At 76.3% G+C, this 54,422-nt stretch carries 55 protein-coding genes and 1 rRNA gene; 25 read left to right on the top strand and 31 right to left on the bottom strand.

All coding sequences use genetic code 11. The annotated features are described in order from the left end of the window. The 13 genes from ACI79Z_RS20095 to pheS all read right to left on the bottom strand — a co-directional run. Positions 1–125 (bottom strand): 16S ribosomal RNA (locus ACI79Z_RS20095); the annotation flags it as partial. A 370-nt stretch (positions 126–495) separates the two neighbouring features. Next, positions 496–1,779, bottom strand: coding sequence for a tyrosine--tRNA ligase (tyrS, locus tag ACI79Z_RS20090; RefSeq protein WP_456903613.1), 1,284 nt, complete (start codon positions 1,777–1,779; stop codon positions 496–498). Then, the gene (locus ACI79Z_RS20085) at positions 1,776–2,402 is read right to left on the bottom strand and encodes a DNA-3-methyladenine glycosylase (RefSeq protein ID WP_387987093.1); all 627 of its coding nucleotides are present in this window, start codon (positions 2,400–2,402) and stop codon (positions 1,776–1,778) included. The genes tyrS and ACI79Z_RS20085 overlap by 4 nt, the downstream gene beginning before the upstream one ends. A gap of 17 nt (positions 2,403–2,419) precedes the next feature. Beyond that, positions 2,420–3,865, bottom strand: coding sequence for an argininosuccinate lyase (argH, locus tag ACI79Z_RS20080; protein WP_456903612.1), 1,446 nt, complete (start codon positions 3,863–3,865; stop codon positions 2,420–2,422). Next, positions 3,862–4,410, bottom strand: a complete 549-nt coding sequence (locus ACI79Z_RS20075) for an arginine repressor (protein WP_387987082.1) — start codon at positions 4,408–4,410, stop codon at positions 3,862–3,864. The genes argH and ACI79Z_RS20075 overlap by 4 nt, the downstream gene beginning before the upstream one ends. Continuing rightward, complete coding sequence (argF, locus tag ACI79Z_RS20070) at positions 4,407–5,354, bottom strand: ornithine carbamoyltransferase (protein WP_387987079.1); 948 nt, start codon at positions 5,352–5,354, stop codon at positions 4,407–4,409. Before argF ends, ACI79Z_RS20075 begins: the two co-directional genes overlap by 4 nt. Beyond that, the gene (locus ACI79Z_RS20065) at positions 5,351–6,541 is read right to left on the bottom strand and encodes an acetylornithine transaminase (RefSeq protein ID WP_456903611.1); all 1,191 of its coding nucleotides are present in this window, start codon (positions 6,539–6,541) and stop codon (positions 5,351–5,353) included. Before ACI79Z_RS20065 ends, argF begins: the two co-directional genes overlap by 4 nt. Next, positions 6,538–7,560, bottom strand: a complete 1,023-nt coding sequence (gene argB / locus ACI79Z_RS20060; RefSeq protein ID WP_456903610.1) for an acetylglutamate kinase — start codon at positions 7,558–7,560, stop codon at positions 6,538–6,540. Before argB ends, ACI79Z_RS20065 begins: the two co-directional genes overlap by 4 nt. Beyond that, positions 7,557–8,708, bottom strand: a complete 1,152-nt coding sequence (gene argJ / locus ACI79Z_RS20055) for a bifunctional glutamate N-acetyltransferase/amino-acid acetyltransferase ArgJ (protein WP_456903609.1) — start codon at positions 8,706–8,708, stop codon at positions 7,557–7,559. Before argJ ends, argB begins: the two co-directional genes overlap by 4 nt. Next, positions 8,705–9,757 carry an N-acetyl-gamma-glutamyl-phosphate reductase gene (gene argC / locus ACI79Z_RS20050; RefSeq protein ID WP_456903608.1) on the bottom strand — a complete coding sequence of 351 codons (1,053 nt, stop codon included), beginning with the start codon at positions 9,755–9,757 and terminating at the stop codon, positions 8,705–8,707. The genes argJ and argC overlap by 4 nt, the downstream gene beginning before the upstream one ends. Positions 9,758–10,011: 254 nt before the next feature. After that, on the bottom strand, positions 10,012–10,818 hold the full coding sequence (locus ACI79Z_RS20045) for an SDR family NAD(P)-dependent oxidoreductase (protein ID WP_456903607.1): 807 nt from the start codon (positions 10,816–10,818) through the stop codon (positions 10,012–10,014). Continuing rightward, complete coding sequence (pheT, locus tag ACI79Z_RS20040; RefSeq protein WP_456903606.1) at positions 10,818–13,280, bottom strand: phenylalanine--tRNA ligase subunit beta; 2,463 nt, start codon at positions 13,278–13,280, stop codon at positions 10,818–10,820. The genes ACI79Z_RS20045 and pheT overlap by 1 nt, the downstream gene beginning before the upstream one ends. Continuing rightward, positions 13,281–14,348 carry a phenylalanine--tRNA ligase subunit alpha gene (gene pheS, locus ACI79Z_RS20035; RefSeq protein WP_387987060.1) on the bottom strand — a complete coding sequence of 356 codons (1,068 nt, stop codon included), beginning with the start codon at positions 14,346–14,348 and terminating at the stop codon, positions 13,281–13,283. A gap of 223 nt (positions 14,349–14,571) precedes the next feature. Between pheS and ACI79Z_RS20030 the strand changes: the two genes are divergently transcribed. Next, positions 14,572–15,414: an EamA family transporter gene (locus tag ACI79Z_RS20030; RefSeq protein ID WP_456903605.1), complete on the top strand. Its 843-nt coding sequence runs from the start codon at positions 14,572–14,574 to the stop codon at positions 15,412–15,414. Positions 15,415–15,480: 66 nt separating this feature from the next. Further along, the gene (locus ACI79Z_RS20025; RefSeq protein ID WP_456903604.1) at positions 15,481–17,829 is read left to right on the top strand and encodes a diguanylate cyclase domain-containing protein; all 2,349 of its coding nucleotides are present in this window, start codon (positions 15,481–15,483) and stop codon (positions 17,827–17,829) included. 49 nt (positions 17,830–17,878) lie between these two features. Here ACI79Z_RS20025 and ACI79Z_RS20020 read toward each other — a convergent pair whose 3' ends face one another. The 7 genes from ACI79Z_RS20020 to ACI79Z_RS19990 all read right to left on the bottom strand — a co-directional run bounded on the left by ACI79Z_RS20020 (position 17,879) and on the right by ACI79Z_RS19990 (position 22,374). Continuing rightward, a complete protein-coding gene (locus ACI79Z_RS20020) occupies positions 17,879–18,538 on the bottom strand; it encodes a TetR/AcrR family transcriptional regulator (protein WP_387987052.1) in 660 nt (219 codons plus the stop codon). Between the two features lie 124 nt (positions 18,539–18,662). Next, entirely contained in the window at positions 18,663–19,238 is a 576-nt protein-coding gene (locus ACI79Z_RS20015; protein ID WP_456903603.1) for a DinB family protein, read from the bottom strand. A 12-nt stretch (positions 19,239–19,250) separates the two neighbouring features. After that, positions 19,251–20,042 carry a TrmH family RNA methyltransferase gene (locus ACI79Z_RS20010; RefSeq protein ID WP_456903602.1) on the bottom strand — a complete coding sequence of 264 codons (792 nt, stop codon included), beginning with the start codon at positions 20,040–20,042 and terminating at the stop codon, positions 19,251–19,253. A gap of 154 nt (positions 20,043–20,196) precedes the next feature. After that, positions 20,197–20,583, bottom strand: a complete 387-nt coding sequence (rplT, locus tag ACI79Z_RS20005; RefSeq protein ID WP_075015337.1) for a 50S ribosomal protein L20 — start codon at positions 20,581–20,583, stop codon at positions 20,197–20,199. A gap of 35 nt (positions 20,584–20,618) precedes the next feature. Further along, positions 20,619–20,813, bottom strand: a complete 195-nt coding sequence (gene rpmI, locus ACI79Z_RS20000) for a 50S ribosomal protein L35 (RefSeq protein ID WP_387987043.1) — start codon at positions 20,811–20,813, stop codon at positions 20,619–20,621. Positions 20,814–20,961: 148 nt separating this feature from the next. After that, positions 20,962–21,492, bottom strand: coding sequence for a translation initiation factor IF-3 (infC, locus tag ACI79Z_RS19995; RefSeq protein ID WP_387987040.1), 531 nt, complete (start codon positions 21,490–21,492; stop codon positions 20,962–20,964). Between the two features lie 390 nt (positions 21,493–21,882). Then, positions 21,883–22,374: a PH domain-containing protein gene (locus ACI79Z_RS19990; protein WP_387987038.1), complete on the bottom strand. Its 492-nt coding sequence runs from the start codon at positions 22,372–22,374 to the stop codon at positions 21,883–21,885. Between the two features lie 54 nt (positions 22,375–22,428). On the opposite strand from ACI79Z_RS19990, the gene ACI79Z_RS19985 reads away from it, so the two are divergent. The 4 genes from ACI79Z_RS19985 to ACI79Z_RS19970 all read left to right on the top strand — a co-directional run bounded on the left by ACI79Z_RS19985 (position 22,429) and on the right by ACI79Z_RS19970 (position 26,976). Then, entirely contained in the window at positions 22,429–23,493 is a 1,065-nt protein-coding gene (locus tag ACI79Z_RS19985) for an MBL fold metallo-hydrolase (RefSeq protein WP_387987035.1), read from the top strand. Positions 23,494–23,509: 16 nt separating this feature from the next. Then, on the top strand, positions 23,510–24,304 hold the full coding sequence (locus tag ACI79Z_RS19980) for a GAF and ANTAR domain-containing protein (protein WP_387987032.1): 795 nt from the start codon (positions 23,510–23,512) through the stop codon (positions 24,302–24,304). After that, complete coding sequence (locus ACI79Z_RS19975; protein WP_387987030.1) at positions 24,304–25,752, top strand: PP2C family protein-serine/threonine phosphatase; 1,449 nt, start codon at positions 24,304–24,306, stop codon at positions 25,750–25,752. Before ACI79Z_RS19980 ends, ACI79Z_RS19975 begins: the two co-directional genes overlap by 1 nt. 78 nt (positions 25,753–25,830) lie before the next feature. Beyond that, a complete protein-coding gene (locus ACI79Z_RS19970) occupies positions 25,831–26,976 on the top strand; it encodes a uroporphyrinogen-III synthase (RefSeq protein WP_456903601.1) in 1,146 nt (381 codons plus the stop codon). A 180-nt stretch (positions 26,977–27,156) separates the two neighbouring features. On the opposite strand, the gene ACI79Z_RS19965 is transcribed toward ACI79Z_RS19970, so the two are convergent. After that, positions 27,157–27,738 carry an MFS transporter gene (locus ACI79Z_RS19965; protein ID WP_456903600.1) on the bottom strand — a complete coding sequence of 194 codons (582 nt, stop codon included), beginning with the start codon at positions 27,736–27,738 and terminating at the stop codon, positions 27,157–27,159. 77 nt (positions 27,739–27,815) lie between these two features. Here ACI79Z_RS19965 and ACI79Z_RS19960 point away from each other — a divergent pair, with 77 nt between their 5' ends. The 5 genes from ACI79Z_RS19960 to ACI79Z_RS19940 all read left to right on the top strand — a co-directional run bounded on the left by ACI79Z_RS19960 (position 27,816) and on the right by ACI79Z_RS19940 (position 31,245). Continuing rightward, the gene (locus tag ACI79Z_RS19960) at positions 27,816–27,959 is read left to right on the top strand and encodes a hypothetical protein (RefSeq protein WP_456903599.1); all 144 of its coding nucleotides are present in this window, start codon (positions 27,816–27,818) and stop codon (positions 27,957–27,959) included. 53 nt (positions 27,960–28,012) lie between these two features. Further along, positions 28,013–28,804, top strand: a complete 792-nt coding sequence (locus ACI79Z_RS19955; RefSeq protein WP_456903598.1) for a hypothetical protein — start codon at positions 28,013–28,015, stop codon at positions 28,802–28,804. Between the two features lie 73 nt (positions 28,805–28,877). Beyond that, positions 28,878–29,414 (top strand): SigE family RNA polymerase sigma factor, encoded by a 537-nt coding sequence (locus ACI79Z_RS19950; protein WP_387987021.1) that lies wholly within the window; start codon positions 28,878–28,880, stop codon positions 29,412–29,414. Further along, on the top strand, positions 29,414–30,826 hold the full coding sequence (locus ACI79Z_RS19945) for a hypothetical protein (protein ID WP_456903597.1): 1,413 nt from the start codon (positions 29,414–29,416) through the stop codon (positions 30,824–30,826). The genes ACI79Z_RS19950 and ACI79Z_RS19945 overlap by 1 nt, the downstream gene beginning before the upstream one ends. After that, positions 30,823–31,245 carry a hypothetical protein gene (locus ACI79Z_RS19940; RefSeq protein WP_387987018.1) on the top strand — a complete coding sequence of 141 codons (423 nt, stop codon included), beginning with the start codon at positions 30,823–30,825 and terminating at the stop codon, positions 31,243–31,245. Before ACI79Z_RS19945 ends, ACI79Z_RS19940 begins: the two co-directional genes overlap by 4 nt. 217 nt (positions 31,246–31,462) lie before the next feature. Here the strand turns inward: ACI79Z_RS19940 and ACI79Z_RS19935 are convergent, their stop codons facing one another. Then, positions 31,463–31,897 (bottom strand): molybdopterin-dependent oxidoreductase, encoded by a 435-nt coding sequence (locus tag ACI79Z_RS19935; protein ID WP_456903596.1) that lies wholly within the window; start codon positions 31,895–31,897, stop codon positions 31,463–31,465. Between the two features lie 139 nt (positions 31,898–32,036). Here ACI79Z_RS19935 and ACI79Z_RS19930 point away from each other — a divergent pair, with 139 nt between their 5' ends. The 4 genes from ACI79Z_RS19930 (at position 32,037) to ACI79Z_RS19915 (ending at position 35,224) form a co-directional block, all read left to right on the top strand. Next, on the top strand, positions 32,037–32,825 hold the full coding sequence (locus ACI79Z_RS19930; RefSeq protein WP_456903595.1) for a TetR/AcrR family transcriptional regulator C-terminal domain-containing protein: 789 nt from the start codon (positions 32,037–32,039) through the stop codon (positions 32,823–32,825). A gap of 113 nt (positions 32,826–32,938) precedes the next feature. Further along, positions 32,939–33,757 carry a DUF2382 domain-containing protein gene (locus tag ACI79Z_RS19925; RefSeq protein ID WP_456903594.1) on the top strand — a complete coding sequence of 273 codons (819 nt, stop codon included), beginning with the start codon at positions 32,939–32,941 and terminating at the stop codon, positions 33,755–33,757. Between the two features lie 70 nt (positions 33,758–33,827). Further along, positions 33,828–34,487: a hypothetical protein gene (locus ACI79Z_RS19920; RefSeq protein ID WP_456903593.1), complete on the top strand. Its 660-nt coding sequence runs from the start codon at positions 33,828–33,830 to the stop codon at positions 34,485–34,487. An 89-nt stretch (positions 34,488–34,576) separates the two neighbouring features. After that, positions 34,577–35,224 (top strand): N-acetyltransferase, encoded by a 648-nt coding sequence (locus tag ACI79Z_RS19915; RefSeq protein ID WP_456903592.1) that lies wholly within the window; start codon positions 34,577–34,579, stop codon positions 35,222–35,224. Positions 35,225–35,262: 38 nt separating this feature from the next. Here the strand turns inward: ACI79Z_RS19915 and arfB are convergent, their stop codons facing one another. Together arfB and ACI79Z_RS19905 are read right to left on the bottom strand one after the other, a co-directional pair. Further along, a complete protein-coding gene (arfB, locus tag ACI79Z_RS19910; protein WP_387987001.1) occupies positions 35,263–35,742 on the bottom strand; it encodes an alternative ribosome rescue aminoacyl-tRNA hydrolase ArfB in 480 nt (159 codons plus the stop codon). Between the two features lie 67 nt (positions 35,743–35,809). Beyond that, complete coding sequence (locus ACI79Z_RS19905) at positions 35,810–36,475, bottom strand: winged helix-turn-helix transcriptional regulator (protein WP_456903591.1); 666 nt, start codon at positions 36,473–36,475, stop codon at positions 35,810–35,812. A gap of 79 nt (positions 36,476–36,554) precedes the next feature. On the opposite strand from ACI79Z_RS19905, the gene ACI79Z_RS19900 reads away from it, so the two are divergent. The 3 genes from ACI79Z_RS19900 to mmuM are packed head-to-tail and all read left to right on the top strand — an operon-like array spanning position 36,555 to position 38,548. Beyond that, positions 36,555–37,136 (top strand): dihydrofolate reductase family protein, encoded by a 582-nt coding sequence (locus ACI79Z_RS19900; RefSeq protein ID WP_456903590.1) that lies wholly within the window; start codon positions 36,555–36,557, stop codon positions 37,134–37,136. A gap of 40 nt (positions 37,137–37,176) precedes the next feature. Further along, complete coding sequence (locus ACI79Z_RS19895) at positions 37,177–37,638, top strand: group II truncated hemoglobin (RefSeq protein WP_387986994.1); 462 nt, start codon at positions 37,177–37,179, stop codon at positions 37,636–37,638. A 13-nt stretch (positions 37,639–37,651) separates the two neighbouring features. Next, a complete protein-coding gene (mmuM, locus tag ACI79Z_RS19890; protein ID WP_456903589.1) occupies positions 37,652–38,548 on the top strand; it encodes a homocysteine S-methyltransferase in 897 nt (298 codons plus the stop codon). A gap of 84 nt (positions 38,549–38,632) precedes the next feature. On the opposite strand, the gene ACI79Z_RS19885 is transcribed toward mmuM, so the two are convergent. Together ACI79Z_RS19885 and ACI79Z_RS19880 are read right to left on the bottom strand one after the other, a co-directional pair. Next, a complete protein-coding gene (locus tag ACI79Z_RS19885) occupies positions 38,633–39,490 on the bottom strand; it encodes an SDR family oxidoreductase (protein ID WP_387986989.1) in 858 nt (285 codons plus the stop codon). A gap of 101 nt (positions 39,491–39,591) precedes the next feature. After that, complete coding sequence (locus ACI79Z_RS19880) at positions 39,592–39,729, bottom strand: hypothetical protein (protein ID WP_387986986.1); 138 nt, start codon at positions 39,727–39,729, stop codon at positions 39,592–39,594. Between the two features lie 139 nt (positions 39,730–39,868). Between ACI79Z_RS19880 and ACI79Z_RS19875 the strand changes: the two genes are divergently transcribed. The 4 genes from ACI79Z_RS19875 to ACI79Z_RS19860 all read left to right on the top strand — a co-directional run bounded on the left by ACI79Z_RS19875 (position 39,869) and on the right by ACI79Z_RS19860 (position 44,812). Next, a complete protein-coding gene (locus ACI79Z_RS19875) occupies positions 39,869–42,421 on the top strand; it encodes a DEAD/DEAH box helicase (RefSeq protein ID WP_387986984.1) in 2,553 nt (850 codons plus the stop codon). Further along, positions 42,418–43,191 (top strand): sulfite exporter TauE/SafE family protein, encoded by a 774-nt coding sequence (locus tag ACI79Z_RS19870; protein WP_456903588.1) that lies wholly within the window; start codon positions 42,418–42,420, stop codon positions 43,189–43,191. The genes ACI79Z_RS19875 and ACI79Z_RS19870 overlap by 4 nt, the downstream gene beginning before the upstream one ends. Next, entirely contained in the window at positions 43,188–43,952 is a 765-nt protein-coding gene (locus ACI79Z_RS19865; protein WP_456903587.1) for a sulfite exporter TauE/SafE family protein, read from the top strand. The genes ACI79Z_RS19870 and ACI79Z_RS19865 overlap by 4 nt, the downstream gene beginning before the upstream one ends. Before the next feature lie 119 nt (positions 43,953–44,071). Continuing rightward, on the top strand, positions 44,072–44,812 hold the full coding sequence (locus ACI79Z_RS19860; protein ID WP_456903586.1) for a hypothetical protein: 741 nt from the start codon (positions 44,072–44,074) through the stop codon (positions 44,810–44,812). 7 nt (positions 44,813–44,819) lie between these two features. Here the strand turns inward: ACI79Z_RS19860 and ACI79Z_RS19855 are convergent, their stop codons facing one another. The 4 genes from ACI79Z_RS19855 to ACI79Z_RS19840 form a co-directional block, all read right to left on the bottom strand. After that, positions 44,820–45,431 carry a hypothetical protein gene (locus ACI79Z_RS19855; RefSeq protein ID WP_456903585.1) on the bottom strand — a complete coding sequence of 204 codons (612 nt, stop codon included), beginning with the start codon at positions 45,429–45,431 and terminating at the stop codon, positions 44,820–44,822. A gap of 128 nt (positions 45,432–45,559) precedes the next feature. Continuing rightward, complete coding sequence (locus tag ACI79Z_RS19850; protein ID WP_456903584.1) at positions 45,560–47,233, bottom strand: alpha-amylase family protein; 1,674 nt, start codon at positions 47,231–47,233, stop codon at positions 45,560–45,562. Between the two features lie 144 nt (positions 47,234–47,377). Beyond that, complete coding sequence (locus ACI79Z_RS19845) at positions 47,378–48,451, bottom strand: TIGR03885 family FMN-dependent LLM class oxidoreductase (protein WP_387986968.1); 1,074 nt, start codon at positions 48,449–48,451, stop codon at positions 47,378–47,380. 9 nt (positions 48,452–48,460) lie between these two features. Next, positions 48,461–48,640 carry a hypothetical protein gene (locus tag ACI79Z_RS19840; RefSeq protein ID WP_456903583.1) on the bottom strand — a complete coding sequence of 60 codons (180 nt, stop codon included), beginning with the start codon at positions 48,638–48,640 and terminating at the stop codon, positions 48,461–48,463. 216 nt (positions 48,641–48,856) lie between these two features. Between ACI79Z_RS19840 and malQ the strand changes: the two genes are divergently transcribed. Next, complete coding sequence (gene malQ, locus ACI79Z_RS19835) at positions 48,857–50,746, top strand: 4-alpha-glucanotransferase (RefSeq protein WP_456903582.1); 1,890 nt, start codon at positions 48,857–48,859, stop codon at positions 50,744–50,746. Between the two features lie 70 nt (positions 50,747–50,816). Here the strand turns inward: malQ and ACI79Z_RS19830 are convergent, their stop codons facing one another. Next, positions 50,817–53,447 (bottom strand): ExeM/NucH family extracellular endonuclease, encoded by a 2,631-nt coding sequence (locus tag ACI79Z_RS19830; RefSeq protein ID WP_456903581.1) that lies wholly within the window; start codon positions 53,445–53,447, stop codon positions 50,817–50,819. 219 nt (positions 53,448–53,666) lie between these two features. On the opposite strand from ACI79Z_RS19830, the gene ACI79Z_RS19825 reads away from it, so the two are divergent. Together ACI79Z_RS19825 and ACI79Z_RS19820 are read left to right on the top strand one after the other, a co-directional pair. Continuing rightward, positions 53,667–53,975, top strand: a complete 309-nt coding sequence (locus tag ACI79Z_RS19825; protein WP_456903580.1) for a hypothetical protein — start codon at positions 53,667–53,669, stop codon at positions 53,973–53,975. Between the two features lie 70 nt (positions 53,976–54,045). Further along, entirely contained in the window at positions 54,046–54,246 is a 201-nt protein-coding gene (locus ACI79Z_RS19820) for a hypothetical protein (protein ID WP_387986958.1), read from the top strand. Positions 54,247–54,422 lie beyond the last annotated feature (176 nt).

Below are 54,422 nucleotides of genomic sequence, written 5' to 3'. Positions count from 1 at the left end.
GGTTGCCCACGTGTTACTCACCCGTTCGCCACTCATCCCCCCGCAAGCAGGGTTCAGCGTTCGACTTGCATGTGTTAAGCACGCCGCCAGCGTTCGTCCTGAGCCAGGATCAAACTCTCCGTAGATGATCTGATCTGGCCGAGAACCGCGACCTGACAGATCGCGATATCAATCAACCAAAGGAATCCCACCCAGGCGTGAAGCCCGGGACGGGGTATTACTTGGCACTGACTTTCGGCACGCTGTTGAGTTCTCAAGGAGCGGACGCACACCAACTCGACCCTCTCGGGCTTCCTCGGTGGCTGCTTGTTGTCCAACCCTGCGCCCGCCCGGAGTGTTCCCTCGAAGGGTCCTCCGCGCCGGCCCTCCCGGGCCGTGCGGCGCGCAGAGAGAAAGTTACGTGCCTGTCGGGAGCGTGTCAAACCGGCTCGGCCGTGACGCCAGACACCGTTCCGGAACCGGCGTGTCACATGGCGGCAACGCGGCAGGACGTCCTCAGTGCGCGACGCGCTGCACCCCGGCGACGGACCGCTTGCCGCGGCGCAGCACCAGCCAGCCGCCCGGCAACCAGGCCTCCTCGCCCGGGACGGTGTCGGCGTCGGTCACGCGCTCGTTGTTGAGGTACGCGCCGCCCTCCTTCACCGTGCGGCGGGCCTCGGACAGGCTCGAGACGAGGCCCGTCTGCTGGAGCAGCTGCGCGACGGTCGGCGTCCCGCCGTCGACGGTGACGCTGCCGGCCTCCCGCAGGGCGGCACCGAGGGTGTCGGCGCCGAGGGCGGTCAGGTCGTCCCGCCCGAACAGCGCGCGCCCGGCGGCCTCCGCCTGGCGGAGTTCCTCGGGCCCGTGGACGAGCGCGGTCAGCTCCTCGGCCAGGGCGCGCTGTGCCGCACGCGACGCCGGCCGCTCCCGGCTCTCGGCCAGGACCGCCTCGACCTCCTCGGCCGGCCGCTCGGAGAACTGCGGCAGCCAGGTGAGCGCGTCGGCGTCGTCGGCGTTGAGCCAGAACTGGAAGAAGGCGTAGGGCGAGGTGAGCGCGGGGTCGAGCCAGACGGTGCCGCCCTCGCTCTTGCCGAACTTCTGCCCGTCGGACTTGGTGACCAGCACGGTGGACAGGGCGTGCACCGCGGCCCCCTCCACCCGGCGGACCAGGTCGATGCCGGCGGTGAGGTTGCCCCACTGGTCCGAGCCACCGGTCTGCAGCGTGACGCCGTGGCGGCGGAACAGCTGCAGGTAGTCGTGCGCCTGGAGGATCTGGTAGCTGAACTCGGTGTAGCTGATGCCGGCCTCGGAGTTCAGCCGCGCGGACACCGCCTCCTTCGCCAGCATCCGGCCGACCCGGAAGTGCTTGCCGAGGTCGCGGAGGAAGTCGATGGCCGACAGCGGCTCGGTCCAGGTCAGGTTGTCGACGTAGACCGGCGCGGGCAGGCCCTCCTGCTCGGCCGGCCGGTCGAGGAAGGGCGCCAGCTGGCGACGGATGCTGTCCACCCAGCCGGCCACGGTGGAGCGGTCGTTGAGCTGCCGCTCGGCGGTCGGTCGCGGGTCGCCGATCAGCCCGGTGGCGCCGCCGACGAGGACCACGGGGTGGTGGCCGGCGCGCTGCAGCGCCCGCAGCACCATCACCTGGACCAGGTGCCCCACGTGCAGGCTCGGGGCGGTCGGGTCGAAGCCGCAGTAGTAGGTGACCGGTCCCTCGGCGAGGTGGGCGCGCAGGGCGTCCTCGTCGGTGGTCTGGGCGATGAGCCCGCGGCGCTGCAGTTCGTCGAGGACGGAGGAGGTCACGAGGTACCAGTCTGCCCGGCGGCGCGGCGCCGGCGTTGCCCGCCCGGGCGGAAGGCGCTCACCGACGGCGCCCCGGTCTCCCAGAACCGCCACGGCAGCTCGGTCGCCCGGCTGATCCCGACCCGGGGCCCGGCCGAGACGGCGGACGGCGGCTGCCCCGCGTGCAGCCGCACCGGCGAGGCGGGGTCGAGGACGTCGGCACCGCCGTCCTCCGGCCCGATCGCCAGCGCCGCGGTCAGCCGGGCCGGGCCGCGGGCCAGGTCCCGGGGCACGCGGGCGGAGGGACGGCGCAGGGCCGCGACCTGCTCCCCCACCACCACCTCGCCGGCGCGCAGCAGCACCGCCGAGCCGCGGCCGGCGGGACCGACGACGACGTTGGCGCACCAGTGCACGCCGTAGCTGAAGTACACGTACAGCCGCCCGGGCGGGCCGAACATGATCGCCGCGCGAGGGGTGGGGCCGCGGTGCGCGTGCGACGCCGGGTCCTCCCCCTCCCCCGAGTACGCCTCGACCTCGGTGAGCCGGACGGCGACGGTCCCCTCGGGCCGGTCGGTGACCACCCAGCAGCCCAGCAGCGCCGGGGCGACGTCGTCGACCGGCCCGAGCAGCTCCTCCGCCGTCAGCAGGCGGCCTGGCTGGCTCAGAGCGCGGCCGCCACGGGCGAGTCGGCCGACCAGCGACCGTGGGCGGCGACGACGTCCTTGAGCGCGGCCAGCTGGGCGGCGACCCGCTCGGGCGCCGTCCCGCCGCGGGTGTCCCGGGCGGCGAGCGCGCCGCGCACCGACAGCACCTCCCGGACGGCGGGGGTGAGCCGCTCGTCGATGCCGGCGAGCTGGTCGTCGTCGAGCTGGTCGAGCTCCCGGCCCGCGGCCTCGCAGACGGCGACCATCTCGCCGGAGATCTCGTGCGCCGACCGGAACGGCACGCCCTTCTTGACCAGCCACTCGGCGACGTCGGTGGCCAGCGCGAAGCCCTGCGGCGCGGCGGCCTCGAGCACCTCCGGGCGCAGGGTGAGCGTGGCGACCATGCCGGTGACCGCGGGCAGCAGGAGCAGCAGCTGCTCGAGGGAGTCGAAGACCGGCTCCTTGTCCTCCTGCAGGTCACGGTCGTAGGCCAGCGGCAGCCCCTTGAGCGTGGTGAGCAGGCCGGTGAGGTTGCCGACGAACCGGCCGGACTTGCCGCGCGCGAGCTCGGCGATGTCCGGGTTCTTCTTCTGCGGCATGATCGACGACCCGGTCGCCCAGGCGTCGTCGAGGCGGGCCCAGCCGAACTCGGTCGACGTCCAGAGCACGACCTCCTCCCCCAGCCGGGACAGGTGGACGCCGACCATCGCGGCGGCGAAGCAGAACTCGGCGGCGAAGTCGCGGTCGCTGACCGCGTCGATCGAGTTCTCCGCGGCCCGGTCGAAGCCGAGCTCGGCGGCGACGGCGTCGGGGTCCAGCGGCAGCGAGGACCCGGCCAGCGCGCCCGAGCCCAGCGGGCTGACGGCGGCGCGGCGGTCCCAGTCGAGCAACCGGTCGACGTCGCGGGCGAAGGCGTGCGCGTGGGCCAGCAGCTGGTGGCTGATCAGCACCGGCTGGGCGTGCTGCAGGTGGGTCATGCCGGGCGCGGGCACCTCGAGGTACCGCTCGGCCAGCCCCGTCAGGGCGTACTCCAGCGACGCCAGCTCACCGACCAGCGCGCGCACGTTGTGCCGCAGGTACAGCCGCAGGTCGGTGGCGACCTGGTCGTTGCGGGACCGGCCGGCGCGCAGCTTGCCCCCGAGGGTGCCGAGCTTGGCGATCAGGCCGCGCTCGAGCGCCTCGTGCACGTCCTCGTCGGCCTCGACCGGCGCGAAGGTGCCCGCGGCGACCTCGGCCGACAGCTCGGTGAGCGCGCCGACCATCTGCCCGAGCTCGTCGTCGGTGAGCAGGCCGGCGCGGTGCAGCACCCGCGCGTGGGCGCGGGAGCCGGCGAGGTCGTAGGGGGCCAGCCGCCAGTCGACGTCGGTGGACTTCGACAGCGCCGCCATGGCCGGCGACGGCCCGCCGCCGAAGCGGCCGCCCCAGAGCCGGGTCTGCGAGGCGGGGGCGGTCGGGTCGGTCACGGGGCTGATCCTCCAGCGGGGTCGTCGGTCTCGTCGGTCAGGTGGGGCGGCTCGCCGGGTGCGCGGCCGGCCAGCGACCGCAGGCGCCGGGCGAGCGCCGCGCCGCCGTCGGGGTCGCGCGAGACGACGAGCAGCGTGTCGTCGCCGGCGATGGTGCCCAGGACGTCGGGCAGGCCCACCTTGTCCAGCGCCGAGGCGAGGAACTGCGCGGCGCCGGGCGGGGTGCGCAGCACCGCGAGGTTGGCGCTGCCGTCGGCGCTGGTGAGCAGGTCCCCGAGCAGCCGCGTGAGGCGGGCGGGGGCGGCCTGCGCGGGGCGCAGCGGGGCGTTCTCCGGCGGCAGCACGTAGGACGCCGGGGCGCCGTCGGAGCCGCGCAGCTTGACCGCGCCGAGCTCCTCCAGGTCGCGGGAGAGCGTGGCCTGGGTGACCTCGACGCCGGACTCGGCCAGCAGCGCGGCGAGCTGGGTCTGCGAGGTCACCGGCCGGGCGGCGATGAGCTCGGCGATGCGGGCCTGCCGCGCCGAGCGGGTCAGCGCCCCGGTCACGTGGATCGCTCCAGCAACCACGTGAGGAGGGCCTTCTGCGCGTGCAGCCGGTTCTCCGCCTCGTCCCAGACGACGCTCTGCGGGCCGTCGATGACGTCGGCGGCGATCTCCTTGCCGCGGTAGGCGGGCAGGCAGTGCAGCACGAGGGCGTCGTCGGCGGCGCGGGCCAGCGCGGCGTCGTCGACGGCGTAGGGCAGGAACGGCGCGACCCGGGTGTCGTACTCGTCCTCCTGGCCCATCGACACCCAGGTGTCGGTGGCGAGGACGTCGGCGCCGTCGGCGGCGGCCGCGGCGTCGGCGGTCCACTGGACCGAGCCGCCGGTCTCGGCGGCGATCTCCGCCGCCCTCTTCAGCACGTCGGGCGCCGGCTGGTACTCCTCCGGCGAGCCGATGCGCACGTGCATGCCGGCGGTCGCGCCGCCGAGGAGGTACGAGTGGGCCATGTTGTTGGCGCCGTCGCCGAGGTAGGTCAGCGACCGGCCGGCCAGCGAGCCCTTGTGCTCGGCCACCGTCTGCAGGTCGGCCAGGATCTGGCACGGGTGGAAGTCGTCGGTGAGCGCGTTGACCACCGGCACCCGGCTGGTGGCGGCCATGGTCTCGAGCCGGTCCTGGCCGAAGGTGCGCCACACGATCGCGGCGACCTGCCGGTCGAGCACGCGGGTGGTGTCCTCCACCGGCTCGCCGCGGCCGAGCTGGCTGGACCCGGCGTCGATCACCAGCGGGTACCCGCCGAGCTCGGCGACGCCGACCGAGAACGACACCCGGGTGCGGGTGGAGGGCTTGTCGAACAGCACGGCCACCGCCCGCGGCACGCCGTTCGCCGCGCGCAGCGGGGTGGGCGCGGCGTCGGTGTGCCGGGTGCGCTTGAGCTCGGCGGCCAGCGCGAGGACCTCGGCCTGCTCGCCGGGGGTGAGGTCGTCGTCGCGGGTGAGGTGCCGGGTCACGAGTCGGTCTCCTGCAGGGCGGTGTCGAGGGCGGCCGGCAGCGCGGCGACGAAGGCGTCGACCTGGCCGTCGGTGAGGACCAGGGAGGGCGCCAGGCGCAGCACGCCGGGGGCGACGGCGTTGGTGAGGAAGCCGGCCTCGCGCAGCGCGGCCTCCAGCGCGCCGGCGACCGGGGCGGTGAGGACGACGCCGAGCAGCGCACCCCTCCCCCGCACCTCGGAGACGCCGGGGTGCCCGAGGCCCTCGATGCCGGCGGTGAACCGGTGCTCGAGCTCCTTGGCGCGCTCGAGCAGGCCCTCGTCCCGCATCGTGTCGAGGACGGCGAGCGCGGCGGCGCAGGCGATCGGGTTGCCGCCGAACGTGGAGCCGTGCGAGCCGGCGGTCATGAGCTCCGCGGCGTCGCCGAAGGCGAGCGTGGCGCCGATGGGCAGGCCGCCGCCGAGTGCCTTGGCCATGGTGACCAGGTCGGGCTGCAGGCCGTCTGCCTGGTGGGCGAACCAGTGGCCGGTGCGGCCGGTGCCGGTCTGCACCTCGTCGACGGCGAACAGCGCGCCGGCGTCCGCGGCGGTGCGGGCGGCGGCGGCGAGGTAGCCCGGCGGCGGGGGCTGCACGCCGCCCTCGCCGAGCAGCGGCTCGAGCAGCACCATCGCGGTCCGGTCGCCGACCGCCCCGGCCAGCGCGTCGGCGTCGCCGTAGGGCACGTACCGGACGCCGCCGGGCAGCGGGGCGAACGCGGCGGCCTTGGACGGCTGGCCGGTGAGCGCGAGCGCGCCCATCGTGCGGCCGTGGAAGGCGCCCTCGGCGGTGACCACCTCGGGCCGCCCGGTGAGCCGGCTGATCTTGAAGGCGGCCTCGTTGGCCTCGGCGCCGGAGTTGCAGAAGAACACCCGTCCTGGCCGGCCGGCCAGCTCCAGCAGCCGCTCGGCGAGCGTGACGCCGGGCTCGTGCATCGCCAGGTTGGAGACGTGCCCGAGGGTCTGCGCCTGCCGGGTGATCGCCTCGACCACCCTCGGGTGGGCGTGGCCGAGGATCGTCGTCGCGATGCCGCCGAGCAGGTCGGTGTACTCGCGGCCGTCGACGTCCCAGACGGTCGCGCCCTCGCCGCGCGCGAGCGCGACCGGCGGGGTGCGGTAGTTGCCCATCATCACCGCCGACCAGCGGGTGGCCAGCTCCTCCGTGTGGGTCATGCCGGCTCCTCTCCGCTCAGTGAGTGGGCGGGGACGACCATCGTCCCGGTGCCCTCGGTGGTGAACATCTCCAGCAGCAGGGCGTGCGGGGTCCGGCCGTCGACGACGGTCGCCCGCTTCACCCCGCCCTCGACCGCCCGCAGGCAGGCGGCCATCTTCGGGATCATCCCGGCGTCCAGCGTCGGGAGGATCTCGGCGAGCTCGGCGGCGTCGATCTGCTGCACCAGCGAGTCGCGGTCGGGCCAGTCGGCGTAGAGGCCCTCGACGTCGGTGAGGACGACGAGCTTCACCGCGCCGAGCGCCACGGCGAGCGCGGCGGCGGCGGTGTCGGCGTTGACGTTGTGCACCACGCCGTCGCGGTCGGGCGCGACCGTGGCGACCACCGGGATCTTCCCGGACTGCAGCAGCGCGGTGACCGGCGTCGGGTCGACGGCGACGACGTCCCCGACCCGGCCGACGTCGACCGGCTGCCCGTCGACGAGCGCCCGGGTGCGCTCGGCGGTGAACAGGCCGCCGTCCTCGCCGGACAGGCCGACCGCCAGCGGGCCGTGCTGGTTGACCAGCCCGACCACCTCGGGGGTGACCTGGCCGGTGAGCACCATGCGGACCACCTCGACGGTCTCGTCGGTGGTCACCCGCAGGCCGCCGCGGAACTCGCTCTCGATGCCGAGCCGGCCGAGCATCTCGGTGATCTGCGGGCCGCCGCCGTGGACGACGACGGGCAGGATGCCGCAGGTCCGCAGGAACACCATGTCCTCGGCGAAGGCCCGGCGGCACTCCTCGTCGACCATCGCGTGGCCGCCGTACTTGATCACCACGACGTTGCCGTGGAACTCCCGCAGCCACGGCAGCGCGCCGGTGAGGACGGCGACCTTGCGGGCGTCGCCCTCCGGGTCGTAGGTGCGCATGACCCGGGTGGTGCCGATCCGCCGGCGCGGCGGGGGCGCCTCGTCGACCCGGACGTCGGGCGGGGTGGGGTCCTCGTGGGTGTTCTCGTGGGTGTTCTCGTGGGTGCTCACGTCGAGTAGGCCGAGTTCTCGTGCACGTAGGCGAGGGACAGGTCGTTGGTCCAGATCGTGGCCTGCTCGGTGCCGGCGCCCAGGTCGACGTCGATGGTGATGGCCCGGCCGGTGAGGTCGACGCCCTCGCGCGGGTCGCCGATCGCGCCGCCCCGGCAGACGGTGACACCGTTGATCGTGACGTCGACCCGGTCGGGCTCGAAGGCGGCGTCGGTGGTGCCGATCGCCGCCAGGACCCGGCCCCAGTTGGGGTCGTTGCCGAACAGCGCCGTCTTGAGCAGGTTGTTGCGGGCGCAGGCGCGGCCGGCGGTGAGCGCGTCCTCGACGGTCGCCGCGTTGCGGACGGTGATCGCGATGTCCTTGGTCGAGCCCTCGGCGTCGGCGAGCAGCTGCATGGCGAGGTCGGTGGCCGCGGCGGTGAGCGCCTCGGCGACCTCCTCCGCACCCGGGCCGACCCCGCTGGCGCCGTTGGCCATCGCCACGACGGTGTCGTTGGTGGACAGGCAGCCGTCGGAGTCGACCCGCTCGAAGCTGACAGCGGTGGCGGCCTTCAGCGCCTCCTGCAGCACGGCCGGGTCGACGGCGGCGTCGGTGGTGAGGACGACGAGCATCGTGGCCAGGCTCGGCGCGAGCATGCCGGCGCCCTTGGCCATCCCGCCGACTGACCAGCCGTCCCGCTCGACGACCGTCGTCTTGGGCACCGAGTCGGTGGTCATGATCGCCCGGGCGGCGTCGGGACCGCCCTCGGCCGACAGCGCCTTCGCCGCGTCGGTGACCCCGGGCAGCAGCCTGTCCATCGGCAGCCGGACGCCGATCAGCCCGGTGGAGGCGACCGCGACGTCGATGGCGCCCAGCCCCAGCTGCTCGGCGGTGTGCTCGGCGGTGGCGTGGGTGTCCTGGAAGCCCTCGGGGCCGGTGCAGGCGTTGGCGCCGCCGGAGTTGAGGACCACCGCGCGCAGCCGGCCGGTGGCCAGCACCTGGCGGCTCCACTGCACCGGCGCGGCCGGGAAGCGGTTGGTGGTGAAGACGGCGGCGGCGTCGTCCCGCGGCCCGTCGTTGACGACCAGCGCGACGTCGGCCGCGCCGGTGCTCTTCAGCCCGGCCGCGACGCCGGCGGCCCGGAAGCCCTGGGGTGCGGTGACGCTCACGGGGCCACCCCCACCAGCGGCAGGCCCGCGGTCTCGGGCAGCCCGAGGGCGACGTTGGCGCTCTGGATCGCGCCGCCCGCGGTGCCCTTGGTGAGGTTGTCGACCGCGGCGACGACGACCAGCCGGCCGGCGTCCGGGTCGACCGCGACCTGCACCGCGACGGTGTTGGCGCCGAGCACCTGCGCCGTCGTCGGCCACCGGCCCTCGGGGAGCAGGTGCACGAACGGCTCGTCGGCGTAGGCCTTCTGGTAGGCGGCCCGCGCGGCGTCGGCGTCGATCCCGGGCCGCAGCGGCGCCGAGCAGGTGGCGAGGATGCCCCGGCTCATCGGCACCAGGGTCGGGGTGAAGCTGATCCGCACCGGGCCCCCGGCGGCCGCGCCGAGGGTCTGCGCCATCTCCGGGGTGTGCCGGTGCACGCCGCCGACGCCGTAGGCGCTGACCGAGCCCATCACCTCGCTGCCGAGCAGGTGCGGCTTGGCCGCCTTGCCCGCGCCGGAGGTGCCCGAGGCGGCGACCACGACGACGTCCGGCTCGACCAGCCCGGCGGCCAGCGCCGGGGCCATGGCGAGGGTGACCGAGGTCGGGTAGCAGCCGGGCACCGCGATCCGCCGCGCGCCGGCCAGCCGCTCCCGCTGGCCGGGCAGCTCCGGCAGGCCGTAGGGCCACGTCCCCGGGTGCGGCGTGCCGGCGTCGCCGCCGTACCAGCGGGCCCAGGCGGCCGGGTCCTGCAGCCGGTGGTCGGCGCCGCAGTCGACGACCAGGGTGTCCGGGGACAGCTGCGCGGCGATCGCGGCCGATTCCCCGTGCGGGAGCGCGAGGACGACGACGTCGTAGCCGGCGAGGTCCTCGGGCGCGCTCGGCCGGACCTCGAGGTCGGCGAAGGGCAGCAGGTGCGGCTGCAGCTCACCCAGGCGTCGGCCGGCGCTGCTGTTCGCGTGCACCCCGGCCAGGCGGAGGTGCGGGTGCCCGGCCAGCAGCCGGCATACCTCTCCCCCCGCGTACCCGGTGGCGCCGGTGACCCCGACCGTCCACGTCTGCCCTGTGTTCACGATGCATGACCATACAGGCCCGTGCATGACCTTTCATGGCCGGGTCCGCGCGTGCCCTCGCGCACGCTCGTGCTCTGCCCAGGGAGGTGTGCAGAGCACGGAGGGAGGGGACGCCCCGGGGTCCTGCGCGCAGTCGTGCTCCGCCCACAGGGGTGGGCAGAGCACGAACGTCCGGCGCGGGAGGTGCCGGCTCCGGCCTCCGTGCTCTGCCCCCGGAGGCGGGGCAGAGCACGACCGCGCCCGGACGAGGGCGGTCAGGCCAGCGGGTCGCCGTCGCCGTACGGGAGCAGCCGCAGCTTCCGCGCGTCGTCGGCCGGCTCCGTGGCGCGCAGCGTGTCGAGGTCGTCGACCCCGGCGCGGAAGAACCGCCCCGACCACTGGTCCAGCTCCCCGGCGGCGATGGCCACCACCAGGTTGACGACGTCCTCGGGACGGGTCCAGTCGGTGCGGCCCTCGTGCATCGGCATGGCGCGGGTCATCGCGGTGTCGACGACGCCCGGCGCCAGGTCGAACGCCCGCACGCCGTGCGCGGCACCGGCCAGGTCGATCGACTCGGTGATGCGCATCTGCGCGGTCTTGCCCGCCGAGTAGGCGCTGTAGTGCGGGTTGGCGCGGGTGCTGATCCCGCTGGCCAGGTCGACCACCCGGCCGCCGCCGACGGCGACCATCCCGGGCAGGACCGCGCGGGCGACGAGGAACGGCCCGCGCACCTGGCTCTCCACGACCTCCCACCACTGGTCGGGGTCGGCCTCCCACAGCGGCACCTCGGCGGCGTCGATCAGGCCGGCGTTGTTCACCAGCAGCCCGATCGGCCCGAGCTCGCGGACCACCTCCGCGACGGCGGCGTCGACGGCGGCGCGGTCGGTGACGTCGGCGGGCAGCGCGAGGGTGCGGGCACCGGTGGCGGCGGCGACCTCGGCCATCGCCGTCCGCAGCCGCTCCGCGCCGCGGGCGACGCCGGCGACGGCGGCCCCGCGGGCGGCCAGCCCCTCGGCCAGGTGCCGGCCGATGCCCGCCGACGCCCCGGTGACGAGTGCGACCAGGCCGGTGAGGTCCGCCATCAGTCGCCGCTGCGCAGGGTGATCCCCTGCAGCTCGACGACGGCGACGATGCCCTCGCGCACCCGGGCGACGTCCTCGGCGGTCAGCGTGCGGTCCGGCGCGCGCAGCACCAGGGAGTACGCCAGCGACCGCGACCCGGCCGGGACCGGCGGACCGGAGTACACGTCGAACAGGCGGACCGCCTCGAACAGCTCCCCCGCACCCCCGCGGACCAGCGACTCGACGTGCGCGGCGGTGATCTCGTCGGGCACGACGAAGGCCAGGTCGAGGAAGACCGGCGGGAACGTCGAGATGCGCGGCCCCACCGGGACGGGCGCCGGCGGGAACGCGTCGACGTCGAGCTCCATCACCGAGGTGCGGGCCGGCAGGTCGAGGGCGGCGCACACCCGCGGGTGCAGCTCACCGGCGTACCCGACCACCCGGTCGTCCACGACCAGCTCCGCGCAGCGCCCCGGGTGCCAGGGGGCCTGCTCGCCGGGGCGGACGAACAGCTCCACGCCCGCGGCGGCGGCCACCAGCCGGGCGGCCTGGACGGCGTCGGCCCAGCCCGCGGCCCGGCCCGGGCCCCACCAGCCGCGCGGCTCGCGCTGCCCGGTCAGCGCCACGGCGACGTGCCAGGGCTGGTCGGGCACCGCGCCGAGCAGGGCGGCGAGGGTGTCGTCGTCGGGCCGGCGGTCGACGCCGGGCAGCGGCGCGGGGGTGCGCCGGTCGCCCGGGAAGACCGCGCCGTGCTCGAACAGGGCGACGTCGCGGCGGCCGCGGGAGAGGTTGCGGGCCAGCGTCGCGAGCAGGCCGGGCAGCAGCGTGGTGCGCAGCGCCGGCTCCTCCTCCGACAGCGGGTTGCGCACGAGCACGACCCGGCGGCGCGGGTCGTCGTCGGCGAGGCCGAGGGCGTCCAGCGCCGGGGCGCCGACGAACGGGTAGGACGGCGCCTCGACGTAGCCGGCCTCGGCCAGCGCGCGGCCCACCGTGCGACGGCGGCGTTGGGTCTCGGTGAGCCCGCGCCCGGGCGGGGCGGTGGGCAGCACCGAGGGGACGTCGTCGTAGCCGGCCAGCCGGACGACCTCCTCGACCAGGTCGGCCGGGTCGGTGAGGTCCGGGCGCCACGACGGCGGCGTGACGGTCAGCGAGCCGCCGTCGGCCTCCACCGCGCAGCCGACCGCGCCGAGCAGCTCGACCACCTGGGCGGGCGAGTAGGGCACGCCGGAGACCCGGCCGGGCCTCGCGGCGTCCAGCGCGATCGACGGGCGGGGGGCGCGGGTGTCGACGTCGACCAGCGCGCCGACGACGCGGGCGCCGCCGTGCTCGGCGAGCAGCTCCGCGGCGCGGGCGAGCGCGGCGACGGTCATCTCCGGGTCGACGCCGCGCTCGAAGCGGCGGGCGGCCTCGCTGGGCAGCCGGTGCCGGCGGGCGGTGCGCGCGACGCCGGTGGGCTCCCAGTGCGCCGCCTCGAGCAGCACGTTCGTGGTGCCGTCGCCGATCTCGGTCGAGGCGCCGCCCATCACCGCGGCCAGCCCGATCGGGCCGGTGTCGTCGGTGATGAGCAGGTCGTCGCCGGACAGCGCCCGGTCGGCGCCGTCGAGGGTGGTCAGCCGCTCGCCCTCGCGGGCCCGGCGGACGACGATCGGGCCGGTCACGGCGTCCCGGTCGAAGGCGTGCATCGGCTGGCCGAGCTCGAGCATCACGTAGTTGGTGACGTCGACGGCCAGGGAGATCGAACGGACGCCCGACTGGGCCAGCCGGCGGCGCATCCACCAGGGGCTGGGCCGGGTCGGGTCCAGGCCCTCGAGCGCGACCATGGAGAACCGGTCGCAGCGGTCGGCGTCGGCGACGGTCACCTCCCACGCCGGCTCGCCGGACCAGGCGGCCGGCGCCGCCGCGCCCGGGTCGCGCCACGGCACGCCCAGGCCGGTGCCCACCTCGCGGGCGATCCCGCGCATGGACAGGCAGTAGCCGCGGTCGGGGGTCACGTTGAGCTCGATGACGACGTCGTCGAGGCCCACGACGGGGCGGGCGTCGGCGCCGGGCTCGAAGCCCTCGCCCAGCACCAGGATCCCGGCGTGGTCCTCGCCGATGCCGAGCTCGCGGACCGAGCAGATCATCCCGTCGGAGACGTGGTCGTAGGTCTTCCGCGCGGCGATCTCGAACCCGCCGGGCAGCACGGCGCCGGGCAGCGCGACGACGACGCTGTCCCCCGCGACGAAGTTGCTCGCCCCGCAGACGATCCCGCGCGGGGCGCCCTCGCCGACGTCGACCTGGCACCACCGGATGGGCTTCTTGAAGCCGGTGAGCTCCTCGATCTCCAGCACCCGGCCGACCACGAGCGGGCCGGTGACCTCGGCCGGGGTGTGGACCTCCTCGACCTCCAGGCCCAGCCGGACGAAGGCGGCGTCGAGATCCTCGACGGGAGTCCCGGCGGGGACGTCGACGTACTCGGCCAGCCAGCCGACGGGGACCCGCATCTACAGCTCCACTCCGAACGCACTCGTGAACCGGACGTCGCCCTCGACGATGTCGCGCATGTCGCCGACGCCCGAGCGGAACTGCAGCGCCCGCTCGATGCCGACGCCGAAGGCGAAGCCGCTGTACTCCTCGGGGTCGACGCCGCAGGCGACGAGCACCCGCGGGTTGACCATCCCGCAGCCGCCCCACTCGACCCAGCGCGGGCCGTCGCGGTGCTCGGGGAACCAGACGTCGAACTCGGCCGAGGGCTCGGTGAACGGGAAGTACGACGGCCGCCAGCGGGTGACCGCCTCGGGGCCGAACAGCGCCCGCGCGAGGTGGTCGAGGGTGCCGCGCAGGTGCGCCATCGTCAGCCCGCGGTCGACGGCCAGGCCCTCGACCTGGTGGAAGACCGGGGTGTGCGTCGCGTCGAGCTCGTCGGTGCGGTAGACCCGCCCGGGCGCGACGACGTACACCGGCGGCGTCCGGGACAGCAGCGTGCGGGCCTGCACCGGGCTGGTGTGCGTGCGCAGCACCAGGCCGGAGTCCTCGGGGGCGACGAAGAGGGTGTCCATCATCGTGCGCGCCGGGTGGTCGCGGCCGATGTTGAGCGCGTCGAAGTTGAACCACTCGGCCTCGAGCTCGGGGCCGTCGGCCACCTCGTAGCCCATGCCGACGAACACGTCGGCGATCCGCTCCTGCAGCGTGGTCAGCGGGTGGCGGGCGCCGCGCGGGGTGCGGTCCCAGGGCAGGGTGACGTCGACCCGCTCCTCGGCCAGCGCCCGGGCGTCGCGCTCGGCCTCCAGCTCGGCCCTCCGCGTCTCGTACGCCTCGGTGACGGCGACCCGCGCCGCGTTCACCCGCTTGCCGGCGTCGGCGCGGGCGGCCGGCGGCAGCGCGCCGAGCTCGCGGCGGGCCAGCGGCACGGGCGCGCGGTCGCCGAGGTGGGCCGGGCGCACGGCGGCCAGCGCCTCGAGGTCGCCCGCTCCCGCGAAGGCCTCCCGCGCCGCTGCGACGGCGGCGTCGAGGGCCTCGGCGGACAGGGCCGCGACCTGCTTCGGGTCGTAGGGGTCGTTGGCGCCGGACACGGGAGGCCATTCTGCCCGGCGGCCCCGGGACGTCGCTGCCGGGTTTGCCGCGACCGCCCGACGGCCGCTCGTGCCCGCCGCCACCCCGCCCGGGATCGGCGGTCCCGTGGCCACCGGGCGCGGACGGCCACGGGATCGCCGGTCCCGGTGCCGGCGGGAGGACGGGGGCCGGCGGCTGCCAGGATCGGCGGGACGGCGGGACGATGACGCGGAGGCGCACCGGATGGCGATGGTGCTGGCGCTGGCCTCGGCCGTCGTCTACGGGATGGCCGACTTCTGCGGGGGGATCGCCAGCCGCCGGGCCGCCGCGGCCGCCGTCGTCGCGCTGTCGCAGGCGGCCGGGCTGGTCGCCGTCGTGCTGCTGCTCCCCTGGCTCGGCGGCAGCCCCACGCCGGCCGACCTGGGCTGGGGCGCGGCCGCCGGTGTCGCCGGCGGGGCCGGGCTGCTGCTGTTCTACCGCTCGCTGGCCACCGGGGTGATGAGCGTGGTGGCCCCGGTGACGGCGGTGGCGGCCGCGGCGCTGCCGGTGGTCGGCGGCCTGCTGCTCGGCGAGCGGCTCGGCGTCCTGGCCGCGATCGGCATCCTGCTCGCGCTGGTCGCGGTGGTGCTCGTGGCGGCCGAGGGCGGGCTGTCCTCGCTGCGCGCCGCGCGGCTGGGCACCGTCGCGCCGGCGCTGGCCGCCGGCGCCGGTTTCGGGCTGTTCTTCGTGCTGCTGGACCGCACCGGCGGGGACTCGGGCCTGAGCCCCCTGCTGGCCGCCCGTGTCGTGTCGGTGCTGCTGATCGGCGGGCTCGCGCTGGCGTCGGGCCGCTCGCTGCTCGTGTCCCGCGGGGTGCTGCCGGTGGTGGTGCTCGCCGGCGTCGGCGACATGACGGCCAACGCGCTGTTCCTCGTCGCCACCCAGGTCGGCGAGCAGCTGGCGATCACCGGGGTGCTGGCGTCGCTGTACCCGGCGAGCACGGTCGTGCTGGCGCAGGTCGTGCTGCGCGAGCGGCTGGCCGGGGCGCAGCGCGCCGGGCTGGCCGTCGCGGCGGCCGCCGTCGTCCTCATCGCGCTGCCCGCCTGACCCTCCCGGGGGAACCGGGCGGACCGACGGGTGTCGCCCCGGGGGTCCGCTGCCGACAACCGGGACGTGACCCGCCCCCACGAGGCACCGGCGCCCTCCGGATCCGACCCCGTCCTCGCCGACGCCCTGCGCGGCGTGCGCAGCGTCTTCCAGCCCATCGTCGAGATCGACACCGGGCGGGTCGTCGCCTACGAGGCCCTCGCGCGCGGCCCGGTCGGCCCGCTGAAGCGGCCCGACGCGCTGTTCGCCGCGGCCCGCGGCGCCGGCCGGCTCGCGGAGCTGGACGAGGCCTGCCGCGCGGCCGCCTTCCGCGGCGCCGTCGACGGCGGGCTCGTGGCGCCGCTGACCGTCTTCGTCAACGTCGAGCCCGAGGTGCTCGACACCGCACCGCTGGCCGACCTCGTCGCCATCGCCGAGGGCGCGCCCGGCGACCTGCGGGTGGTCATGGAGATCACCGAGCGGGCGATCGCGGCCCGGCCGGCCGAGCTGCTGCGCACCGTCGAGCGGGTCCGGGAACTGGGCTGGGCCATCGCCGTCGACGACGTCGGCGCCGAGTCGATGTCGCTGGCGTTCCTGCCGCTGCTGTGCCCCGACGTCGTCAAGCTCGACCTGCGCCTGGTGCAGGAGCGCCCGGGCCCGGCGATCGCCGAGATCGTGAACGCGGTCAACGCCTACGCCGAGCGCAGCGGCGCCGTGGTGCTCGCCGAGGGCATCGAGACCGCCGGGCACCTGGCCTACGCCCGCGGGCTGGGCGCCACCCTCGGCCAGGGCTGGCACCTCGGCCGCCCCGGCCCGGGCGCCGCCCCGGGGTTGCCGGTCGGCGAGCTGGTGCTGCCCGGCGCCGGCCGGCCCACCGGCGCGGTCGGCGCGGTCTCCCCCTTCGCCTGCCTGCCCGACGACGTCCCGCTGCGCCGCGCGCCCAAGGCCCTGCTCATCGAGCTGTCCAAGCAGCTGGAGCGGGAGGCCATGCGCCTGGGCGAGACCTGCGTGGTGGCCGCGACCTTCCAGGAGGCGCGCCACTTCACCGTCGCCACGACCCAGCGCTACCGCGACCTGGCCGAGCGCACCGGCTTCGTCTGCGCGCTGGGCGAGGACCTGCCGGTGGAGCCGCTGCCGGGCGTGCGCGGCGCGCACCTCGCCGACGACGACCCGGTGCGCGGCGAGTGGGACGTCGCCGTCCTGTCCCCGCACTTCAGCGCCGCGCTGCTGGCCCGCGACCTCGGCGACGACGGGCCCGACCTGGAGCGCACGTTCGAGTACGCGCTGACCTACGAGCGCACGACGGTGTCCCGCGCGGCGTCGTCGCTGCTGTCCCGGGTGGCCCCGCGCGCCGGCGGCACCGTGCCCGCGGCGGCCGTCGCGCCCCGGCCGGCGGTGGTGGCGAGCCCGGCGGCCGCCGGCCTGGCGGTGGGCACCACGCAGGCGGAGGCGCTGCTGCGGCGGGCGCTGGAGGCCACGCCGAGCGGGGTGACCGTCGTCGACGTGCGGCTGCCCGACCAGCCGATCGTCTACGCCAACGAGGCCTTCCGGCAGCTGGCCGGCCTGTCCTCGGACGAGATCCTCGGCCGCAACTGCCGGCTGCTGCAGCACCCCGACACCGACCCGGGCGCGGTCGCCCGCGTCCGCGCGGCGGTCGACGCCGGGCAGCCGTGCCGGGAGACGCTGCTCAACGTCCGCGGCCCCGGGCGGACGCCGTGGTGGAACGAGCTGCACCTCGCGCCGGTGCACGACGCCGACGGCACCGTCGTCCAGTACATCGGCGTGCAGGTGGACGTCACCGCGCGCGTGGAGGCGGAACGGGCCCTCGTCCGCGAGCGCGACCGGACGTCGGCCGCGCTGGCCCGCATCCAGGAACTGGCCTACACCGACCCGCTGACCGGGCTGCCCAACCGGCGCCGGCTGGAGGAGCAGGTGGAGGCCGCGATCTGGGAGGCCCGCGCCCGCGGCGACGCGCTCGGCCTGCTGTTCGTCGACCTCGACGGGTTCAAGGCGGTCAACGACCGGCTCGGCCACGCCGCCGGCGACGAGCTGCTGCAGGTGGTCGCCCGCCGGCTGCGCGAGCGCGTCCGCCGCCGCGACCTGCTGGCCCGCCTCGGCGGCGACGAGTTCCTCGTCGCGCTGCCGGACCTGCGGCCGGAGACGGCGCCGGAGGAGGCGCGGCGGGTCGCCGACGAGCTCACCGCCTCGATCCGCCGGCCGGTGCCGCTGCACGGCACCGAGGTGCACGTGGACGCGAGCATCGGGGTCAGCGTCTGCCCCGCCGACGGCGTCGCGTTCGCCGACCTGCTGCACCGCGCCGACCTGCGCATGTACGACCGCAAGGCGGTCACCCGCGGCGCCGCCACCCGGGCCGCCACCGCGCGGGCCGCCGCGGGCGCCGCGCCGGTGCCGCGGCGGGAGCCGGCCCTGCCGTAGGGATGTGCCCGGAGGTCCGCCCGCGCACGGTGACGTCGCGGGCGTTCCCTCAGGCGGGCGGCAGCAGGCCGACCAGTCCCCCGGCGGCCAGCGCGGTCAGCTGCTCGACCAGCTCGGCGGCGGGCACCTCGCGGGTGCCCGACCACCAGTGCGCGGCCAGCTGCACCATGCCGACGACGCCGTAGGCCCACGTCGTCACGGCACCGGTGGGCCGGCCCGCGGCGGCCAGCCGCTCGCCAAGCAGCGCCGCCAGCGCGCCGGCGACCTCCCGCTCGGTGGCGGCCACGAGGTCCGGGCGCCCGGCGCGGCCGGCCGAGGCGTAGGCGAAGCGGTAGAGCTCCGGCTCGTCCTCGACCAGCAGCACGAACGCGGCGATGACCGCGCGCAGCCGCTCGACGTCGTCGCGGCGCTCGGCGGCCAGCTCCCCCAGCAGCCGCGGCAGCAGGACCGCCGAGGAGATGCGCTCGAGGACGGCGTCGACCAGCTCGTCCTTGTCGGTGAAGTAGCGGTAGATGACCGTCTTGGACACCCCGGCGGCGCGGGCGACGTCGTCGACGGCGAACCCCGGGCCGGCCGCGCGGACCGCCTCGACGGCGGCGGCGACGAGCTCCTCGCGGCGGGCGCGGCGGTGCTCGGTCCAGCGGGCGCGCCGCCCGTCCGCGGCCGGCCGCGGGTCGCCGTCGAGCCGCTGCCTGGGTCCCACGGTCACGGCCGCCCTCCCCCACGGAGACACCCGCCGACCCGAGGAGGCCGGCAGACCTGCACCCTGCCGTCCGCGCCCCGTGGCGGGAAGGCGTCGGCACCCGTCCGGCTCCCGCCGCGGCGCGCCGCCCTCACCGGAACGTCGCCGCGGCCTCCTCGACCACCGCGACGTAGGCGGCCCGGTCGGCGTCGCCGTCGCGGGTGAGGTTGTCGTCGTCCCGCCGCAGGCCGGCCGCGCCGTCGAGGCCCTCGCGCAGCACGTCGGCGTGCCCGGCGTGGCGGGCCACCTCGGCCAGCACGTGCACCAGCAGCGTGTGCAGCGTGGGGTGCCGCCGCTCCTCGGGCCACCACGGCACCTCGCCGGTGGCGTCGAGCGGCAGCGCGGCGACCGAGGCGTCGGCGTGCGCGGTGGCGCGGGCGTACAGCGCCAGGACGTCCTCGCGGGACTCGTCGGCGCGCACCCACAGGTCGTCGTCCCCGGCGTCGGGGTCGTCCCAGACCATCGGCTCCGGGAACGGCCGGCCCACGACGTTGCCGAGGTAGCCGGCCTCCACGCAGGCCAGGTGCTTGACCAGGCCGAGCAGGTTGGTGCCGGTGGCCGTCAGCGGCCGGCGGACGTCGTACTCGGACAACCCCTCGAGCTTCCACAGCAGCGCCTCGCGGGCGGTGCTGAGGTAGCGCAGCAGCACGGCCTTCGCGTCGTCCACGCGGGCAGCCTCTCAGCCCTGGGCGAGCTGCGTCGCGTAGAGGCAGATCGCCGCGGCGGCGGCCAGGTTGAGGCTCTCGGCGCGGCCGCGCATCGGGATCCGCACCCGGGCGTCGGCGGCCGCGGCCAGCTCCGGCGGCACCCCGCGCGCCTCGTTGCCGAACAGCCACAGCACCGGCCCGGCGAGGGCGTCCCCCAGCTCGTCGAGCGCGGCCTCGCCCCCGCCGTCGGCGGCCAGCACGGTGACCCCGCGCGCCTGCAGGCCGGCGACCAGCGGCTCCAGCGGCGCACCCCGGACGACGTCGACGTGGAACAGGCTGCCGGCGCTGGAGCGGACCGCCTTGCCGCCGTAGGGGTCGGCGGACCCGGCGCCGAAGACCACCGCGCCGGCGCCGCAGGCGTCGGCGGTGCGCAGCACGGTGCCGGCGTTGCCGGGGTCGGCCAGTCCGGCCAGGCCGACGGCAAGCGAGGGCGGGTCGGCGGTCAGCCGGTCGGCGGGCAGGTCGCGCAGCGCGCAGACGGCGACCAGGCCCTGCGGCGTCACGGTCTCGGACAGGCCCGCGGCGGCCCTCTCGGTGACCAGCCGGACGGGGACGGTGGTGCCGGCGAGCAGGTCGCGGTGCGCGGCGGCCGCGGCCTCGGTGGCGAACACCTCGCGGACGTCGTCCGGTGCGGTGGCCAGCGCCTCGGAGACCGCCTGGCGGCCCTCGGCGAGGAAGGCGCCCGCGGCGTCGCGGCCGGCGCGCCGGGTCAGCTTGCGCGCGGCGGCGACCCGGCCCGACCGCTCGGTCAGCAGCTCGCTCACGTCGTCTCCCCTCGTCGGGATCGGCGGTCCCGTGGCCATCGGGCGCTCATCGCCACGAGACCGCCGGTCCCGCGCGCACACGGGCCCCACACGCACCGACGCCGCCGGCGCCGGCCCAGGTGGGCCGGTCACCGACGGCGTCGGGAGGGAGTGCCTACGCGGCCTGCTCGCCGCCGGCCGGGGCCGCCGCGACGGCGGCCCGGGCGGTCTCCACCAGGGCGGCGAAGGCGGCCGGCTCGTTGACCGCGAGCTCGGCGAGCACGCGGCGGTCGAGCTCGATGCCGGCCAGCTTCAGGCCCTGCATGAACCGGTTGTAGGTCATGTCGTTCTGCCGCGCCGCGGCGTTGATGCGGGTGATCCACAGCTTGCGGAAGTCACCCTTGCGCGCCTTGCGGTCGCGGTAGTTGTAGGTGGCCGAGTGGAGGATCTGCTCCTTGGCCTTGCGGTACAGGCGCGAACGCTGACCGCGGTACCCGCTGGCGGCCTCGAGGGTCGTCCGGCGCTTCTTCTGGGCGTTGACCGCCCGCTTCACGCGTGCCACGTGAGAACTCCTTGCTGGTTACGGGAGGCGGGGGCTCAGATGCCCAGCAGCTTCTTGATGGTCTTGCTGTCGGCCGGGGACATGACCTGGTCCTTCTCCAGCCGGCGCTTGCGCCGCGAGCTCTTGTGCTCGAACTTGTGCTGGTTGTTGGCCTGCTCCCGCATGATCTTGCCGGTGCCCGTGACGCGCACCCGCTTCGCGGTGCCCTTGTGGGTCTTCTGCTTCGGCATGTCCTCGTCGTCCTGTTCGTGGGTGTCGGCGCCGCCCGGCAGCACGAGGCTGCCGAGACGACGCCGGCCGTCTCGGTGGTGCGTGGTCGGCCCTCCTGCAGGGGCCCGCCGCGAGCGTGCGAGCGGTGGGGGGCAGGAGGGTCCTTCCTCAGGCCGTCGGGGTCTGCCCCTCGGCGGCCCGGTCGGCCTTGGCCTGACGGCGGGCGCCGTCGGTCGCGGCCTGGTTCCGGTGCGGGGCGATCACCATGACCATGTTCCGGCCGTCCTGCTTCGGGTTGGACTCGACGACGCCCAGCTCGGAGACGTCGCCGGCCAGCCGCTGCAGGAGGCGGTAGCCCATCTCGGGCCGCGACTGCTCGCGCCCGCGGAACATCACGGTGATCTTGACCTTGTCGCCCGCCTTGAGGAAGCGCTCGACGTGGCCCTTCTTGGTCTCGTAGTCGTGCGGGTCGATCTTCAGGCGCAGCCGCATCTCCTTGATGACGGTGAGCGCCTGGTTCCGCCGGGCCTCGCGGGCCTTCTGGGCGGACTCATACTTGAACTTCCCGTAGTCCATCAGCTTGACGACCGGCGGCCGGGCCATCGGCGCGACCTCGACGAGGTCGAGCTCGGAGTCCTGCGCCAGGCGCAGCGCCTCGCCGATCGGCACGATGCCGACCTGCTCGCCCTCCGGGCCCACCAGGCGGACCTCGGGGACGCGGATACGGTCGTTGATACGGGGCTCGGTGATGGCCTCTCCTCTGCTCTGTCACACGGGAGGAGGTCGCGCCCACCCGGGCACCGGAGACGGCGAGGGCCCCGTGAGCGGGTGCTCACAGGGCCCGTCTCGCCGGTGCGGCACCGGCCCGTCGCCGGGCCGGGCACGTCGCGGAGGACCGGCCGGGGCAGGCCGGACTCCCGCGAACCGGGGACCTGGGCACCTCGACGGCGCCAGGTGGGAGCGGGCTCCTCTTGGTCAGCGGCCCGGGGCGGGGCCGCTGGAGTGGTTCACGCGCCTCGTGTAGCGGGGAGGCACGCTCATCCTACAGCGTCGCGGACGCTGCAGGTATTCCGGGAGCCGGGACGCCGCTCACTCGTGCAGCAGCGGGCCGTGCGCCGGCGCGGGACGGGCGGCGACGTCGGCGGCCAGCAGCGCCCGCAGCCCCTCGACGGCGGTGGCCGCGCGCTCGCCGTCGACCGCCTGCAGCGCCGTCATCGCCATCGCGTCGCCGTTGGCGAGCTCCAGCGTGGCCACCCACGCCCGGCGGTCGAACCGGACGCCGCGCACCGCCGCCCAGGGCAGCGTCCGCTGCCCGAGCAGGTTCCGCACCCGGATGCCCGAGGCGTCGGCGTCGACCCGCGGCCGGCCCAGCAGCAGGATCCCCGCGCCGACGAACAGGCCGATCCCGGCGATGGCCACGCGGTCGGCGGCGTCGAAGGGGTTGAGCTCGTCCGAGGGGTGGGTGACGAGCGCGGTGACGACCATGACGACGACGACCGTGACGGCGAGCAGCGTGCAGACCACCCGCATGAGGAGGGGGACGGCGGAGATCCGGGCGGGGGTGGTGGGCGGCGTCGGCACGCCCCCATGGTCCCAGCCCGGCGCGCGCCGCCGGGACTGGCAGAGTGCCGGGGCGTGGACGCGAGCGGCGTGGAGGTGACCGGCCGGGCGCAGCGCGCCGCGTGGCGCGAGCGGTCGGTGCCCGCCGTCGAGCGGGTGCGGCCGGGCCTGTGGTCGGTGCCGGTGCCGATGGGCGGCCCGCTGCGGTGGGTCAACGCCCACGTGCTCGAGCTGGCCGGCGGCGGGCTGGGCCTGGTCGACACCGGCTGGGACGCCGACGACAGCTGGGCGGCGCTGTGCGCCGGGCTGGCCGGGATCGGCGCCGGCGTCCGCGACGTCCGCGGCGTGCTGGTCACCCACATGCACATGGACCACGTCGGCCTGGCGGGCCGGGTGCGGGAGGCCTCGGGTGCGTGGGTGGCGATGCACCCGGCCGACGCCCGCGACCTGACCGCCTTCACCGCCCGCTCGCCCGAGGAGTCCACCGAGGTGGAGGTCGCCTTCCTCGTCGGGCTGGGCGCCCCCGAGCCGGACGCCCGCGCGGACGCCGGGACGCCGGAGGAGCGCGCGCGGTGGCGGCGGCTGGCGCTGCCCGACCGGCTGCTCGAGGACGGCGACCGCGCGGACCTGCCCGGCTGGTCGCTGCGCGCCGTCCACACGCCCGGCCACACCGCCGGGCACCTGTGCTTCGCCGACGAGGCCACCGGCCTGTTCTTCGCCGGCGACCACGTCCTGCCCCGCATCAGCCCGAACGTCTCGACGCACGCCGGCGGCGCCGCCGACCCGCTGCGCGACTACCTGTCCTCGCTGGAGCGGGTCGCCGGGGAGGAGGCCGGCGAGGTGCTGCCCGGCCACGAGTGGCGCTTCCGCGGCCTGGCCGGCCGGGCCCGCGAGCTGCGGGCGCACCACGAGCGCCGGCTGGCCGAGCTGCTGGCCGCGGTCCGGGCGCACCCGGGGAGCACCCCGTGGGACCTGGCCGCACACCTGACGTGGTCGCGGCCGTGGTCGCAGTACGAGCGGCGGATGCGGATCTTCGCCGTCACCGAGACCGACGCCCACCTGCGGCTGCTGGTCACCCGCGGCCTGGTCGTCGGCGACGGCGCGCGGGTGCCGCGCTACGCGGCGGCGCACCTGCGCTGATCCGGCACTAACCTGGGTGCCCACAGGTCGCGGCACCTCGAAGAAGCGGGTGGCCGCGGCCGGTCCCCGCGAGGTGCCCGTGTCCCAGGACGCCACCCGATCCCTCCCCCTGGCCGACGAGCTGTCGGTCGTCTCCGCGCGCGTGGCCGGGCTGCTGCTCTCCGAGGAGACCGTCGCCACCGCACTGGGCCTGGTCGGCTCCCTCGTGCTGCAGACCGTCCCGGCGGCGGCCGGCGCGGGCGTCTCGATCGTCGACCGCACCGGGCGGCGGTCGTCGGGCTCCACCGATCCGGTGGTCGAGCGCGCCGACGCGCTGCAGTACGAGCTCGACGAGGGGCCGTGCCTGGCCGCGGCCGCCGGGCGGGTGCTCGTGCGGGCGGACGACCTGCGCGCCGAGCCCCGCTGGCCGCACTGGGCCGCCGCGGCGGTCGAGCTCGGCCTGCTGTCCACCCTGAGCGTGCCGCTGGTGGCCGGGGACCGGACGCTGGGAGCCCTCAAGGTCTACGGCGCCGACCCCGGCGTCTTCACCGACCACGACGCGCAGGTGCTCACCCTGTCCGCGGCGCAGGCCGCCCTGCTGGTCACCCACGTCACGGCCCGGGAGCAGGCCCGCCGGGCCAGCGACGACCTGCGGAGGGCCGTGACGACGCGCGACGTCGTCAGCACCGCCAAGGGGGTGCTCATGGCCCGGCACGGCGTCGGCGAGGAGACCGCGCTGGCCATGCTGCTGTCCCGCTCAGGAGGGGACGCCGGCACGCTGCGGCAGGCGGCCCGGGCGGTGGTCGACTCGGCCGTCCGCCGGCTCCGCTGATGGTCGCCGCCGGCGTCCCCGACGAGGACCGGCGCACCGTGCTCGTGGCCGCGCTCCGGCACGCCGAGCTCACCCTCGAGCAGCTGTGGCTGCGGTACTTCGAGCTCGGCGGCAACGCCGACCTGTTCGACGTCGAGGCCCACCTGGACGGGCTGGCGCGGCTGTCCGACCTCGACGGCGACCTGCTGGCCGTCGCGGTCAACGAACGGCTCGACGAGCTGTCCGCGGCCCGCCGGGTGCCCTACTCCCGGCCGCTGCGCCCGCCCCGGCCCACCACCGGGCCGCTGGCGGCGCTGCTGCAGCTGCTCGAGGCCGCCCGCACCGCCCCGCCGGACCGGCTGCCGCAGCTGGCCGCGGGGGCCGGCCGGGTGCTCGGCGTCGACGTCACGGTGCACGTCGTCGACCACGAGCAGCGCCGGCTGGTGCAGCTGCCCGGCGAGGGCCGCAGATCCGGCGAGCCGGTCGCCGTCGACGGCACCCTGCCGGGGCGCGTCTTCCAGTCCGGGCAGCTGCTGCCGTCGGAGGCCGGGGGGCTGCCGCGCCTGTGGGTGCCGCTGCTCGACGGCGCCGACCGGGTCGGCGTCCTGGAGGTGCGGGTGGAGGCCGCCCGGGACCTGGAGGACCCCGGCCTGCGCGAGCAGTGCTGGTGGCTGGCCTCGATGGTCGCCCACCTGGTCACCTCGATGGGCGTCTACGGCGACGTGCTCGAGTGCACCCGGCGCACCCGGCCGCGGACGCCGTCGGCCGAGCTGGTCTGGCAGCAGCTCCCCCCGCTGACCGCCGCGACCGACGCCTTCGTCGTCGCGGGCCTGCTGGAACCCAGCGCCGCCGTCGGCGGGGACGCCTTCGACTACGCGCTCGCCGAGGACGCGGTGTGGCTGACCGTGCTCGACGCCATGGGGCACGGCCTCGGGGCGGGGCTGATGAGCGCCGCGACGCTCGCCACCGCCCGCAGCGCGCGGCGGGACGGGCGCGGCCTGCACGACCAGGTCCGCGCGGTGGACGAGGTGGTCGCCGCGACGTTCCCCGGCAGCGCCTTCGTCACCGGGGTGCTCGCCCAGCTCGACGTCGCCACGGGGCGGCTGCGCTACGTCCGCGCCGGGCACCCGCCGCCGCTGCTGCTGCGGCGCGGGCGGGTGGTCAAGGAGCTCAGCGCGGGCGGGCGGGTGCCCCTCGGGCTCGGCACGCCGGCGTTCGAGGTCGCCGAGGAGGTGCTCGAGCCCGGGGACTGGCTGGTGCTCTACACCGACGGCGTCACCGAGGCGCGCGACGCCGCGGGACGGTGGTTCGGCGAGCAGCGGCTGGTCGAGTTCCTCACCCGGGCGGTCGCGGCCGGGCACCCGCCGCCGGAGACCGTGCGCCGGCTGGTGCGCGCGGTCCTCGACCACCAGGGCGGCGTGCTGCAGGACGACGCCAGCATCCTCATCGCCTCCTGGACCACCCGCTGACCGGGTCGCGCCCCCGCGGCCGGCCGGCCGAGCAGGGGCCGTCACACGACCGCGACGCCCACCGGCCACCATGGACCGGTGACCTCCTCCCCCGACGCCCCGGCGCTCGCGACCGGTCCGGAGCAGGCAGCCGGCCCCGCGCCGCTGGCCGGGTACACCGTGGCGGTGACCGCCGCGCGGCGGCGGGAGGAGCTCGGCGCGCTGCTCGACCGCCGCGGCGCCCGGGTGGTGTACGCCCCGGCGATCCGGATCGTGCCGCTGGCCGACGACGCCGAGCTGGTCGCCGCCACCGAGGCGGTGCTCGCCGCGCCGGTGGACCTGGTGGTCGCGACGACGGGGGTGGGCTTCCGCGGGTGGCTGGAGGCGGCCGATGCCTGGGACCTGCCGCTGGTCGGGCACCTGCGCGGCGCCCGGGTGCTCGCCCGCGGCCCCAAGGCGCGCGGCGCCATCCGCGGCGGCGGGCTGGTCGACGCGTGGTCGCCGGCGTCGGAGTCGTCGGCCGAGGTGCTCGAGCACCTGCTGTCCGGCGCGGAGGGCCCGCTGGAGGGGCGCCGGGTCGCCCTCCAGCTGCACGGCGACCCGCTGCCGGAGTTCGTCGACGCGCTGCGCGCGGCCGGCGCCGAGGTGCTGACCGTGCCGGTCTACCGGTGGGTGCTGCCCGAGGACGTCGCGCCGCTGCGCCGGCTGGTCGGCCAGGTCGTGGCCCGCGCGGTCGACGCGGTGACCTTCACCAGCGCGCCGGCCGCCGCCAGCCTGCTGTCGGTGGCCGCCGAGCTCGGCCGGCGGGACGAGCTGGTCGCCGCGCTGACCGGCGGGGTGCTGCCGGTGGCCGTCGGTCCGGTCACCGCCGGCCCGCTGACCGCCGCCGGGATCCCGACGCTGCAGCCCGAGCGCTCCCGGCTGGGCGCGCTGGCCCGCGAGGTCGTCGCCCGGCTGCCCGAGCGGGACCCGGTGCTGCGGGTCGGCCGGGCCGCGCTGCAGGTGCGCGGGCACGCCGCCGTCCTCGACGGCCGCCTGGTGGAGCTGCCGCCGGGGCCGATGGCGGTGCTGCGGGCGCTGGCCGCCCGTCCCGGCGCCGTCGTCGCCGAGGCCGACCTGGTGCCCGGGCTGCCCGGCGGCGGGGACGGGCACGCGGTGGAGATGGCGGTGACCCGGCTGCGCGCCGCGCTCGGGCCGGGCGTCGTCGAGACCGTCGTCGAGCGCGGCTACCGCCTGGCCGTCTGAGCCCCGCCGTGCGGGCCGTCGGGCGCAGGTGGACCACACGGGTGACGGCCACGCAGGCGGCGTGGAAGCCGATGAAGACGAGGTGGGCGGCGTCGCCGCTGCCGGTGGTGAGGAACGACTGCCGGAACGCGAGGTCCACCAGCACCCCGCCGAGGGCGCCGACCGCGCCGGCGATGCCGATCAGCGCGCCGGACGTCCGCAGCGCCTGGTGCGGAAGACCGCCGGGATCATCTCGCAGGCCGACCCGTTGCCGATCCCGCTGAGCACGAACAGCAGCACGAACCCGACGACGAACAGCGGCAGCGACCCCACCCGGCTCGCCGTTCGGACCACCGCGGCGCCGGCGGCCATCGCGGCGGAGGTCCAGAGGGTGGTCCGGGCACCGCCGAAGCGGTCGGCCAGCGACCCGCCGAGCGGCCGGACGAGGCTGCCGAGCAGCGGGCCCAGCCAGGTCAGCGACGCCGCGGCCCGCGGGGTGGCGAAGCCCTCGCCGAACCGGTTCTGCAGCACCTGGCCGAAGGCGAACCCGAAGCCGGTGAACGAGCCGGACGTGCCGGTGTGGAGGAGGGACATCACGTAGGTGTGCGGCTCACGGGTGGCCTCGCGCACGGCCCGCGGCTGGTTGCGCGCCGTCGTCAGGTCGTCCACGAGCAGGGCCGCGCCGACGGCGGCGACGACGATCAGCGGGACGTGGACGCAGAGCACGATCCGCGGGTGCTCCACCCCGGCGGTCGCCAGCACGAGCAGGCCGACGAGCTGCACCACCGGGACGCCGAGGTCGCCGCCGGCGGCGTTGAGGTCGAGCGCCCAGCCCTTTGAGCCGGTCGGGGTGGAAGGCGTTGACGTCGGCCATCGCGCTGGCGAAGTTGCCGCCACCGACGCCGGCGAGGCAGGAGACGACCAGCAGCGTCGTGCAGGAGACGCCGGGCTCGAGGACGACGGCGGTGGCGATCGTGCTCACCGGCCCTGCCCCGCTGTGGTGAGGGTCCGGGCGCCGGGCCGACACGGGGCGGCCGGCTCGGCCATGATCGACGGCGTGGCGGAGTACACGGAGGCGGCACCGGGACGCGCGCTCGTGGAGTCCGGGGAACTGGTCGCCGGGACGATGGCGCGCACGGCCGCGGGGCTGGTGTTCGACGACGGCTCGGCGAAGGTGCGCCTGGACGGCGGGCTGGCCGCGTGGCTGCGGCGCACCGCGACCGCGGCCGACACCGACCCGGCCGCGCCGGTGTCCTCCCGCGCCCGCTGCCGCGCCGGCGCCGCGCTCGCCTTCGCCGCCGAGCTGTCGGTGACCCGCACCGCCCAGGGCCGCACGGTGCGCACCGACGGGTTCCTCACCCCCGGTCCCGGCGACCGCGCGCCCGCCGACGAGGTGGCCGAGGCCGTGGTGCTCGCCGCGCGTGCCGTCACCGAGGAGTGGCGCGTGCGCCACCTCGGCTACCTGCTCGCCGAGGCCGCCGTCTCCCCCGACCTCGACGCCGCCGTGGTGTTCCGCGGGCTGCGGGTGGCCACGGAGCTCACCGGCCGGCAGTGGGTGCTGCTGGCCGCGGTCGGCCGGCGCGAGCGCACCCCGCTGCCGATGACACCGGTGCCGCGGGACCCGCGCGGCTGGACCGCGTGGGGCGCGCTCGAGGACCTCACCGACCTGCAGCGCCGCGGGCTGCTCGACCCGCCGCCGGCGACCCCGCGCCCCGGCGGCGCGGCGCTCCCCCGGCTGCGCCCGGCCGACCTGCGGCTGACCCGCCGCGGCGTGCTCGTGCACCGGCTGCTGGCGCTGCACTTCGTGCGCGACGCGACGGTCGCCGCCGCCCTCGCCGAGCTGGCCTGACCTCCCCGGCGGATCGTGACCCGTCCGTGACCTGCCGGTGTGGGTCCGGCGGGTGCCCCGCGGCGTGTAAGGGGTGACGGCCGACCGCGGGAGGGCACGGGTGGAGCAGGGCTTCGAGGACGCGTCCTTCGAGGACTTCGTGTCCCGCGAGCAGGCCGGGCTGCTGCGCCTGGCCGTGCTCCTCGCCGGGGACCGCGGGCACGCCGAGGACCTGGTGCAGACCGCGCTGCTCAAGACCTACCGGCACTGGGACCGGGTCACCCGCGGCGGCGACCCGACCGCCTACGTCCGCCGGGTCGTCGTCACCACCCACACCAGCTGGCGGCGCCGGCTGGCGAGCACCGAGCAGGTCGTCGAGACGCTGCCCGACCGCGCCGACCCGGCGCGGCCGCGCGAGGACGACGAGGAGCTGCGCGCCGCGCTGCGCTCGCTGCCGCCGCGGATGCGCGCCGCCGTCGTCCTGCGCTACTACGCCGACCTCTCCGAGCAGCAGGCCGCCGAGGCGATGGGCTGCTCGGCCAGCGCGGTGAACACCCACACCACCCGGGGGCTGGCCCGCCTGCGCGCGCTGCTGGCGCGGCCGGTCCTCGTGAGCGGGGAGGACTCCTGATGGACGACCTGACCGACCGGCTGACCCGGCTCGCCGAGCGCACCGCTCCCCCGCCGCGGGAGGACCTCGCCGCCGCGGTGGTGACGCGGCACCGGCGCGACCGGCGCCGGCGCACGGGCATCGCCGCGGTCGCCGTCGCGGTGGCGGCCGTGGTGGTGGCGGTGCCGGTGGTGGTGCGCGGCGGGGACGACCCGGTCCCCACCGCCGGCGTGGCCGCGCCCGGGGAGGCCCCGACCGACGTGCTGTCCGGACCCACCCGCGGCTCGCTGGCCGGGGACGCGGCGTTCGTCGAGGGCGTGCGTCGGCTGCCGTGGTCGAGCGCGGACGTCGGCGTGCCCGAGCCGGCCGTGGCCGACCGGCACGTCGTCTTCGCCGGGGACGTCGCCGGCGCGCGCTGGGCCCTGGTGGCCGCCCGCACCGGGGCGCAGCCGCCGCCGCTCGTGCCCGACCCCGAGCTGGAGACCGACCTCGGCGCGCGCGGCGGGACCGTCGTCGCCTGGTTCACCGGTCCGGCCGGCGCGACGGCGGAGCAGATGACGGTGCAGGACGTGCCGCACGCCGTCGACCCCTCTCTGCCGCTGGCCTACGCCGACACGGGGATCGACGCGGTGGTGGTCGTGGCCGCGCCGGGTGACGTGGTCAGCGTGTCCGAGCGGCCGGAGGTCGCCGCCGACGGCACCGTCTCGCGCACCTGGACGGAGGTGGCGGCCCCCGACGGCGTCGCGGTGCTCGACCGCGGACCGTCGTCGCTCCCCTCCGACGCCGCCTTCCGCTACCGCGTCGAGCGCGACGGGTCCGTGCTGGCCACCGGCATGCCGGACACCCGCTGGGGCGGGGCCCCGCCGGGCGACCTCGACGTCACCTGGGCGCGCGAGCAGCCGCCGGCGGCGCCCGGCGACGAGATGCGCACGGGCGAGATGGAGTCCCTCCTCGCGCGCACCGGGCTGACCGCGGACGCCGTCGCCTTCACCGTGCTGTGGGCCGGCGACGTGCCCGCGCCCACCGTCGGCACCGCCCGGGTCGCCGTCTTCTCCGCCACCCTCCCCTCGGGCGCGGTGTACGTGGGGACGACGGCCGCGGTGGCCGTCGACCGCAGCGGCAGCGCCGGCTGGAGCTGCGGGTCGGAGCTGCGGGCCGCCGGCGAGGGCGACCGGGCGGTGGCCGCGGTGTGCGAGGTGACCGACGCCAGTGCGGACCCGCCCGTGCTGCCGACCCTGGTCGTGGTGGCCCCGCCGGGGGCGACGACGGTGCGGCTGCTGGACGCGGCCGGCGGCGTGCTCGGCGAGACCGCGCTCGACGACGGCGTCGCGGTGGTCGCGGCCCCCGGGGACCTGGCGTCGGTGGAGACCCTCGACGCGGCGGGCGCGGTGGTCGAGCGCGCCGAGCCGCTCCTGGAGGCGACGCTCGAGTGAGGATCCCGGTGCTGCTGGCCGCCGTCCTGCTCGCCGGCTGCGCGGGAGCACCCGGCGGCTCCGGCGCGGTCGTCTGCCCGGCGATCGGGTGGGTCGACGCGGTGCGGGTGGAGCTCACCGGCGACTGGACCGGTCCGGCCCCGGCGTCGGTGCGGGTGGTCTGTGAGCCCTCGTGCGGGCAGGTCGTCCGCCTCGACCGGGACCCGGAGCCGCGGCGCGAGGTCACCGCGCCGCTGACCGGGACGACGGCCGGCGTACCGACGGGCACGGGGACACCGGACGCCGCGACCGTCACCGTGCTCGCGGCCGACGGCGGTGCGCTCGCCGAGGTCGACGCCGACCTGGACTGGGTGCGGGTCGGGGGCAGCGAGGAGTGTGGCGGGCCGATGGAGGCCACCGTCGTCGTCCCGGCGCCCTGAGCGCTCGGGTGCTCCCACGGGTGCGTGCTCCCGGGGCCCACGGCCACGTCGGTCGGCCCGGGGAGCGCGCGCCCGACCGCGCGGGGCGCACGGGCCCGTGCACCGGGCGCGGGATGTGCACGTGGCGCGACCCGGGGCGCTCCGGCACCGCGCTCGGTGCACACGCCGCTGGTTGCAGACACCGGCGGGGCCCTGCGCCTCGGACGTCCCCCGCACCTCAGACGTCGACGACGAGCAGCCCCTCGACCTCGCGGACCGGGTACACGCGCACCGGGGTCAGCGACCCGCCGCCGAAGCAGCCGACGGCGTCGCGGCCGTACCGGGCCCGGGTGCGCCCGATCACGGCGACGACGCGGTCGAACGCCTCGTCCCAGCCGGCCTGGACCAGCGGGCTGGTGCGGTCGCCGGGCACCGCGCGGACCAGCGGGCGGGTCAGCCGCTCGGGGTGGTCGAGCAGCTCGGTGGCCGACCAGCCCTTGCTGCACAGCCGGCCCCGGTTGGTCGGGGAGTCGAGGGGTACGAGCGTCGCCGGACGGTCCCCCGCGGTGACCGCCGTGCCGCACTGCAGCGAGCAGTAGGGACAGTGCGTCTCGGTGGTCCGCGTGCGGGGACCGGCCGGTGCGGCGGTGCCGGACGGGAGGGCTGCGGACACGCCCCCGAGCGTCGGGTGCGGCGGTCTCCCCGCGGCCACGACGACGTCGAGGCTGCGTTCCGGAGACCTCACGGGCGGGAACGGGGTCCGGTGCGGCGCCGGTGGTGTGCAGGCTCCGACGAGGAATCGGGAGGCGGACGTGGCGCGGACCGACGACACCGTCCCGGTGCACCGTCCCGACCCCGACTCACCGGAGGCCCGTGGCGGAGCCGCGGCCGTCCTCCCCGCCGGACCCCCCGGCACCGGGCGGGCCCCCCTCGACCGCCGCCGCATCCTGGGTGCGGCCGTCGAGTTCATCGACCGGAACGGTCTCGCCGCCCTCACGATGCGGCGGCTCGGCGCCTTCCTCGGGGTGGAGGCCATGGCGCTCTACCGGTACGTGCCCGGACGCGAGCAGCTGCTCGACGGCGTCGTCGAGACCGTCATCGACGAGCTGTACGGCGATCCCGACGTGCACATGCGCGCCGCCGGCGGGTGGCAGGACTTCCTGCAGCGGCTGGCCCACGGCGTCCGGCGGATCGCCCTCGCGCACCCCGAGGTCTTCCCCCTGGTGGCCACCCGGCCGCCGGAGGCCCCCTGGGTCCGCCCGCCGCTGCGCAGCCTGCGCTGGGTCGAGTCCTTCCTCACCGCGATGACCGACAGCGGCTTCGGCGCCGAGGCGGCGGTCGCCGCGTACCGGGCCTGCTCGAGCTTCCTGCTCGGGCACCTGCTGCTCGAGGTGTCGCAGAAGGGCGTGCAGATCAGCCCCGAGGACGCGCCGGGGGGCGTCCCCGGCACCGGGACCGACCTCTCCCAGTACCCGCTCGTCACCGAACTGGAGGAGCTGCTGTCCCGGGACGAGTCGGCCGCCGAGTTCGAGGAGGCCCTCGAGAACCTGCTGGGCCGCCTGGAGTCCCTCCGGCGGGAGGGGCGCGTCCCCGGGGAGTGAGCCGGATGGGGTTTACGTCGTAAACGACGGGGCATCCCCAGGGTGGCCAGCTGACCCCCGGCACTCCGCCGCGTGAGGGAGCCGGCCGATCCCCCCTTCCGCGAGGAGCACACGTGATCGACGACCGGCAGATCAGCGACGTCATCGGCAGCACCGCCGTCGGCCCCGACGGCAAGCACGGCAGCGTCGGCGAGGTCTTCCTCGACGACGAGACCGGCCGTCCCGAGTGGGCGACCGTCCGCACCGGCCTGTTCGGCACCAAGGAGGCCTTCGTCCCCCTGGCCGACGCCACGGTCTCCGGCGGCGAGCTGCGGGTCCCCTACGACAAGGCCAAGGTCAAGGGCGCCCCGCACGTCGACGTCTCCGCCGGCCACCTGTCGCCGCAGGAGGAGCAGGAGCTCTACCGCTACTACGGCCTGGGGACCGCGGGCACCACGACCGGTCAGGCGATGACGACCGGGACGACGACCGGGACGACGACCGGCGGCCGCGCCGACCTCAGCGGCAGGGAGGGCGTCGTCGGCCGCGACACCTCGGGCCCGACGACCGACAACGCCATGACCCGCTCCGAGGAGCACCTCGAGGTGGGCACCCAGCGCGTCGAGGCCGGCCGGGCGCGGCTGCGGAAGTACGTCGTCACGGAGAACGTGAGCCAGACCGTCCCGGTCTCCCACGAGGAGGTGCGGGTCGAGCGCGAGCCCATCACCGATGCCAACATCGGCAACGCGATGGACGGGCCGGCCATCTCCGAGGAGGAGCACGAGGTCGTCCTGCACGCCGAGCGCCCCGTCGTGTCCAAGGAGGCCACGCCGGTCGAGCGCGTCCGCCTCGACACCCAGACGGTGACCGAGCAGCAGGAGGTCACCGGGCAGGTGCGCAAGGAGCAGATCGAGGTCGACGGCGACGTCGACCCGACGACCCGTCGCCGCTGACCCCACCGCGGACCGGCCGGCCCCTCGGCCGGTCCGCACCCGCGCTCCCCGATCCCGTCGGGAAGGCACCATGAGCTCCCCTCCCGGCGGCGACGCCACCTCCGGCTCGGTCGGTGCGTCGGCCACCCGCGGGAAGGCCCGTGACGCCGTCGACGCGCAGCACGAGCGCTTCGGCGGCATCACGTGGGGAGCGGCCTTCTTCGGCTGGCTGTCCGCCAACGGCCTGGCCGTGGTCCTGCTGGCCCTGCTGTCCGCCGCCGGCGTCGCCTTCGGCCTGACCCAGGTGTCCAGCGCCGACCAGGCCACCGACCAGGCCGCCGACCAGGCCGCCGACCAGGCCGCCGACCAGGCCACCGCACAGGCCGACACCATCGGCGTCATCGGCGGCACCACGCTGCTGGTCGTGCTGTTCCCGGCCCACCTCGCCGGCGGCTACGTCGCCGGGCGCACGGCCCGCTTCGACGGGGTCCGGCAGGGCATCGCCGTGTGGGTGGTCGGCCTGCTGGTCGCCGTCGTCCTCGCCGTCCTCGGCGCGGTGCTCGGCTCGGAGTACGACGTGCTCTCGCAGCTCAACCTGCCCAGCATCCCGATCGGCGGGGACACCCTGACCACCGCCGGGATCGTCGCCGGCACCGCCGCGCTCCTGGCCACGCTGCTCGGCGCGATCCTGGGCGGCAAGCTCGGTACCCGCTACCACCGCAAGGTCGACCGCGCCGGCTTCGACGTCTGAGTCCGACGCCCCGTGGGGCCGGTCCCGTCCCGGGGGCCGGCCCCACGGTCGTGTCCGGGCCCTGCGTGCGCCGTGGTGTCATGGCTGGCATGAGCGAACCCGGGCCGACGGTCCACGTCGGCGTCCCGGTGGTCCGGGCGGCCGAGCCGCGCGACGTGCCGCGCATCGCCGCCACCCTCACCGTGGCGCTGGCCGAGTCGCGGTGGGTGCGCTGGGCGCTGCCGCTGGACGGGCGCACGCAGCGGCTCACCCGGCTGGCCGAGCTCGACGCCGGCCACCGCGGGGTCGCCACCGGCACGACCTGGGTCAGCGAGGACGTCGACGCCGTCGCCTCGTGGGACGCCCCCGCCGGGGCCGCGACGCCGGTGCCGGCCGACGTCCGCGCGGCGCTGGAACGGGAGGTGCCGCGGCTGCACGCCGACCGCGCCGACGCCGTCGCCCGCACCGAGGCCCAGCTCGCCGCCGCGCTGCCCGAGGGCCCGCACTGGCGGCTGCGCGCGCTGGCCACCCGGCCGCGCTCGCGCCGTCGCGGGCTCGGCGGCGCGGTGCTCGCGCCGGTGCTGGCCCGCTGCGACGCCGACGGGGTCCCCGCCGCGCTGGTCGCCCCCGCCTGGGCGGTCGTGCGCTTCGCCCGCGGCCTGGGGTTCGAGGTGACGCAGGCGACCCGCTCGGCCGACGGGCAGCTGCCGCTGTGGGTGGCGGTGCGGCCGCCGGGCGTGCCCATGCCGGAGCTCTGACGGGGGACCCCCTCGCCCCCCACCGCTCGCAGGCGTCCTCACTCCCAGCTGCCGCGGCGGCGCTTGAGCTCGCCGCGGCGCTTCTTCTCCGCGATCCGCCGCTCCTGCGAGCCGCGGGTCGGCTTCGTGCGCCGGCGCGGCGGTGGCGGCGCGGCCAGGGCGGCGCGCAGCACCGCGGCGAGCCGCTCGCGGGCCGCGGCCCGGTTGCGCAGCTGCTGGCGGTGCTCGCCGGCGACGACGGTCAGGACGCCGTCGACCAGCCGCGGGCCCAGCCGCTCGGCCAGCCGCTGCCGCTGCCCGTCGGTCAGCCCGCGCAGCTCCAGCGGCGCGACCGACAGCTCGACGCGGGAGTCGGCGGTGTTGACGCCCTGCCCGCCCGGCCCCGAGGACCGCGAGAAGCGCCACGCCAGCGCCGCGGCGGGGACGACGAGGGAGCCGGTGACCGGGAGGTCTCCGCTGGTGTCGTCGCTGCCGGGCACGCGCCCAGTCTCGTCGACGGCCTGGTCGTCCGCGATCACGGCGCTCCCGTGGGGACACGCCGACGTCGCCCGGCGCGTCGCCACGCCAGATCCGTGATCGCGGAGGTCAGGCCGGGACCGGCGGGACGAGCGCGCCCAACAGGCGGCGCACGACCTCGACGTCGCCGTCGACGCGCAGGTCCCCGGCAGCCAGGGCGTCGTCGAGGGACCGGCGGCCGAAGGCGACCGGGCGCAGCACCGCCGGCGCGCCGGACAGGACGGCATCCGGTGCGCCGGTCGTGCCGCGGACGGCGGACAGCCGGCCGTCGGCGACGGTGAGGGTGACCCGGTCGGGCGCCGCGGGGTCGTCGACGGCGAGCTCCACCCGCGCCGACCACCCGGCCAGCCGCGCGGGGTCGGCGACGGTGCGCAGCGCGAGCACGAACGCGTCGGTACCCAGCTCACCGGCCGAGGTCTGCACCGTGCGCGAGCCCCACCGGCCGAGCGCGAGCAGCACGTCCTCGAGCTCGCGCCCGCGCGAGGTGAGCGCGTAGACCCGCCCGCCCACCGGCGGCCCGGCCATCGACCGCGTGACGATCCCGGCCGCCTCCAGGTCGCGCAGCCGCTGGCTCAGCACGGTCGGGCTGCTGGCGCCCAGCCCGCGCGCCAGGTCGGTGTAGCGCTTGGGGCCGAGCAGCAGCTCGCGGACGACGAGCAGCGCCCACCGCTCCCCCACGACGTCGAGAGCGCGGGCGACCCCGCACGGGTCGCCGTAGCTGCGGCGGTCCGGCACGCGGCCGAGGCTACCCCTTGCACTTTGTCAGACCTAGCCACTACTACTGAATCCGTAGCAACCGATCGGAGGAGGAGTCGTGGGCCGGATCAGCATCGTGGAGAACGTCAGCCTGGACGGCGTCGTGCAGGCGCCGGGCTCACCGGACGAGGACACCCGCGGCGGGTTCGCCCACGGGGGCTGGTTCGCGCCCTATCCCGACGGCGTCCTCGGCGAGGTCATGGGCCGCGGCATGGCGGGCGAGGGCGCCATGCTGTTCGGCCGGCGCACCTTCGAGTCGATGCAGGCCGCGTGGGCGGGCACCACCGACAACCCGTTCGGCCCGGTGCTCGACGCCAAGCGGAAGTACGTGGTCACCCGGGACCCGGGCTACGCACCGACGTGGGAGAACACCACGGTCCTCGCCGGCGACGCCGCCGCCACCGTCGCGGAGCTCAAGGCCACCGTCGACACCGACCTCACCGTCCTCGGCAGCCCCGACCTGCTGACCACCCTGCTCCCGGCGGGCCTGGTGGACGACGCGTGGCTCGCCGTCGCGCCGGTCGCCCTGGGCGGCGGACGCACCCTGTTCCCGGCCGGCGCGCACCTGCGCTGGGAGCTGGTCGAGTCGGTGGCGACGACGACCGGCGTCGTCCTGTCCCACTACCGCCTCGCGCGCTGAGCCCTTCCCCGCCGCCCGGGACCGTGGTGCGCTGGCCGCCGTGCCACCCACGCTCTACGAGTGGGCCGGCGGTGCACCGGCCTTCCGGCGCCTGATCGACGCGTTCTACGACCGGGTCGAGCGGGACGACCTGCTCGGCCCGCTCTTCCCCGGCGGCGTGTCCGAGGCGCACCGCGCGCACGTCACCGCCTGGTGGTGCGAGGTCTTCGGCGGCCCGCCGCTCTACACCGAGCAGCTGGGCGGGTACGAGCGGATGCTCGCCCACCACCGCCGGCTGCGGCTGGTGCCCGAGCAGCGGTTCCGCTTCGCCACGCTGATGAGCCGCGCCGCCGACGACGCCGGGCTGCCCGACGACCCCGAGTTCCGCGCGGCCTTCGTCGGCTACGTCGAGTGGGGCACCCGCCTGGCGCTGGCCAACTCGCAGGAGGGCGCCGCCGTCGTCGAGCACGCCCCGGTGCCGCGCTGGGGCTGGGGTGTGGCGCCGCCGTACCAGCCCTCGTGAGGACGATGGGGCGGTGACCTCCCTGTCCGCCGCCCTCGCCGCCGGCCCGGTCCTGCTCGACGGCGGCCTGTCCACCGAGCTCGAGGCCCGCGGGCACGACGTCGCCTCGGCGCTGTGGTCGGCGCGGCTGCTGCGCGACGACCCCGGTGCCGTCGTCGCCGCGCACGCCGCGTTCGCCGCCGCCGGGGCCCAGGTGGCGACGACGGCGAGCTACCAGGCAACCGTCGAGGGGTTCGCCGCGGCCGGGGTGGACCGGGACGAGGCGCTGGCGCTGGTCGCCCGCTCGGTGGCGCTGGCCCGGGAGGGGGCGCCGGGGTCGTGGGTCGCCGGGTCGGTCGGGCCGTACGGCGCCGCGCTGGCCGACGGCTCGGAGTACACCGGCGCCTACGCGGCCGAGGTCGGCGTCGACCGGCTGCGCGCCTTCCACCGGCCGCGGATGGCCGCGCTCGCCGACGCCGGCGCCGACGTGCTCGCCTGCGAGACGCTGCCCGCCGCCGCCGAGGTGGAGGCGGTGCTGGCCGAGGCCACGTCGCTGGGCGTGCCGGTGTGGCTGTCGCTGACCACCGTCGTCGACGCCGACGGCGTGGCGCGCACCCGCCGCGGCGAGCGCGCGGCGGACGTGTTCGCGATGGCGCGCGGGGTGCCGGAGGTGGTCGGCGTCGGCGTCAACTGCACCGACCCGGCCGGGGTGCTCCCGGCGCTGACGGCCGCGGCGGCCGCCGGGGTGCCGCTGGTGGCGTACCCCAACAGCGGGGAGGCGTGGGACGCTGCGGCGCGGCGCTGGACGGGCACCGGCGGGATCGCGGCCGGCGACGCCGCGGCGTGGGTGGCCGCGGGCGCTCGGCTGGTCGGCGGCTGCTGCCGGGTGCGCCCGGCCGACGTCGCCGCGCTGGCCCGCACGATCAGCTGAGCTGATCGTGCCGCGTCCTGGCCCACCGCCGACGGTGAGCCAGGACGCGTCAGCGTGAGCTCAGCTGATCATCCGCGGACGGCGTTACAGGATCGGGTTGCCGCCGGTCACCGCGACGCGCGCGCCCGACACGTAGGACGCCTCGTCGCTGGCCAGCAGCACGTACACCGGCGCGAGCTCGGCCGGCTGGCCGGCGCGGCCCATCGGCACCTGCTGCCCGAAGCTGGCCACCTTCTCCTCGGGCATGGTGGCGGGGATCAGCGGCGTCCAGACCGGCCCGGGCGCGACGCTGTTGGCCCGGATGCCCTTCTCCGCGTACATCTGCGCGAGGCTCGCGGTGAAGTTCGCGATGCCGGCCTTGGTCATCGCGTACGGCGCGAGGCTCGGGCTCGGCATGTCGGAGTTCACCGACGACGAGTTGATGATCGACCCGCCCGACGGCATGTGCGGGATGACGTCCTTGCAGAGGGTGAACATCGCCGTGAGGTTGGTGGCCACCGTGTGGTCCCACTCCTCGTCGGAGACCTCCTCCAGGCTGTCGTGCGACATCTGGAACGCGGCGTTGTTCACCAGGACGTCGACCTTGCCGAACTCCTCGACGGCCTTCGGGATGATCGTCTTGGCGTGCGCGCGGTCGGAGAGGTCACCGGCGACCAGCACGCACCGGCGCCCGGCCTCCTCGACGTACTTCTTGGTGTCCTCGGCGTCCTCGTGCTCGGAGAGGTAGGAGATGAGCACGTCGGCGCCCTCGCGGGCGAAGGCGATCGCGACGGCGCGACCGATGCCGCTGTCGCCGCCGGTGATGACCGCGGCCTTGCCGGTCAGCCGGCCCGACCCGCGGTAGGTCTCCTCACCGTGGTCGGGCTTGGGGTCCATCTCGCCGAGGGTCCCCGGCGGGGTCTGCTGCTGCTCGGGCTGGGACTCGGGGCGGGGTGACGACACGGGGGCTCCTCCTGCTCGCGGGACCGGCGGGCCGGGTCTGCTCCCCGTCCCGCCCTCGGCGAGCGCCTACCCGTGCGATCCCGTGCGGAACCCGGACGGCCTCAGGCCGCGCGCCGCGGCTTCGCCTGCGCGGCCGGCTGCGGCGAACCCCACCGCATCTCGATCCGGCGACGCCCGTCGGCGTCGGTCACCGTCACCCAGTGGCACTCCGGGCAGTTCTTCTCCAGCACGCGCCTCATCCACCTTCCGTTCACCTGCTGTTCACTTTGACGGACGGAGGCGATCCGCGCCACACCCCACCGGGCGGGTCGTGACCGTTTCGTGACGTCGCCCCGGCGTCCGGGAAGGCCGTGACCGTCGGGCACGCTGTTCCCCACGATGACCGCGACCGCGCCCCTCCCCCTGCTCGACGACCCCGGCGACCTCACCGCCCTCCGGGCGCGCGGCAGCGACCCCGACGAGCTGTTCACCTCCTTCGCGGCCTGGGCCGAGGACGGCGGCACGCCGCTGTACCCGCACCAGGAGGAGGCGCTGATCGAGCTGGTCAGCGGCGCGAACGTCGTCCTCGCGACGCCGACCGGGTCGGGCAAGTCCCTGGTGGCCACCGGCGCGCAGTACGCGGCGATGGCGGCCGGGCGGCGCAGCTTCTACACCGCGCCGATCAAGGCCCTGGTCAGCGAGAAGTTCTTCGCGCTGTGCGGGGTGTTCGGCGCGGCCAACGTCGGCATGCTCACCGGCGACGCGAGCGTCAACGCCGGCGCGCCGGTCATCGCCTGCACGGCCGAGGTGCTGGCCAACGTGGCGCTGCGCGAGGGCGCCGGCGCCGACATCGGCCTCGTCGTCATGGACGAGTTCCACTTCTACGGCGACCCCGACCGCGGGTGGGCCTGGCAGGTGCCGCTGCTGGAGCTCACCGACGCGCAGTTCCTCCTGATGAGCGCCACGCTCGGCAACACCGACGCGCTGCGCGAGGACCTCACCCGCCGCACCGGCCGGCCCACCGCGCTGGTCGCCGGCGCCGAGCGCCCGGTGCCGCTGCACCACTGGTACGCGACGACGCCGGCGCACGAGACCATCCAGGAGCTCCTGGACACCAGGCAGGCGCCGGTCTACGTCGTGCACTTCACCCAGGCGCAGGCGCTCGAGCGGGCACAGGCGCTGATGAGCGTCAACGTGTGCACCAAGGAGGAGAAGGCCGCGATCGCCGACGCGATCGGCGGCTTCCGGTTCACCTCGGCCTTCGGGACGACGCTGTCGCGGCTGGTGCGCCACGGCATCGGCGTCCACCACGCCGGGATGCTGCCCAAGTACCGGCGGCTGGTGGAGCAGCTGGCCCAGGCCGGGCTGCTCAAGGTCATCTGCGGCACCGACACCCTCGGCGTCGGCATCAACGTGCCGATCCGCACCGTCGTGTTCTCCGCGCTGAGCAAGTACGACGGCAGCCGCACCCGGCTGCTCAACGCCCGCGAGTTCCACCAGATCGCGGGGCGGGCCGGGCGCGCCGGCTACGACACGGCGGGCACCGTCGTCGTCCAGGCGCCGGAGCACGAGGTGGAGAACCTGCGGCAGTTCGCCAAGGTCGCCGACGACCCGAAGAAGCGCCGCAAGCTGGTCCGCAAGAAGGCGCCCGAGGGGATGGTGCCGTGGTCGAAGGCGACCATGGAGCGCCTGGTCGCCGCCGAGCCCGAGCCGCTGACCAGCCACATGCGGGTGACGACGGCGATGCTGCTCGACGTCGCCGACCGGCCCGGCGACCCGGTCGCGGCGGTGCGCCGGCTGCTCACCGACAACCACGAGCCGCGCAAGCGGCAGCTGCGGCTCATCCGCGAGGCGGTCGGCATCGCCCGCTCGCTGCTGCAGGCCGGCGTGCTGGAGCGGCTGCCCGAGCCGGAGCCCGACGGCCGCCGCTACCGGCTGACGGTCGACCTGCCGCCGGACTTCGCGCTCAACCAGCCGCTGTCGACGTTCGCCCTCGCCGCGATCGAGCTGCTCGACCCCGCCTCGGACACCTTCGCCCTCGACGTCGTCAGCGTCGTCGAGGCCACCCTCGACGACCCGCGGCAGATCCTGGCCGCGCAGCTGAACAAGGCGCGCGGCGAGGCCGTCGCGCAGATGAAGGCCGAGGGCATCGAGTACGACGAGCGGATCGAGCTGCTCGAGGACGTCACCTACCCGAAGCCGCTCGAGGAGCTGCTCGAGCACGCCTTCGCCGTCTACGTGCGCAGCAACCCGTGGGCCGCCGACGCGCACCCCTCACCGAAGTCCGTCGTCCGCGAGACGTGGGAGCGGGCGATGACGTTCAAGGAGCTGGTGTCCACCTACGGGCTGACCCGCTCCGAGGGCGCGGTGCTGCGCTACCTCTCCGACGCGGTGAAGGCGCTGCGGTCCGGCGTGCCCGCGGCCGCGCGCACCGAGGAGGTCACCGACGTCGTCGAGTGGCTGGGTGAGCTGGTGCGGCAGGTGGACTCCTCGCTGCTCGACGAGTGGGAGCAGCTGACCAGCCCGGACCAGCCGCTGGACGAGCCGGTCGCCGTCCCGGCGCGGGCCCGGCCGCTGACCGGCAACGAGCGGGCGTTCACCGCGATGGTCCGCAACGCGCTGTTCGCACGGGTGCAGCTGTGGGCGCGGCGCCGCTGGTACGACCTCGGCGAGCTCGACGCCGGCTCCGGCTGGGACGCCGAGCGGTGGGGCGAGGTGGTCCGCGGCTACTTCGCCGAGCACGCCGAGGTGGGCACCGGCGCCGACGCCCGCGGGCCGGCGCTGCTGGTGTGGGACCGGAGCGAGCCCGGTGTCTGGCGGGTGCGGCAGATCGTCGACGACCCGGCCGGCGACCACGACTGGGGCATCGACGCCGAGGTCGACCTGGCCGCCTCCGACGAGGCCGGCGAGCTGGTGCTGCGCGTCGTCGACGCCGGCCGCAAGGACGCGTGACCCCCGCCGAGGTGCTCGCCGTGCTCGCCGCCGGGGGTGCGGCGGGCGCGATCAACGCCGTCGTCGGGTCCGGGACGCTGGTGACCTTCCCGGTGCTGCTGGCCACCGGGCTGCCGCCGGTCACCGCGAGCGTGTCCAACACGCTGGGGCTCGTGCCGGGCAACGTCAGCGGCGCGGTCGGCTACCGACGGGAACTCGCCGGGCAGCGCGGGCTGGTGCTGCGGCTGCTGCCGGCGTCGGTGCTGGGCGCGCTGACCGGCGCGGTCCTGCTGCTGCACCTGCCGGCGGCGGCGTTCGAGGCGGTGGTCCCGGTCCTGGTGGGGCTGGCCGTGGTGCTGGTCGCCGTCCAGCCGCTGCTGACCCGCCGGCTGGCCGCCCGCCGCACCGACGACGGCGCGCCGCCCCGCAGGTGGCGGCTGGCCGGCCTGGTCGCCGGCGCGTACGCGACCGGCAGCTACGGCGGCTACTTCGCCGCCAGCCAGGGCGTGCTGCAGATGGGCGTGTTCGGGCTGCTGCTGGCCGAGCCGCTGCAGCGCCTCAACGCGCTCAAGAACGTGCTCAGCGCCGCGGTGAACGCCGTCGCCGCGACGGCCTACGTCGTCGTCGCCACCGACCGGGTCGACTGGGCCGCCGCCGGGCTGGTCGCCGGCGGCTCGGTGGTGGGCGGCGCGCTCGGCGCCCGGTTCGGCCGCCGGCTGCCCGCGGCGGCCCTGCGGACGGCGATCGTCGTCCTCGGCTGCGTGGCCATCGGGGTGCTGGTGGCCCGGTGAACGCGCTGGAGTGGCTGCTGCTGGTCCTCGCCGGGGTCGGCGCCGGGCTGGCGGGCAGCATCGCCGGGCTGGCCTCGCTGGTGAGCTACCCGGCGCTGCTGGCCACCGGGCTGCCGCCGGTGACCGCCAACGTCACCAACACCGTCGCGCTGGTGCTCACCAGCGTGGGGTCGGTGAGCGCGTCCCGGCCGGAGCTGGCCGGGCAGGGCCGCCGGCTGGTGCCGCTGGCCGTCGCGGGGGTCGTCGGGGGGACGGCGGGGGCCGCGCTGCTGCTGCTCACCCCGGCGGAGGCGTTCGAGCGGCTGGTCCCGCTGCTCATCGGCGGCGCGGCGCTGGCCATCCTGCTGCAGCGGCCGCCGGGCGAGCTGGCCGCGGAGGGCCGCCGGCTGCACGGCGCCCGGGACCCGTGGTGGCTGGTCGCCGGCACCGGCGTCGTCGCGGTCTACGGCGGCTACTTCGGCGCCGCCGCCGGGGTGCTGCTGCTCGCGCTGGTGCTGCTGGGCACCGGCGAGGGCCTGCCGCGCGGCAACGCGCTGAAGAACGTCGTGCTGGGTGCGGTGAACGGGGTGGCCGCCGTCGGGTTCGTGGTGCTCGCGCCGGTGGCCTGGAGCGCCGCGCTGCCGCTGGCGCTGGGCTGCCTGGCGGGGGGACGGCTCGGGCCGCGCGTCGTGCGGCGCGTGCCGCAGGCCCTCCTGCGGCGGCTGATCGCGCTGGCCGGGCTGGGCCTGGCCGTCGTCCTCGCCGTGCAGGCCTACGGATGAGGTCCCCCGGTGTGGTGCGCGCGCGGCCGCTGGACCAAGGTGACCACGGGTCGGGGGACGCGCAGGTCCGGGACGCAGCCACCGGCAGGACCGGTGACCGGGACGACGGGAGTGGACGGGTGACGGCGAGTGACGCGGCGACGCGGTTCCTGGACGCACTGCAGGACCCGCCCGGGACCGGGGAGGACGGCCCGGAGATGGTGCCCTCCCGGCTGGCCCGGGCGGCGGCCCAGGCGGTCCGGGTGGACGGCGCGGCGCTGAGCATCCACGAGGGCGCCGGGCTGCGGACGCCGATCGGCGCGAGCGACCGCACCACCTCGCGGGCCGAGCAGCTGCAGTTCACCGCCGGCGACGGCCCGTGCCTGCGCGCCCACGACACCGGCAGCGCCATCGTCTTCGACATCGAGGACATCCAGCGCAACTGGCCCGAGCTGCACGAGGCGCTGCTCGGCGAGACGCCCTACCGCGCGGTGTTCTCGGTGCCGCTGGCCCCGCCGCTGGGGCCCACGGTGATCGTCGACCTCTACGCGCGGGAGCTGGCCACGCTCACCGGCGTCCCGCGCGACGACGTCGAGGCGGTCGTCGTGTGCCTGACCGAGGAGCTGGTGCGGGCCGCCGGCGGGGTGGCCGACGAGGGCGGGGCCCGGTGGTGGGACGCCCCCGACGCCCGCCGGCGCAGCCGTGTGTGGCAGGCCACCGGCCTCGCCACGGTGGCGCTCGGCCTCGACGTCGTGGACACCCTCGCCGTGCTGCGCGCGCACGCCTTCGCCACCGGGCGGGTGGTCGACGACCTCGCCGAAGACATCGTCGCGGGTCGGCTGGACCCCGCCACGCTGAGCGACTCCGACGCGATGGGCTGACGTGCCGCTAGCGGGCCGTGTAGGCGGCGAGGAAGAGCACGAACGCGCTGGAGCCGAGCAGCAGGCGGGCCGGGGTCAGCCCGTTGATCAGCCCCGCGGTCGCCTCCACCCAGGCCGGCCGCACCGTGGCCTCCCGGGCGCCGCGGCGGACCAGCCGCACCTCGTCGGCCAGCAGTGCCCCGGCCGCGCCGAGCATCACCAGTCCGACGACGAGGAACACCAGCGCCAGGCGCTCGGCGAACGCCTCGGCCCGCCCGCCGAGCAGCAGGACGGCGACCACCCCGGCCAGCAGGCCGAGGACCGCGCCGGCGAGCGGCGCCCACGGGCCCATGCGGGTCAGCGGGTCGCTCCGGCGGGGGCGGACCACCGGCGGCCGGCCGGGCACCGGCCCGGTCGGGGAGGAGCCCGTCTCGCCGCCGGGCGCGGGCCCGCCCGTCGACGGCCCGCCCGTGCCCGGTCCGCCCGGAGGGCCGCCGGGGGCAGGGGCGGCGGTTCCGGGGGACGCCTGGCCGGCGGCGGTCGCCCCGCCCGCGCCCGGGTCGCCGGGCGGGTACTGCACGGGGGCGGTGGCGGGCGCGGTCGGCGGGGCGGGACGTGCGGGGACGGCGGGCTCGGTCATCGCCGGCGACGCTAGGACGCCCCTCCGACAGGTCCGCGCAGGTCGGCCGGGCGCGGCGGGACCCGCCGGTCCCGCCGCGGGGCGCCGCGGCGCGCGACCACGGTGCGTCGCCCCGGAGTGACGGGGCGTCAGAGCAGCCGGCGGCCGTCCTCGGCGACCACGCGCAGCCAGCGGTACCCGTAGCCCTCGAGCGCCAGCTCCGCCGCGCCGTCGTCGCCGAGGGGCGTCGTCCGGGTGACCAGCAGGTCCTCCAGCCGGTGCGAGGCGTCGCAGCCCTCGAGCACCAGCGGCACCACGCGCGGCTCGGGACCGAGGTTGTGGACGGCGACCAGCGTGCCGTCGTCCCACTCGCAGACGTGCGCGAGCACCTCGCGGTGCGGCTGCTCGATCACCCGGAACGAGCCCCAGCCCAGCTCCGGCGACTCGCGGTAGCGGCGGATGAGCAGCTTCACGAACGACAGCAGCGAGTCCGGGTCGCGGCGCTGGTCGGCGACGTTGACGAACTCCGGGGCGAAGCCGCCGGTGACCACGGGCCCGGGCAGCCGGTCGGCGTCGGCGGTCGAGAACCCGCCGTTGCGCCCGGCGGTCCACTGCATCGGCGTCCGGACGGCGAGCCGGCCCTCGGCGTCGAGGTCCTCGCCCATGCCGATCTCCTCGCCGTAGAAGAGCACCGGCGTGCCGGGCAGCGAGAACAGCAGGCTGTAGACCATGCGCACCCGCCGCGGGTCGCCGTCGAGCATGGGCGGCAGCCGGCGGCGCAGGCCGCGGCCGTAGACCTGCATGCGCTCCTCGGGGCCGAAGGCGGCGAAGACCTCCTTGCGCTCGTCCTCGGACAGCTTGTCCAGGGTGAGCTCGTCGTGGTTGCGCACGAAGGTGGCCCACTGGCTGTCGGGGTCGACGAACGGGCGCTCGACCAGCGCCTTCGTCAGCGGGCCGGCGTCGGCGCGGGCCAGGGACAGGTACATCGCCTGCATGCCGACGAAGTCGAAGAGCATGGTCAGCTCGTCGCCGTCGTCGCCGCCGAAGAAGTCGCGCTGCTGCTCGTGCGGCAGGTTCACCTCGCCCAGCAGCACGCCGCTGCCGGTGCGGCGGCTGAGGAAGGAGCGCAGCGCCCGCAGGTACTCGTGCGGGTCGGGGAAGCGGTCGGCGTCGGCGCCGCCCTCGGTCTCCAGGAAGAAGGGGACGGCGTCGACGCGGAAGCCCGACAGCCCCAGCTGCAGCCAGAAGCCCATGATCTTGGCGACCTCGTCGCGGACCCGCGGGTTGGTCACGTCGAGGTCGGGCTGCTCCTTGTAGAAGCGGTGCAGGTACCACTCCCCCGTCGGCTCGTTGAACGTCCAGACCGAGTCCTCCTGGTCGGGGAAGACGACCTGGTCGGAGGTGTCCGGCGGCTCGTCGTCGCGCCAGACGTAGAAGTCGTGGAACGGGTCGTCCTTGCTGCGCCGGCCCTGCCGGAACCACGGGTGCTCGATGGAGGTGTGGTTGACGACGAGGTCGGCGATCACCCGGATGCCGCGGTCGTTGGCGGTGCGGACGACCTCGACCAGGTCGCCGTGGCTGCCCAGCCGCGGGTCGACGCCGTAGAAGTCGGTGATGTCGTAGCCGTCGTCCCGCTCGGCCGTGGGATAGAAGGGCATCAGCCACAGGCAGGTGACGCCGAGGTCGGCGAGGTGGTCGATGCGCTGGGCCAGGCCCGCGAAGTCACCGGTGCCGTCGTCGTTCCAGTCCAGGTACGTCTCGACGTCGAGGCAGTAGACGACCGCCGTCTTCCACCACAGGTCGGCCGTGTCGGTGATCTTCATGCCCCGCGACCCTGTCGGCCCCGCGCGCCCCGGGCAACAGGACGGTGGGGTCTCGCTGGACCCGCGCTCCTCCGGGAGTCGATCACCGGCTGCGTGTCCGCGACACGCGCCGACACGCCGACGGGAGCGGCACGGACCCGATCGTCAACGCGCGGGGGGCCGGCCCTCGGGGAGCACGGTGGGCGCCCCGGGCTCGGGCTCCTGCCGCGGACGGCGCGGCCCGCCGGGACCGTCGAGCGCCACCGCCGGCTCGGGCTCGGTGACGCCGAGCTGCGGCAGCACGTGCTCGCCGAACGCGTCGAGGAAGGGCCGCTGCTCCTTGCCCACGTGGTGCAGGTAGATCTCGTCGAAACCGAGCTCGACGTACTCCGCCAGCCAGGCGGCGTGCTGCCCGAGGTCGGAGCTGACCCGCACCGCGCCCTCCACCGCCTCCTGCGGTGTGTACGCGCTGGCCTGCTCGAACGCCTCCGGCCCGTCGAGGTCCCAGCACAGCGGCGGCGGGAAGGTGTTGGTGAACCACTGCTCGTGGGCGATGGCTCGCGCGCGCTCCGGGTCGGGGTCCCAGCACAGGTGGACCTGCAGCACCAGTCGGCCCTGGCCGCCGGCGTCCCGGTAGGCGCCGACCAGCTCGCGCAGGGTCTCGTGCGGCTGGTTGATGGTGATGAACCCGTCGGCCCAGTCGGCGTGCCGCCGCGCCGTCGGGACGCTCATCACCGGGCCGATCAGCGCCGGCTGCTGCTCGGGCAGCGACCAGATGCGCGCCCGCTCGACGGCCACGAGGCCGCGGTGGGTGACCTCCTCGCCGGCCAGCAGCGCCCGGATGACGTCGACGCACTCGCGCAGCCGCGCGTCGCGCACCCGCTTGGGCGGCCACGGCGTGCCGGTGATGCGCTCGTTCATCACCTGCCCGCTGCCCAGCGCCATCCAGAACCTGCCGGGGAACATCGCCGCCAGCGTCGCCGCACCCTGCGCGATGACCGCCGGGTGGTACCGCTGCCCGGGGGCGTTGACCACCCCGCAGGGCAGGCCGGTGGTGGCGAGCGCGGCGCCGAGCCACGACCAGGCGAACCCGGAGTGCCCCTGGTTGGAGTTCCAGGGCGCGAAGTGGTCCGAGCACATCGCCGCGGTGAAGCCCACCTCCTCCGCGTGCTGGACGGCGGCCAGCAGATCGGCCGGGTGCACCTGCTCGTGCGAGTTGTGGAAGCCGATCACGGTCACCGGTCGTGCCTACCGCAGCCGGGGCCGCCCGGCCAGGCGACGGCCCAGCTCAGCCCGGCAGCCCAGCCCAGCAGCCCAACCCAGCAGCCCGGCCACCCGCGCGGGGTCCGTGGCGACGTCGAGGTGTGCGCCGCGGCCGTCGCCGGCGACCGGCCGGCCGCGGACCCGGGCGGCCACCGGGTCCTGCACCAGCCCCCCGGAGGTCGGGGACGGCGGCCCTGGCGCCGCGGGCGCGCAGCTCCGCGGCGAGCGGGCCGAGCGCCGCGGGGCCGGGCAGTGGTGGGTGCACGAGCAGCCAGTCCACGGGCCCGGCCTGCCGCACGCGGCGGGAGCGGTGAGCGGGGTAACCGGCACCACTGCGTCCCCTGCGCTGCGATCACCCCCGCGCGCCCGGAGGATCGGGGGGTGACACGCACCCCCGACACCGACCGGTGGGGCATCGACGCCACCTGGCTCGACGCCCTCGACGAGGAACACGAGGTCGCCCAGGCCACCATCGACCGCCTGCGGGAGGTGATCGGCGAGCCGCCGGAGGACCTCGAGCACCGGGCGCCCATCGTCGCCCGCCCCGGCGACGTCCTGGAGGTCGACGAGGCCGAGGTGACCCTCGAGGACGGGTCCACCCGGCACGTCGACGGCGAGCTGCCCGCCGACTTCCCGCTCGGCTACCACTGGCTGCAGGCGCCCGGCGGCCCGCGGCGCCGGCTGATCGTGTCCCCCGGTCGGTGCTGGCTGCCCGAGGACCGCGCGTGGGGTTGGGCGGTGCAGCTCTACGCCACCCGCAGCCGCGGCAGCTGGGGCATCGGCGACCTCGCCGACCTGCGCGCCGTCCGTGAGATGGCCGCCGGCCAGGGCGCGGGCTTCGTGCTGATCAACCCGCTGCACGCCGTCGCGCCGACGCCGCAGCAGGAGGCCAGCCCCTACCTGCCGGCCACCCGCCGCTTCCGCAACCCCGTGTACCTCCGCGTCGAGGAGGTGCCCGGCGCCGACCGCGTCGACCTCGACGGCGACGCCGGCCGCGCCCTGTCCGAGGGCGACCTGATCGACCGCGACGCGATCTGGGCCCGCAAGCGCGAGGCGCTGCGCCGGGTGTTCGACGCCACCGGCCGCGACGACCCCGCCTTCCCCGACTGGTGGTGGCACCAGGGGCAGAAGCTGCAGGACTGGGCCACCTGGTGCGCCCTGGCCGACGTCCACGGCCCCGACTGGCACACCTGGCCCGAGGAGCTGCGCGACCCGCGCAGCGGCGCCGTCGGCTCCTTCGCGGCCGAGCACGAGCGCGACGTCGCCTTCCACGCCTGGCTGCAGTGGTGCCTGTCGCTGCAGCTCGAGCGCGCCGCGGAGGGCATGACGGTCATCCAGGACCTGCCCATCGGCGTGGCCGGCGGCGGCGCCGACGCCTGGACCTGGCAGGGGGTGCTCGCGCAGGGCGCGACCGTCGGGGCGCCGCCGGACGAGTTCAACGCGCAGGGCCAGGACTGGGGCTCCCCGCCGCTGGTGCCGTGGCGGCTGCAGGAGTGGGACTACGAGCCGTTCGTCGAGTCCATCCGCGCGACGATGGCCGGCGCCGGCGGCCTGCGCATCGACCACGTGATGGGCCTGTTCCGGCTGTGGTGGGTGCCCTCGGGCGGCAGCGCAGCCGACGGCGCCTACGTCCGCTACCCCGCCGAGGACCTGCTGGACATCGTGGCACTGGAGAGCCACCGGGCGCGGGCCGTCGTCGTCGGCGAGGACCTCGGCACGGTCGAGGACGGCGTCCGGGAGGCCATGGCCGAGCACGGCATCCTCAGCTACCGGCTGCTGTGGTTCGAGGACGACGACCCCGCCGAGTGGCCCGAGGAGGCCATGGCCGCGATCACCACCCACGACCTGCCCACCGTGGCGGGACTGTGGACCGGGGCCGACGTCGAGGAGCAGCGCGAGCACGGCACCGGCAGCGACGAGGAGCTCGAGCGCGGCCGGCGGTCGCTGCTGGAGCGGCTGCCGGGGCTGCGGAGGAACGCGAAGCCGGAGACGGCGGTCAAGCGGGCGCACGAGCTGCTCGGGCGGGCGCCGTCGCTGCTGTTGTCGGCCACCCTCGACGACGCGCTCGCCGTCCGCCGCCGGCCCAACATGCCCGGCACCACCGACCGGCCCAACTGGTCGCTGCCGCTGCCGGTGCCCGTCGAGGAGCTCGCGGGGCACCCGCTGCTGCAGGAGGTCGCGCAGACCCTCGCCGCGGGCGTGCTCGCGACGACCGACCCCGAGGAGGACGCGATCGGCGAGCAGGCCGGCGGGGAGGCCCGTCGGGACTGACCGGCCCGCGGGACGAGTCCGGCGCGGCACCCGCTCGGGGTGCCGCGCCGGACGCGTTCTCAGCCGCGGATCAGGACTCGCGGCCGTCCTGCTCGCTGCTGCCGGTGCCACGGCCCTGGGTCAGGACGTCGCCCCTGCCGGGACCACCGACGAGCGTGTCGTCGCCGTTCCCGCCGGCGAGCGTGTCGAGGCCGAACCCGCCGAGCAGCACGTCGGCACCGTTCTCCCCGGAGAGCGTGTCGTCGCCGGCGCCGCCGCAGACGACGTCGTCGCCGTTGCCGCCGCTGATGGTGTCCTCGCCGCCGAGACCCGTGATCACGTCGACGCCGTTGGTGCCGCGCAGGACGTCGTCCCCGGGGGTGCCGGTGATGGTGGGCCGCAGGCCGTTGCAGCGCTCCTGCAGGTCGATCCCGACGACCAGCGGGTCGTGGTCGCTGGAGCGGTAGGGGTCCGGCGCGTACAGGGCCGGGTCACCGGTGTACTGGTAGGCGAACGACTCGACCGAGTTGATGTTCCAGTGGGCCGTGTCGGTGACCTTGTCCGCCAGCGACGCCGTGGCCAGCGCGTGGTCGAGCGAGCCGGAGAGCTCGTCGTACACGTAGCTGTACCGGCCCGGGTCGAGCGCCTCGCCGAGGTCGGTGAACCCGGCCTCGCGCAGGACCTCGATCGGGTCCTCCTGCGAGTAGGCGTTGAGGTCGCCCTGCAGGATCACATCCGGGTCGCCGGTGCTCCGGGCGAGCTGGGCGGCGAAGGCTGCCACCGACCGCGCCTGGCGGACGCGGTCGCCGTTCCACTCCCCCTGACCGTCACCGGTGTCGACGTTGTCGCCGGTCGGGTCGCCGGGGCTCTTGGACTTGAAGTGGTTGGCGACCACGGTGAACGCGTCACCGTCCTTGACGAAGGTCTGGGCCTGCGGCTCGCGTGCGTTGGACCACACCGCCTCGTCGACCAGGCCGACCGGGTCACCCACCGGCTGGACGACGTCGTTGCGGTAGATGACCGCGTTGCGGATGACGTCGCGGTCGACGGCGTAGAGCTCATCCGGCATCGGCACGTGGCTCCAGACCGGCGAGCCCTCCGCGGCGTTGAGCCGACGGACCAGGTCGGCCAGTGCCGTGTCCGCGTTCCCGGGGGTCAACCCGGTGGAGTCGGTGTCCTCCATCTCGAGCAGGGTGACGACGTCGGCGCCGAGACCACGGATCGCCGCGACCTCCTTGGCCGCCTGCTCCTCGAGCTCGGTCTGGTCGGCGGCACCCCGGCCCTCCCCGCCGAAGGTCAGGAAGTAGTTGAGCACGTTGAACGTGCCCAGCCGGACGTCGCCGCCGATCGGCGCCGGAGCGGCGGGGCGCGTGTTCTGCGGCGCGAAGACGTCGGCGGCGGTGCCGTCGGCCGGCTGCAGGCGGTAGGTGCCGAAGCCCTCGCCGAGGACCAGCGACTCCTGGAGACGCAGCTGGTCACCGACCCGCACCGGGGTGGTGGGCGACAGGTGGGGCCGCGTGGTCACCGTGACACGAGCACTGACGCCGTCGTCGAGGGTGATCTTGCGGGCGGCGTTGTCCGCCGCCACGGCCTCGGCTGCGTCGGAACCCGGGCGGGCGATCTCCGTGGGCTGCACCAGCACGCCACCCGCGGAGAGGGTCAGCTCGCCGTAGCTGGTGAGGTCGTAGACCTCGCTGACGGTGAGCTGGTCGGCCGGGGCGACGCGCATGCCCTCGAGCCGCTCGCGGGTAGCGGCGTCGGCAGGCAGGTCGAGCGGGGCGGCCGGCGGCAGGCTCGCCGCGGTGCCGTCGGCGCAGACCGCGACGTCGGTGCGCGCGGCGATCTGCGTCTGGCCGCTGTACTCCTGCACCTGGCCGGTCACGGCGATGGTGTCGCCGAGGTCGACCGCCACGGGGCTGAAGACGAAGACGCCGTCGGAGGTGACGGCGCTGCCGTCGCCGTCAGCGTCCTGCAGATAGAAACCGGACAGACCCGGGACATCGCCAACGACCACGCCACGCACGGTGACCGTCTGCCCGGTGATCGGGCTGGCGGCGCCGTCGCCCTGGACAGCGCCGATCTCGTGCGTGGGCGTCGCGTCGCAGCCGCCGGTCGTCACGGGCGGCGGCGTCGCGGGTGCGGCCGCGTTGACCGCGCCCTTCGACGTGGTCGCGGGACCCGCCCACACCAGCGCGTCACTGGCCGCGTCGTAGGTCCGCGAGAGCGACTGCCCTGCGGGCTCGGTACCGGCCTCGCTCACCCCGATCCCCGTGCTGAGCATGCCGCTCGCCGGGCCGGCCGTCGCCGTGAACTGGCCCTCGTAGGACAGGAACTCGAGGACCTCGGTGCCGCGCACGAGTGCCACACCGTCAGGGGAACCGTTCTGGATGCCGCTGGTCGGCCCGGCGACGACCGCGACCGCGGGCCCGTCTGGAGGCGCGGTGACCGACGGGACGTCCAGCGTCGCGTACGAGGCTCCCCCACTGCCGTTGTAGAGGACGACCGAGAGCCCCGCTGAACTCATACCGGCCGGGATGTGGATCTCGACGAACTCGTCGGCGTCAGCGCCGGCGTTGTCGTAGTGGATCTCGGAGATGAACGGGGCGGTCGGCGCGGCCGCGGAGGCGGTGGCCGGGAGACCCACGACGGCGACGGCCACGGCAGCGGCGCCGAGTGCCGCCCGGCGCGCGAGCAGGCGCCGGGAGCCGGTTGATGAGAGCACGGAGGACCCTTCGGGCAGGTGCCAGGACGTGAGCGACGCTAAGCAGTCGCGGTGCACACTCCAACAACGATGAGTGACGAGTGGGTGACTCCCCGCACGGAGTGTGACCGGGATCACCGACATGTCGGCGTGTCGCCGAGTCGACACGCCGACACGGCGACACGGCGCCCGCAGCCCGCCGTCCGAACACGTGTTCGACCACCGTGTCAGACTGCCCGGGTGGCAGGCGGGATGCAGCGGGGCAGGTCGCAGCCGTCGCTCGGCGAGCGCGCCGCGGACTCCGGCGTCGCGCCGGCCCCGCCCCCGGGGGCACCGCCGCCCCGGCCGCCTGCGAGGGAGCCGGCGGCGGGCCGGCACTGCTGGGTGCTGACCCCGCCCGGTGCGGACGGGACCGTCCCCGGCCTGCTGGTGGAGTGGCGCCAGTCCGCCGGCGGCTGGCAGGGCCGGGTCGCCTACGCCGTCCCCGGGCCGCACGGCCCGGTGCTCGTCGAGGCCTGGTTGCCGGCCGGGTCGCTCGAGCAGCGCTAGGGGTTTCCCGCCCCCTTCGACGGCTATGGCCTCCGGGACCGATCGACGACGACGCAGCGGAGGCACTGCGATGACCGAACCCGACCGCCCGACCCTCGACGACGTCATGGACACCGAGGAGTCGGCGCCGCGCGACCGTCAGCAGCACGGCAAGACCGACCCGCGGCCCGACGACGACTGGCTGCAGCACCGCACCGAGCAGGAGCGGCAGGCCGTCGGCTCCGACGACGCCGACCCGGCCGGCGCGGAGTTCCACTCCGCCACCGACTGAGGGAGGACCCTCCTGCTCCCGACCCCTCGCTGGGCTCGCGCGGGTCCCTGCAGGAGGGCCGCACAGCCCGTCATCTCCCGGGGGGGGGGGGGGGGGGGGGGGGCCCCCCCCCCCCCCCCCCCCCCCCGCCCCGCCGCCCCCCCCCCCACCACCCCCACCACCCCCCCCCCCCCCCC

Source organism: Geodermatophilus sp. SYSU D00663, from assembly GCF_054050655.1.
This window is presented reverse-complemented; position numbering and strand designations above follow the sequence as displayed.

What these genes read in the sequence shown, in the direction of transcription:
- ACI79Z_RS19855 (WP_456903585.1), bottom strand. Translation starts at nt 45,431, where the DNA reads ATGACCGAGCCCGCCGTCCCCGCACGTCCCGCCCCGCCGACCGCGCCC.
- ACI79Z_RS19880 (WP_387986986.1), bottom strand. Translation starts at nt 39,729, where the DNA reads ATGAGGCGCGTGCTGGAGAAGAACTGCCCGGAGTGCCACTGGGTGACG.
- pheT (WP_456903606.1), bottom strand. Translation starts at nt 13,280, where the DNA reads ATGCGGGTCCCCGTCGGCTGGCTGGCCGAGTACGTCGACGTCCCCGCC.
- ACI79Z_RS19820 (WP_387986958.1), top strand. Translation starts at nt 54,046, where the DNA reads ATGACCGAACCCGACCGCCCGACCCTCGACGACGTCATGGACACCGAG.
- ACI79Z_RS19875 (WP_387986984.1), top strand. Translation starts at nt 39,869, where the DNA reads ATGACCGCGACCGCGCCCCTCCCCCTGCTCGACGACCCCGGCGACCTC.
- ACI79Z_RS20065 (WP_456903611.1), bottom strand. Translation starts at nt 6,541, where the DNA reads ATGACCCACACGGAGGAGCTGGCCACCCGCTGGTCGGCGGTGATGATG.
- ACI79Z_RS19920 (WP_456903593.1), top strand. Translation starts at nt 33,828, where the DNA reads ATGAGCTCCCCTCCCGGCGGCGACGCCACCTCCGGCTCGGTCGGTGCG.
- ACI79Z_RS20030 (WP_456903605.1), top strand. Translation starts at nt 14,572, where the DNA reads ATGGCGATGGTGCTGGCGCTGGCCTCGGCCGTCGTCTACGGGATGGCC.
- rpmI (WP_387987043.1), bottom strand. Translation starts at nt 20,813, where the DNA reads ATGCCGAAGCAGAAGACCCACAAGGGCACCGCGAAGCGGGTGCGCGTC.
- ACI79Z_RS19945 (WP_456903597.1), top strand. Translation starts at nt 29,414, where the DNA reads ATGGACGACCTGACCGACCGGCTGACCCGGCTCGCCGAGCGCACCGCT.
- ACI79Z_RS19915 (WP_456903592.1), top strand. Translation starts at nt 34,577, where the DNA reads ATGAGCGAACCCGGGCCGACGGTCCACGTCGGCGTCCCGGTGGTCCGG.
- ACI79Z_RS19975 (WP_387987030.1), top strand. Translation starts at nt 24,304, where the DNA reads ATGGTCGCCGCCGGCGTCCCCGACGAGGACCGGCGCACCGTGCTCGTG.
- ACI79Z_RS19850 (WP_456903584.1), bottom strand. Translation starts at nt 47,233, where the DNA reads ATGAAGATCACCGACACGGCCGACCTGTGGTGGAAGACGGCGGTCGTC.
- ACI79Z_RS20045 (WP_456903607.1), bottom strand. Translation starts at nt 10,818, where the DNA reads ATGGCGGACCTCACCGGCCTGGTCGCACTCGTCACCGGGGCGTCGGCG.